This is a genomic window from Ruegeria sp. AL1, from assembly GCF_056540905.1.
In genome coordinates this window covers 169,197-211,771 of the sequence record NZ_JBQFXP010000011.1, presented here as the reverse complement: position 1 = coordinate 211,771, position 42,575 = coordinate 169,197, and the positions used below count along the sequence as shown (strand labels likewise).

Here is a 42,575-nt window from a genome sequence, read left to right as displayed (position 1 = left end):
CCGGTCTCTCCCGAGCGTCACAACCGTCTCTCCGGCCCGTCTCCGCCGTTCCCAGCGTCCCAGCAACCGCCTCAGCAGCGCCGGTGAAGGGCGTTCTAAGTAATACGAACGTGGACCGCAAGTGGAAAATTGCATGTCGCCGAACTTTTTTGCGTTATCTGTTATTATCATTTCATTTCAATGCGATAGACCTTCATAAACTTAGAGGTATTAACCCTTACAAGGCATCATCAGTTGATCCCAAACCCTGTTCCCAGCGATGTGCCAAGGCAATACCCCTACATATAGTGAATCTGCGCCAACAACACACTAGAGGCATCCGACTCAACGGCACGGATTTGATTCATTTCCACTCAAAAAAACACGCCTCACAGCACTCCTTCCAGCATAAGCATTAAGCCACGAAGCCGCCAAAGCCTTGCGCATCGCTGACGAATGCGGTCAGGTCGGCGCAGGCAACCCTGGAATCCTACGAACCTTTCATGACGCAACCCGATACGTTTCCGCTGATGCGCACCGTTGGCTTTGACGGCCTGTTGGTCACCTTTTCCGATTCAATGACCGAACCGGCAAACCGCGCAGCAATTGCCTTTCGGGGCGCGTTTGAAGCGTTACGAATGGACGGCGTTCTGGAAACCTCAGCCTCGCTGGCGTCCGCCTATGTCCGGTTCAACCCCGCCCAGCTGTCTCATCAGGATATCGAAGAGCGGGCAACAACGCTGCTTGCCAGTCGCGACTGGTACAGCGCGCCATTGCCGACCGGGCGACGGTTCTGGCGGGTTCCGACTGTCTATGGCACCGAACTTGCGCCCCAGCTAGAGGATGCAGCGGCCGCCGCCGGTTTATCTCCGGCCGAGGCCATCGAACGTCTGGGGCAAACGCGTGTGCGCGTGCTGACAATCGGATTCGCGCCAGGGCAGCCCTATCTTGGCCCGCTGGGACCGGAGTTCAACATTCCGCGCCTGAAAGAGCTGACGCCGATGGTGCCCGAGGGGGCTCTGGTCCTGGCGATCTCACAATTCGTTTTGTTCTCGGGGCCGACACCCACCGGGTGGCGCCATGTCGGTCAAACCGCGTTTCGGTGTTTTCGGCCTGATATGGAGCAGAGCTTTGCCCTTAATCCCGGGGACGAAATGCAGTTTGTTCCCGTTTCGCGCGACGCGCTGGAAAACATCAAAGCCACCTGCACCGATGGGACGGGCGGAGCGACCTGCGAGGAGATCATGGCATGAGTCTGATCGTCCATCGCATCGGCCCGGCCTGTACCGTGCAGGATCAGGGACGCACTGGGTATCTGGATCAGGGTCTGTCGCGCTCGGGCGCGGCAGATATTCTGGCTTTGCATGAAGGCGCTGCTTTGCTGAACCAAGACCCGACCTGTGCCGCGTTGGAAATGGCAGGTATGGGGGGCGAGTTCGAGGCCACCGCCCCCACGACCATCGCGCTGACAGGCGCACCCATGCAGGCGAGTATCGATGGCGGCTCTGTCATGTGGAACGCCTCGCACCAGATGGAAATAGGGCAGAGATTGGTGATCGGCTCAGTGCTGCAGGGCAACTATGGCTATCTGCATCTGGGCGGCGGGATTGGAACCCCGGTTATGCTGGGCTCGCGCGCGGCTCACCTGACCGCCAGAATCGGACGCGCGGTTCAGGTGGGGGACACCTTGCCCGCTTTAGGTACGGGGCGCGCTGGATTGAAACTGCGCGTCGAGGATCGGTTCTCGGGGGGCCTGCTGCGGGTGGTGGCGAGTTTTCAGACCCCGCTGTTTGACGACGAAACGCTGACGCGGTTCACGCAAACGAGTTTCCACCGGGGCGCACGGACCAACCGGATGGGGATGCAATTGGACAGCGACGGTGGCGGGTTCGCCGCGCGGGGTCAGTTGAATATCATGTCCGAGGTCATCACCCCCGGCGACATACAGATGACGGGAACCGGCGCACCCTTTATCCTGCTGCCCGAATGTCAGACCACCGGGGGTTATCCGCGCATCGCGACCGTTCTGCCCTGTGACCTGCCGCGCGCGGCGCAGACCCCTGCCGGCGGTCAGGTGCGGTTCGAGTTCGTTTCGCTGGAAGAAGCTGCCGCGCTGCAGGCCGCGTTCGAGGCAGACCTTGCCCGCTTGCCCGGTCGCGTTGAGCCTCTGGTTCGAGATCCGCATGACATCCCGGACCTTCTGTCATACCAATTGATCAGCGGAATGATTTCCGCCACCGAATAAGGAGTAACACCGATGCCAAGCGTCGATCTGAATGCCGATATGGGCGAAAGCTTTGGCCCCTGGAACATGGGCGATGATGCACGCCTTCTGAACATAATCACCTCGGCCAATATCGCCTGCGGCTTTCATGCCGGAGACCCGGATGTGATGGCGAAGACGATGACCCTGGCCGCCGAAAACGGTGTAGGCATTGGCGCGCATCCGGGGTTTCCGGACTTGCAGGGTTTTGGGCGGCGCAACATGAAGGTACCACACGCATCCCTGCGCAATCTGGTCCGCTATCAGCTGGGATCGGCCATCGGTATGGCCAAAGCGGTCGGAACCGAAGTTCGGCATCTAAAGCTACACGGGGCGCTGGCCAATATGTGCTCGGTTGATATCGACATGGCGCGTGCCTGCTATCGGGGCGCGCTGGACGTGGCCCCTGACATCATAATCATGGTGCTGGCCGCCACGAAACAGGAAGAAGCCGTGCGCGATCTGGGCTGCAAATGGGTGGGCGAGATTTTTGCTGACCGCGCCTACAACGATGACGGCACACTGGTAGACCGCTCTCTGCCCGGCGCCGTGATACATGATCCTGAGGTTGCCGGACCGCGCATCGTGAACATGGTGAAAGAGGGCGCGATCATCACCGAATCCGGCAAACGGCTGGAAACTTCGATTGACACGATCTGCCTGCATGGTGATGGCCCGACGGCGGTTCAAATTGCCCGGTCCGTACGCGAAAACCTGATCGATGGCGGCATCGAGGTGACGAAATTCATCCGCTGATCATCCCGGCCTAACCTGCGCCCCCCATGTCCAGACTGTTGCCCGTGCTGGCCTTAGTGCCTAGCATGGATGCCAAGTGCATGTTTCGACAGCCACAAATCTGCGCATGGAGATGAGCCAATGTCATTCGACCTGATGTCCTATGAACCCCGGGGCGACAAGAAGAACTCGGACTTCTTCACTGAATACCTGCCGAAAATCTATGAGCGCCGCACCAGTTCAGGCATCGCAGATCAGGTCGGCGCCATGCGCGCGATAGTAATTCAGGTCGAAACCGACGCGTTGTTTGACACGCTGGTCGAGCTCTATGTAATGACGCCGTATCGACACACGGCCAGCTATCTGGGACAGACGCATAAGTTTTCGGTGCTGCATTCGCATTCCGACTACCCGGCCTTGATCGTGATGGCCCCGCTCAGCCCCGCGTTCGAGGATTTCATCCCCCGGATTAACCGAATGTACCCGTTGGCACGCGGCACTCCGCAAACGCGCTATGTGGGCGAGATTTACGGGGTCTCTGATCTGAAGGCGCTGACCGGCACGCTTGAGGATCAGAATATTCGGTTCGAATATTCTGGGGACACCGAGAACCCATTCTACACAATGGACGGGTTCCGCTTCACCACCCCTTCGGATTTCACCTGCAATCGCGTGGGATACTCGACGCTGGACTTCAATGACACCGACAGTCTGGGGTTGGGCGACAGGGTGCTGCTGAGCGACGCCGAACAGGCGCGACTGGATCAGGCCGCAGCATTTGGCGCAGACAGCAAGATCGCGCCGCTGATGCTGGGGATCGACCATCTTGCCACGCGGGTGCTGGCGGGGGAACGCGAGGATGCGATCCTCGAATTTCTGACCATGGTCCCTTATTACTTCTGGGGGGCCTACAACATCTTCGACATGAACTCGTCGACCAACGTAAACCGCAACGCCAACGTTGATGACGACAAGAAATCCCCCGCCAAAGTGTTTACGGCCAACAACACGCCCTCCTTCGTGAATTCCTTTGCCAAACTGCCGATGCCCACCGAGGATTTCGTGCGCAATTTCGGGCGTCGGCTGCATCATATGGCGGTTGAGATTCAGGATGGCGATCACGGCGCAGGCGAAAAGAACGTCGATTTCGTAGTGAATACGCTCAAAGACAAAGGCGTGCCCTTCCTGGCGCATGTTGTGGGCGAGTGCAAAGACGACCCGAACCTGAAACAGATCTTCTCAAAACACTCGAAACACACCCTTCTGATAACTGAGTATATCGAACGCTGTCACCACTATGACGGCTTTTTCACCAAGGACAATGTTGCCGCCCTGACCGCTGCTGCCGGGCAAGACGAACAGTATCAGCACGGTCACGTCTTTGATTAAAAAAGGCTGCGAGTGTCCTCGCAGCCCAAATCCAGCCAGGAGAGAATATGTCGGGTCTTATGATGGCCCGATCATGAAACACGTGACATTGCGGGCCTGCAACCTGCGACAGGCCAGATCGGCCTGTTCGCGGGTCATACCTTGAAAAGTCGCATCAAAGCCACGCGAATTCTTGTTCACCTTGCGCAGCGTGCCGTCCAGCGTTGTCATTTCGGACAGCGCGGTTTTCAGCAGAACCTTCTCGGCTTCATATCGCGTGGTGTAGCGGCCCACATTGACACCCCACAGATGCCCGCCCGAGGTTGACAGACGGGTGACGATTTCGGGTTCCGGCTCGGGCTGCGTCGCCGGACCTGTCGATGCCAGCACCAGATCGTCGGGCCGCGCGGCGGGCCGCGTGTTCTCGTCGGTTGCGGTCTGGATATTTGCTGACGCGATGGCTGCAGCGATTCCGTCTTGCAGCCGGGCGCGGTTCTTTTCGGCCGACGCGGCCACTGTACCCGCCACCTGAACCGCGCCGCCGACCCCGGGGCGCAGAACAGGACGCAGGCTGGTGGTTGGAGCGCCGACCAATCGCGCGACCTGTGCGTTCAGGCCCGCATTTCCTGCGTAAGCCGGACGGGCGGGTTTGCGGATCGGGGCGCGTGAAGGTGCGCGACGAAAGCCCATATCCAGCAACTCGGCCACTTTGGCATTGCGCGACGCGCCAGATTTGCCCCCGAAAACCGTGGCAATGATACGTTCGTCCTTGCGCTTGGCCGACGCCACAAGGTTGAAACCAGCGGCACGGGTATAACCGGTCTTGATCCCGTCCGCCCCTTTATAAGCGGCCAGCAGTCGCCGGTTGGTATTCGGAACGGTCTTGATCCCGGCATGCGTCGATTGGCGCGAGAACAGGTTGTAGTATTGCGGGTAGTCATACAGCAGGTGCCGCCCCAGCGTGGTCATATCCCGCGCTGTCGACAGATGCCCCGACTCTGTCAGGCCATGGGCGTTTTTGAACGTGGTTCGGCTCATCCCCATGGCTTTGGCGGTGCGGGTCATGCGGCGGGCAAACGCGGCCTCGGACCCGCTGATCGCGATCCCGATAGCCGTTGCGGCATCATTGGCTGATTTCACCGCGGCGGCGCGGATCAAATAGCGGAACGCAATGCGTTGCCCGGTGCGCAGACCCAGCTTGGACGGCGGCTCGGAACTTGCTTTCTTGGTGATGCGGACCTGCGTATCAAGTTCGATTTCGCCGTTTCGAACAGCCTCGAACGCGATGTAAAGTGTCATCATCTTGGTCAGCGATGCAGGATGTAGTCGGCTGTCGGCATTGCGCGAATGCAGCACCTCTCCGGTGCGTGCATCAATCACCATGGCCGCATATGGCGCAGCCAAGGTTGGAAGTGGCGCAAAAACCAGCAGCCACACAAATGGTATAAGAATAAAGCCCAATCGGGCCGGAACTGTCCGCCGAATCCGCACGATCATTGCCTCTGTCTGCCTCGCGCCGCCGGGTTTTCCCGGTCAGCAATTTATCTTTATGATGCCTTTCAGGCTAACACAGCAGTGGTCTTAAAGAAACTGAAAGCTGCGTTTTTGGGGATCACGATTTTCGAACATCCAATCCTAGATGTTGTGGCAACCGCCCCACCGCCTACCACATCAACGAAGATGGCAGAAAACAGGCGCGTGCGGATTGGGTTTTTTAGAAACTGCGGCGGATTGGCAACATCTCAGGAAAAGCGATCAACAAGCTCTGAAAGCTCTGACAAATCCCGCAGTTCAACGAATCGAGGGTTGGTTTCGGGTTTGTCGGCCTGCTCCACCTCCCAGACCAGACCATGGGGCACGTATACACCCCAACACCCGGCTTGAATCGGCGCCACCACATCCGAGCGCATCGAATTTCCGATCATCATTGACGCCTCAGGCCCGTCGCCATGTTGCGAGAAGATAGACTGATACGTGTGCGCCGATTTCTCGGACACGATCTCGACCTCGTCAAACAGTTCGCCCAGACCCGATTGCGCAAGCTTGCGTTCCTGATCGATCAGGTCGCCTTTGGTGATCAAGATCACGCGATGCGTGCGCGAGGCTGCCTCGACCGCCTCGCGCGCATGGGGCAAAAGTTCTATCGGATAAGCCAGCATCTCCTGACCGGCTTCGATCAATTGCCGGATGACACGGGCGGGCACCCGATCATTTGTCACCTCGATCGCGGTTTCGATCATCGACAGGGTAAAACCTTTGACACCATAGCCATAGTGACGAATGTTACGCTTTTCCGCGGCCAGCAACCGGCCCATCAAGTGATCCCGATCTGCGTGGTCGGCCAGCAAATCAGCGAAATAGTTCTGAGTCAGCTGGAAAAAGCGTTCGTTGTGCCATAGAGTGTCATCCGCGTCGAAACCGATTGTCGTCAGTTTTTGACCCATTTCGAATTCGTCCACTTTCTCTTTTCTCTGACGGTTTCGACGTTATATAAGCGCTCAGACAAACCGAAGCCCCAATTGAACGAATGCACGCGATGCTGGAAACCCCTTGGATGATGTCTGACAATTCGGATGACGATAGTGACTCGTCCGTTCTGGTGCAGACGCGCCCGAAAACCAAACGTCCGCCGCTGTATAAGGTTTTACTGCTGAATGACGACTATACTCCGATGGAGTTCGTCGTGCATGTGCTTGAGAGGTTTTTCGGCATGACCCACGCGCAGGCGTTCGAGATCATGCTGACCGTGCATAAGAAAGGCGTGGCCGTTGTTGGGGTCTTCAGCCACGAGATCGCGGAAACCAAGGTGGGTCAGGTCATGGATTTTGCCCGCCGTCACCAGCACCCGCTGCAATGCACCATGGAACGCGAAGAGTAAGACTTCGCCGTCCAGCCGGAAACACTCATGTCCCTTCGCCTTGACCTTGCGCTGCACAACGGCCTGACCCTTGCGCCCCTGACCTCGGTCATCGGGCCGACGCCGGATCACGATCTGTCCCCGCTGGCGGACGGATCGCAAGTGGTGCAACCATTCAAACCGTTCCACGATCACTTTCAGAAGCTGGGGTTTGAGGCCGTTCCCGATGCCGATGGTCCATGTCAGGATGCGGTCGTCTTTCTGCCCCGCGCCAAGGCGCTGGCGCGGGCATCGATCCATCAGGCGTGCACGCGCGCGGCTGGCGTGATCGTTGTTGACGGGGCCAAAACCGATGGTGTGGACAGCGTGCTGAAAGACATTCGCAATCGCGTCGCCGTCCAGGGACCGATTTCCAAGGCGCATGGCAAGATCTTCTGGTTTCAGTCCGACCCCCAAGCGTTCCTGGACTGGGCCACCCCGAGCGACGGGATGGTGGATGGGTTCCATACTGCGCCGGGCGTGTTCTCGGCGGATGGGATCGACCCCGCCTCGGCCATGTTGCACGCCGCGTTGCCGCCGAAACTCAGCGCGCGTGTTGCTGATCTGGGCGCCGGTTGGGGATACCTTTCCTCAAATGTGTTGCGCGATTCCGGTATCCAAACGCTGCATCTGGTCGAGGCCGATCATACCGCTCTGGCCTGTGCGCGCCGCAATGTTCAGGATTCCCGCGCCCAATTCCATTGGGCCGACGCGGTGACCTGGTCCGCAAGTGATCCACTGGACACCGTCATCATGAACCCACCCTTTCATACCTCTCGCAGCGCCGATCCGGCGTTGGGGCAAGGGTTCATCGCGGCCGCTGCGCGCAACCTTGGCCGGTCCGGCAGCTTGTGGATGGTTGCCAATCGCCACCTGCCCTACGAGGCAACACTGACCGAGCGCTTTTCGCAGCTGCGCGAAATCACCGGAGATAACAGGTTCAAGGTTTTTCATGCCTCTCGCCCTCGGCGCTAAGGCCGGTTAACGTGCACGGCAACTCAGGAGGATTCGCATGTCCTTTTCCATAGCGGGCAAGACCGCGATCGTTACAGGCGGCGCCAGCGGCATCGGATTGGCCATAGGGCGCCATTTCGCGGATGCAGGGGCCAATGTCGTATTTGCCGATATGGATGAAAAACGCCTGATCAATGAACTTGGCGAGCAGGCCGATGACAGCAACATCCGATATTTCGCCGGTGACCTGCGCGAAAAGCTGACGATTGCCAACCTGATTTCTGCCACGATCGATGCTTTTGATCAGGTCGACATTCTCATCAACGGCGCGCGACAGGTTATTCAATCCGACCCGCTGGATTCGGACGACGATTCCGTGCGCACGCTGCTCAATCAAAACCTGATGCCTGCCTTGCGGCTAAGTCAGGTCGTCGCCAAACGCATGATCAAACAGGCCGGCGACAACGATGACGGCCCGGCAGGGTCGATTATCAACCTTTCCTCCATCGCCGCACGCCGCACACACCCGGACCTGATGGCCTATTCGGTCTCAACCGCTGCTCTGGACCAGATGACGCGCTCGCTTGCCGTGGCGCTGGCACCAAACCGGATACGCGTAAATTCCATCGCCCTGGGATCGGTGATGAGCGCATCGTTACAATCGACCCTCAAGGAAAACCGCGACTTTCGGGACGATATCGAAAAACACACACCGCTCGCCCGGATTGCCGCACCCACCGAACTGGTCGAAACGGCCCAGTTTCTGGCCTCGGACGCGGCTGGCTTCATGACCGGACAGATCCTGACCATTGATGGCGGACGTACCCTGCTTGATCCCGTTGCAGCACCAGCCCACTGAGCCCGATGTTTGAAGCCGAAAAAACCACCGCCTCCGACTGGTTCCGCCAACTGCGCGACGGTATTATCGCCGCATTCGAAGCGCTGGAAGACAGTCATGATACTGGTCCCTTTTCCGACGCGGAACCGGGGCGGTTTCAGGTTAAGGAAACCAAGCGTCACTCGGATGATGGGTCAGATGCAGGCGGCGGACTGATGTCCGTGATGCGTGGCGGTCGGGTGTTTGAAAAGGTCGGCGTCAATGTCTCGACCGTATACGGAACACTGGGCGAAAGGGCTCAGGGTGCGATGGCCGTCCGCAAAGGCATTCCCGGCATGACCAAGGACCCCCGGTTCTGGGCCTCGGGCATCAGCCTGGTGGCTCATATGCAGAACCCGCTTGTGCCCGCCGTCCACATGAACACGCGCATGTTCTGGACACCTCATGCATGGTGGTTCGGGGGCGGGTCCGACCTGAACCCCTGCATCGAGTATGACGAGGACACCGCCCATTTCCATGCCACTCAAAAGGCGCATCTGGACCCGCACGGACCGGGTCACTATCCGCGCCTGAAAGACTGGGCCGACGAGTATTTCTATATCCCCCATCGCAAACGCGCGCGTGGGGTTGGCGGCATTTTCATGGATGACTACTGCACCGGCAACTGGCAGGCCGATTTCGCCCTGACACAGGATATTGGCCGGGCGTTCCTCCCCGCTTTTTTGCCGTTGGTCGAAAAGCGGCGGGTTCAGAGTTTTTCAGATGCCGACAAAGATACTCAGCTGATCCATCGTGGACTATATGCCGAATACAACCTGGTCTATGACCGCGGCACCAAGTTCGGGCTGGAAACAGGTCATGATCCGGACGCTGTACTGATGAGCTTGCCGCCGCTGGCAAAATGGACCTGACAAAGCGTTGCTCGATACCTTGACCGGAGATTCATCGCGTTCAGAATCGGCCGTAACCCAGAGGGCCACGCCACCTCTCAGAAACCGAAATCCAGGAAATTATCGTAGCAATAGCCCTGCGCGGCGGCTGCCGTCATGTTTTCGCCAACACGTTTAACGGTGACCGAATACCCCGGCGTCGTATCAACCCCGGGCGGCGGTGTCAGTGCGAATTTCACAGTGCGAATCTGACGCTCATATGCCTCGGTTATGTAGATCCGCTGCGTGGCTTTGGTTCTGAGCGTCCGGATCGCAAAATCCCCAATACCGCACCAATAGGCCACGGCTGCTGAAGTGCCACTTGCCGATACCTCGTAGATCCCGTCGGGCAACGGTGTCACGGTCGTGCGAAAGGCCGGCGCATTACCCACACGGAAGCCCTGCGCCTGCGCAATACCCGATACCAATACGGTGCAACCCAGAAGTGCTGCTGTAAGAAGACGCATTGTCACGCATCCTTGTTGGAGTTCAATCCCGTCCGATACTTCCCTCACAAGACAGGCAGTCCCTTTGATTTTCAAGGTTTTTCCAATAGATTTATGACCAACCAACCGCAACCGCCCCGGAAAAACCACTTTCTTTGAATGTGATCGACGCTATGATTCCCACATCAGAGGTATCGTGTGCAAACAGCGTTTCCAAAGGATTGGTTCGATCTGACCCCGGAACAATACGCGGATTTCGGTGCGTTGTTCTATCTGGCCGCGCTGACGCAAACCCACCGGTCCCGCAGTATGGCTCAGGTTTTGTATGCGTTCGAAACTCCCTTGCGGTTGGGTCAGTACCATATCTTCCGCCAAAATGGATTTCCCCGTGGTTTCGTAACCTTTGCCGGCCTCAGTCCGGATGCAGAGTACCGCTATGCGATCAAGGATGAGCCGCTGACAGATCAGGACTTCGCCAGCGGTTCGTCCTTTTGGATCATCGACCTGGTCGCGCCTTTTGGTCAGACAAGACAGATGGTGGACATCCTGAAACGCGAGATACCACATCCCCGGGTCCGCACGAACCGCCTTGCCAACGATATGGCCACAAGGCGCATTGTCGAGTGGTATCGGGACGCGGACAACCGGATTCAGATCAAGCTGTACAAGGATCGGGAATTCGCACGGCAGCTAAATCAGGAAAGGTCGTAGGCAATGGCGTCGACCATAACGATTTCCGGCGAAATCACCGGCAATGTCACCGGCGAGCCGCCAAATGTGGCAACGGGCGATCTGGACGTGACAGCGACATCTCCGGCGGGTACGTTTGTCGGAGCAAGCTGGGCAATTTCCGCTGATCCGGGCCTGGGTGTGGCCTCTATCGATCCGAATACTGGTGTCTGGACATACACGGTCGACCCAACAATTTTTGACAGTCTGGATGATGGCGAAATCGTCTCGGACACGTTCGAAGTAACGGTGACAGCCACATTCCAGAATGCAATCTTCACCTTCACGGACACCGAAACGCAGATCATCGACATCACAATTGAAGGGGTCTGTTTCACCGCAGGCACTTTGATCGAAGCCGAGCACGGCCCAACCCTGATCGAAACGCTGGATCAAGGGGATCTGGTCCACACATTCGACAACGGCCTGCAGCCTATCCGCTGGATTGAAAGCAGCCGCATGAGCGTCAGCGATCTGCAAACCAACCCCGCCTTGCGCCCGGTGCGGATAACTGCGGGAAGTCTGGGGGCCGGAACCCCTTCTCGCGATCTGGTTGTCTCGCAACAGCATCGCATTTTGATCAACGGGCCAAAAGTCGAGCTTTTGTTCGGCGTACCCGAAGCGCTGGTCGCCGCGAAACATCTGTGTTCCTGGCCCGGGGTGGCGGTTGACGCTGTGGATGGGCCGGTTGAGTATTATCATATCCTGCTGACCCGCCATGAAATCCTGACGACCGAGGATGCGCGGGCCGAAAGCCTGTTTCTGGGTGAAGAGACACTTCACACTCTGTCTTCCGAAGCTCTGCAGGAACTGGTCGAGATTTTCCCGGATCGGGTGGTGGATGAAAACAGTGGGTTTGGGGCGGCGGCCCGGCGTATCCTGCGCCAGCACGAAGCACGCGCGCTGATTTAAGATCGTGCCACGCGCCCACCGACGTCCTGAGGTGCCAGAGCCACGGTTTTAATAACTGCATGGCACGGGCTGCCGAGTTGCAGCCCCAGCGCAGCCACAGATCGTCTTGTGACCCGCGCCAGCACCACGCCCGCTGGTGTTCTGACCGACACAATCGCACCCGGACCATCCCCTGCGCGGATCGCATCGACATGGCCGGACAAGACGTTCAGCGCCGAAAGCCCCTCGGGCGGTTTGCTGGACAGGATGACCTCTTGCGCAGGAATGCGAATGCGCAGCTCTTCTCCGATGCGATGGGGGATACGGGGCAGGAACAGGCGCTCGCCTCCCGCGTCCAGTTCGGACAGACCATCATCGTGGTGCCCTGCGACCCGAACCTGCAACACCGCGCCCACGGCCCGGACACCTGCCGGAGCAACGGACGGGTCCGCCAGAACGTCGGAAGCAGGGCCGTGACGCACCACTTTGCCGTCCTGCAAGGCCACAACCGACGTGGCCAGCCGGGCAACTTCGGCTGCGGAATGGGTGACGTATAGGATCGGGACAGAGACCTCATCCCGCAGCCGCTCAAAGTATGGCAGAATTTCAGATTTGCGGGCATCGTCCAAGGCCGCCAGAGGTTCATCGGCAAGGATCAGGCGCGGGCTGGCCAGCAGGGCGCGACCAATGGCAACCCTTTGTTTCTCGCCCCCTGACAGCATCGCCGGACGTCGGTCCAACAGATGCCCGATGCCCAACATCTCGACCACGTGGTCCGGGTTTTCCCGTTCCGCACTGCGCGGCGCAAACCACCGCCCATAGGCAAGATTCTGTTTCACGGTCAAATGCGGGAACAGGCGGCCTTCCTGAAAAATATATCCCAGACGTCGGCGATGCGGCGGCAACCACGTTCTGGCCCCTGTATCAAACAGCACCCAATCATCGACAACCACGCGGCCAGCGTCGGGGCGCAGCAATCCCGCCACCGCGTTTACGATGGTTGTTTTACCCGATCCCGATCGCCCGAATAGCACGGTAACGCCTGACGGCGCATCAAAGTCCAGATTAAGCACGATGTCCGGCAATCTGTGCTGGATTTTGACCGACAGGCTCATGATCCGGCCACCCGCCGAGCGACCCTGCGGCCCACATATTCCGAAAGCAGCAGCGCCCCCATGGCAATCGCGATGGAGATGATGACCAGCCGTGTCGCCGCAGTTTCACCGCCTGGCACCTGAAGAAAGGCATAAACGGCAGAAGGCAGAGTCTGTGTTTGACCGGGTATGTTCGAGACAAAGGTGATCGTGGCCCCGAACTCTCCCATCGCTTTGGCAAAGGCCAGTATGGCCCCCGCGATGACACCCGGCAGGATCATGGGCAAGGTAACCGTGACAAACACAAAGAACCGGGACGCTCCGAGTGTGGCTCCGGCCTGCTCCAGCTTGGGATCAACCGCTTCGATCGACAGCCGGATTGCGCGGACCATCAGCGGAAAGGCCATGATCCCCGCGGCCAGTGCTGCGCCGGTCCAGCGGAAGGCAAACACAATGCCCAGCTGGGCCAACGGTCCGCCCAAAGGCCCCTGCAGGCCAAAGGTCAACAGCAAAAGATACCCGGTTACCACCGGAGGCAGGATCAGCGGTAAATGCACCAACCCGTTCAGCACCTGCCGCCCGGGAAAACGCCAGCGCGCCAGTGCGTAGGCGATGAAAATACCAAACGGCAAGGTCACCAGCGTGGCCCAGAAAGACACGCGCAAAGACAGCCTCAGCGCCTCAAGTTCCGCGGGTCCCAACCACCCCATCCAATCACCCCTCCGGCAGGGAAAATCCCTGCCTCAGAAACACCGCCCGTGCCGGATCGGATTGCAGATAGGTCAGGAAGGCCCCTGCCCCTTTTGCCGGTTCTGTCATCAAAGCAGCGGGATAAACAATCGGAGGATGCAAGGAGGTTGGAATATCGGCAACCACACTCACCTTGTCTTCGGCAATGGCGTCGGATTGGTAAACAATGCCCAAAGGAGTCGCCCCCGCCGCCACCAAGGCGAGTGCTGCCCGCACATTGTCCGCCTGCGCGATGCGATCCTGGATATCCTTCCACGCCCCAAGTTCCTGCAAGGCGGCCTTTCCATATATCCCCGCCGGGACCGCATCGACCAACGCCATCGCAAGATGTCCACCATCCAGAACAACGCGCAGATCGACGGCTTCGGTGAGTTCAAGGGGCGCTGCATTCGGAGCGCCGATCAGAACCAGCTCATTCCCCAGCAAGTCCAGGCGCGACGCGGTGTCAATTTGTCCGCCCTGTTCCAGAACATCCATCCACGCGACATTGGCCGAAATGAACAGGTCCGCGGGCGCACCTAACTGAATTTGTCGGGCCAGTACCGAAGACGCCGCGTAAGACACGACAATTTCCTGACCCGTCTCTTGCGTGTATGTTCGCGAAATCTCGTCCAGCGCGGTTTTGAGACTGGCGGCAGCAAATACCAGTACCTCATCCGCCACAGCCCGTACCGGCATCAGCAGCACAGCGCAGAAGGCAATTCCCGCAAACAGGCGACGCCAGGCGCTGATCATCTTGTGCCTCCGGTTCAAAGGGTTGCGGTTCCTTCGGGCATATCCGAGGCCGCAAGCGACAAGCAAGGCCCATTGCTGACGCATCTCTTGCGATTGCGCGGCCCGGGTCCGGCAATTTAGGTCGCAAACGGGATTGATCCCGCTATGTGAAAGGGCTGATTGTAAGGCGACATCTGACAGGACATGCCCATGCTGCACCAAATCCCCGGCCTGATCGAAACAATCCGCGCGAAGTTTTCGCATGTCGATAGTTGCCCGTTTCAAGGTCCGCGCGTGTTCTTTGAAAATGCCGGTGGCGCTCTGACGTTGAACTCGGTGGTCGAAACCTCGGCAAAGTTTGCAGCGATCCCGGACAATCAGGGCAGGGACAATATTGCCAGCCACGCGCTGGTGGACATTATCCAACAGGCCAAATTCGACTTGGCGGTCTTCATGAACGCCTCGCGCGGACAGTTCTTTGTCGGCGAAAGCGGGACCGAGTTGCTGTTTCGCATGATACGAACGGCCTGCGTAAACGCGCCCAAGGGGGGCAAAGTGATCGGCAGCTCCATTGAACACCCTGCCAGCCGTAGCGCGGCGCAACGATGGGCCGGGATTGCCGGGCTGGACTATGTCAATGTCCCGCATGACGATGACACGGGCCTTGTCACGGCCGAGGATTACCGTATGCATCTGACCCCCGACGTGGCCGTAGCGACGATTCTGCACGCATCCCCGGTCACAGGCATGGGTATGGACGTCGCCGCAATTGCCCGGGCGATCCGCGCGGTCGCACCCGATTGCTTCATCATCGTTGACGGGATTCAACACGCGGCCCACGGGCAGATGGACCTGGACAGCTACGATGTGGATGGATATGCGATCTCTCCCTACAAGGTATTTTCCCGCCACGGGTACGGTATCGCCTGGATATCCGACCGCCTGACCGCCCTGCCACATGATCAGCTGATCGACGCCCCCGCTGAAGGGTGGGAGTTCGGAACCCGCGATACCGGAGCCTATGCGACAATGTCCGATGTGGTGAGCTATTTCGACTGGCTCGGCGCCCAGGTCTCGGACGCGGATGATCGTCGCAGCCGCATTCATGCCGCAGGACAGGCCGTTCATGCCTATGAAACCCACCTGACGAACACGATGATCAACGGAATCGGCAACCTGCCCGGACTGCGCGATATGGATCACATCACGATTCTGGCAGGTTCAGACAATCCTGCCCGCGAGGGCCTGGTCTCGATCACCGTCCGCGATGTCCCGTCACCCGAAGTTGTCACGCGCCTGAACGACCAGGGTATTCGCACACACACACGCAAAGCCGACCATTACAGCGGAAATGTCCTGACACCGCTGGGGTTGACCGATTGCATTCGCATATCGCTGTGCCATTACAATACGGAACAGGAAATTGCACAACTGCTGACCGCCCTGAACGAAATGCGCGCCTGAGCATTTTTCGTCGCCTATGATGCGATAAATTACTCATCACCCTCTTGCACCCGCCCGCGGGCTTGGCTAAATGAGCCATCACGGGTGATTAGCTCAGTTGGTAGAGCGCTTCGTTTACACCGAAGATGTCGGGAGTTCGAGTCTCTCATCACCCACCATCCTTTCCCCACAATGTATCAAGGCCTTACGCGACTAGCACCTTTTGCTGTGCTGCGCATCAAACTGTGTCCGCTGCGCCTCCGCTGCACTTAGACAGAAAAGATGTCTCCAACACAGGAGATATGGGCCATGGCAACAATCGTAAAACGGCCTAGCGGAAAGTGGCAGGCGACGGTTCGTAAGGACGGGCAATCCCGATCCAAGTCCTTTCTAAAGCGTGCTGATGCGGCGAAGTGGGCGCGAGAGACGGAGTTGAGCGCGGACAGAGGATTGCTTACCCCTGCCCTCAGTGTGAGCGCATCCGAGGTGACACTTGGTGAGGTACTGCGAAAATACCGAGATATCGTCACTAGCGAGAAACGGTGTGCGGACAATGAAAGCTATGCAATAAATGGGTTCCTGCGGAAGTACTCCAAGCTAGCCAACAGGAAGATCAACAAGCTGCGATCCGCAGACTTTGTCCAATATCGGGACCAGCGCATTAAAACCATGAAGGCGGCGACTGTGGTAAGGGAACTGGGTTGGTTGCAGCACGCCCTTGATGTCGCCTGTGAGGATTGGGGGCAGAACCTGCCACAGGGGAACCCAGTCAAGTCTGTCCGGCGGCCCAAGATCGACAACCGCCGAGAGAGACGATTGCAGCAGGGAGAATGGCAGGCTTTGCTGGAAGCCGTGAACCAAGCCCGGTCTCCATTGATGAAGCCGTTGCTGACGCTGGCTTTGGCGACCGGGATGCGCCGAGGGGAATTATTGTCAATGCAATGGAAGCATGTAGACCTTGAGCGTCGAACAGTGTTCTTGCCCCAAACAAAAAATGGTCGCGCCCGTACTGTTCCACTCAGCCCAATTGCCGTTGCCGTATTGGCGGACCTGCCACGCGTAGAGGACCGTTGTTTCCCCCTGTCTGGTAACTCTGTGCGATTGTCCTTTGAACGCCTCAGGCAACGGGCAGGCGTGGTTGACCTTACATTTCATGACATTCGGCACGAGGCCGTGTCCCGCTTTGTGGAAAGTGGGTTGTCGCTGGCACAGGTCCAAATGATCAGCGGGCATCGGGATTTGCGGATGTTAATGCGTTACACCCATCTGCAGACCGATGACATCGTGGCAAAGCTGGCAGCTGTTGAACTTGCTTAAATCGACTTGATACAGTGCAGGGTGGTCATGCTCTCCCCATTGCGTCATCAAGGATCACCCTCACCCTATCCAATGAAAACAAGTGTGCTTTGTGCGTATTCGCTTGCCCGGTTGCTAACCGCTATCTCCTCAAGCACTGGGCAATGACGTTAGTCCTTCCTCTTATGAACACAAAGCCGCTAACCCTCCCTCTAGAGAACTAACAGGCGTCACACCGCACTCAATCGGGTAAAACCCCTCCCTCAGTTGAGCAAAACCCCTCCGTCAATTGAGCATACAGGTTTCGTTTGGTCAGTGTTGATCGGGTCGCTTAGACGATTTGGCCTTCCTTCACTCCAATGCGAGTGGAGTAAGTGGCAAGTAAGCATAAGCAAATAAACAAAAAATACCCCTGACCTGTAAGCAAAGGTACTGAATAGCGGGCTATTGATCCCTCTAGTTTTGCCATTGCGTGTTCACCGGGATTTTCTCCCATCCGCCCCAACGGGGCAATTCCATCTGCTCGGCATCAGTCTGAGCTTTCTCCAAGAAATGGGTCCAATGGACCAAACACAGGAGACTTTCATGTCCCACATTCGTGTTGTCGACTTGCCATGTGGCTATGGCAAATCCACAGAAATCAACCGCAGCTTCAAAAAGTCGGAGAAGTATATCGCCGTTGTCCCTTACCTAAGTGAGGTGGAACGGTTCATCAAAGGTGCCCGAGCAAGTTCCGATTTCATTCTGACACAGCCTATTTGCAACGGTGGCAACAAACGCGATCACTGCGAAAAGTTGATCCGGGCGGGTAAGTCAATCGCTTGTACTCATCAACTATTCTACCGGCTTGGAACTCTGGCAACCCAAGACACCGGGGTTGCGAGATGTACTGAGTTCGACAGCCACGGCAAACCGACCATCGAAGTCGATCACTTGCTGAGTGGATACAATCTCATCATCGACGAGGTCGTAAACCCCTTCGAGGTGGACCAGACAATCCGAAAGATTGACTTTGATGCAGTTTACCTCGGTCTTGGCATGGCAGAAGAGGAGCCTGACGGACGTATTGTTCCAACAGAAAAGTGGGATGAGCTATACCGCATAGGGGACAAGACACTTAGCCGATCACTATATGAAAAGGCCAAGTCGGGTGCACTGTATCGCATAAGCGAGAAGCTGTTCGTGCTCGCCATTCCCAAAGAACTCTTGCTCAAGCCCAAATCCGTGACGATTTACACGTACCTTTCGGAAGGATCGGTGCTGCTGCAGTACCTGCAAAAACTGCGGAAAGACCACCCCGAATGCTTCACACTGGAGGTGGTGCGTCTGGATGCAGTAGATGAGGCAGCATGGCGAGAAGATGTTGCTAACGCGCTTACGGTTCTACCCATGCCAGAGATAGCGAACCAAAAGTGGACACATTGCGCACAGCTAAAGTCGATCAAAACGCATCGGGAGTGCTCTTCGATTGGTCAGAAGCTACGCAAGTTCAAAGACAGAGAACTGTATGGAGTAAACCTCAAAACCGTTATGCTGACGTGTGCACGTGACCTGTGGCATGGGGCAGTAACAGGCCAAAAGCCAAAGGCAGGCAGGCTATCAAAGCATACACGGCTGTTCGGTCGCGCAATGAAGGAAGACGTGTACAACAAGGACACGGAGACCTTTGACGAGGAGTGGACCACAAACGGTGTCAGCTTTGTGCCCAACACTACACGCGGGACCAATGACCATATCGGGTGTACAACAGCGGTGTACCTATATGATCAACACCCCAACCCACAACTGTTGACCTTCCTACGCATGAAACGCGACAGCAAGCAGGCTCATAGGTTCTCGGATGCCTATGCGTTGACCGAACTGGTGCAGTGGCTGTTTCGGTCCGCAATACGTGTCGGTGGCTTAAACGGTACAGGACACACCCACACGCCAAGGCGTCGGGTAACCCTCTACATGCCATCCCAGAGAATGCGGAACCTACTGCTGAACTGGCTGCTTTCGGGTCAGGTCAATAGTGGACCCGTCTATGCGAAAGGCCAGAGACAGGTTGAGTTGCTTGCCCGGTTGGAGGGTCGTCAGGTGGCGGCAGCAGCGTAGTGCCGTTTGACATAGCAGGGGAACAGACGTTCCTAACTCGTGAAGAGGCCGCCCTGCGCGGCCTTTCTCGTTTCTGGACGGGTCGTCCATGCAAGTATGGACACATTGCCGAGCGGTACGTCAGCAATCGCCAATGCGTGCAGTGCAACGCTGAGAGAACGGCTGAGCGGGATCGGAGGTGCCGAGCAATCGATCCATCTTACCGTATGTTCAGGTCAGTACAAAACCGGTCAGGTCAGGTCTTGAGGGGCGACGCTAGCCCATCTCGGGCAGTCGGTTGTTCTCATGCCGCTCTAAAGCGGCATATAGAGGCCCGGTTCACGGACGGCATGACATGGGAGCGATATGGACAGTGGGAGGTGGACCACATTACCCCACTCTCGGCGGCACGTTGCTTGGAGCACCTCATCGAACTTTGCCACTACAGCAACCTGCAACCTCTTTGGAAACGAGACAACCTAGCAAAGGGCGGGGCGTAAGCCTCGTCCGCACAGGTTGGCATCTATCTTCTTTTGGGAAAGGTTGGCACAGCAACAGGACCAAGCTAGGAATACACCAAACACCGATATCAAGTTGTAACCAATTACCACACCTACGCCCAAATTCGAGGCCAGAGGCTTCAGCGTGATCCTTGAGGTAGCTCTTCTAAGTAGACCCGTATTGACACGTTTCGCGCACCGCGCGGCAGAGGATTTGAAGGTTTAACTGACCGCATATTCAGAGTTTTGACAGCTTATATGGCCGTTTTCAAAAAACGACCACATTTTCTCAGCCAAAGGGACCAAACTCAGAAGAATTGGTTGGTATGAAATAATCCCCTTTGATTATGGTAGGGTTCCGTTTTGAGCGTTCTACCACTCAAATCATTGTGGGAATTGAACATTTTTTTCTAGAACCGCGAACCAATCAACTACGAAAGGAGCTGTGTAGTCCCTGCACGCACCGTTTTGTGGCCGACATGCCCAGATCTTTGCACCGGATGCTGTTACGTCTCGCACGTGGAAAGTATGGGCATCATCGGTGCTCCCGTTACGGCGCATAGCGAAGACTCTCGGTGGTGAGTCAAAAGCGGGTTTGAATGGTATGGTGACGCTTACTGCTTTATCGCTACTCTTGGGTATAGTTACTGACCCGTATCTGTATTGCGAATTAAGATCGTTGAAAGCCCTTCGGCTCGCATTCAATAATTCTTCTCTCTGGGTATCTAACCTTAGTTCTGTTTCTGTTTTCAACGCCGAAATTTGGCCTTCTAGCTGTGCAATCCTATCCGACATCGGCGCCGCCGCAGCCTCAGGCACTACTATTTGGAATGGTTCCACAGCATAGCTTGTTATGACTGTAATTTGAGAGCGCGGGTAATAATCAGCAGGCACACCAAAAAGTTCAATCGGGCGCGACGAACGTTTGCAAATAACTGTTACTGTGCTGGCGTCAAAAGGAATACCTTCATTTTCTCCTGCACCATAGAACTGCTGCACTGGTCTACCGTCGACAGAACACGAGGTGCCGTCGGTTGTGTAGACCCCTTTGATGTATCTTTTGGCACCATCTCTCCCACGCAACGTGAAGAAAGTAAGATCGCCCGGTGCAGCAGGCCGCTTAAACCTAGCCTCCACTCCTAACCTTGCACTTTCCAAACAAAACTGAGCCGTGCGGTTAGCCTCAGCGCTTAGATCAATCAATTGCTTGAAGTAATTTTGATCGACACCATCGAACTTTTCTGCACTTAAACAAAATGCATCATAGGCCTCTTCGACACTGTTGCGCCGGTTGTTGCTTCCACCTCCGGCGTCCAGTATCTCCGGTACGAGGATGTTAGCCTTCGCTTTACTTTCCGTCGAAAGATTTTGATAGGTTCTGGATTCACTGCAGTATTCAGTGTTGAACCACGACATCGATGTAGACGACGATGATTGTACACTTATTGTTCGAAGCGCGTCGGCTGTCATCTGTGAACAAGCCTGTATGATGCTGGCCTCATCAGCAAAGCTCTCTGAAACTGCCGCAGCAAAAGCAAAAAATGTACACGCAATTGACCTAACTCTTCCCGACATCTTCAGCTCCTTATGAAATAAAATGAAAAATTCCCGAACCAGAATGTTCGTCAATCTGCTCTTGAGTCAAGAAATACGCCAATCTGACAAATGCGTAGCGGAGCGTTTACCCCTCACAAGCTGTTTTCTTGTGCTTGATCAAAAACACACGCTCCAGAAAATGCACTTTCTGTTAATATCTATTGCATCAAAATACTGTTTTGGGACAAGGCATCTCGTCAGCGTGTCACGCGCAAGGGGTTAAATTAGGCAAGCCAGATTGGATCGGTCTAAATGTATTTGTTTGAGTGGGCCCCAAGTTTGCTCTTTTTAGAGGCAACCGAACCTGCTTACAGGCCAAACCGCCGCGAACTCGAATAGAATTGCGGAGAGCGATTGGCGAACGCTCAAATTTGTTTCTCACTCTTGGTTCTACGCCCTGATTGTTTAAGTGAACGGCGATCCACTCATCCTATTGCGCACTCACGTGCGTCTCAATATCTGCCGAAGAAATTTGGATACATTGAGTTTTTCAGAACAATCGGCGATTGGTGGTAGAGTGTGGTAAGGGCAACAGGTTAGTTCATATTACTTGAACTAAGCGTTTACTGTTGCGGAGAAATTCGGTCAGAAAAGAATAGTCGGGAGCTCTTCACTTGGTCAACATGTCTGTAAGTTACCAGCTACAAAGGTGTACTTTTTGGCTTCGTTTTCCATACCCATCAACTGCAACTCATTCAGCGCCAGATCGAATGCGCGGCGATAAGGGTGACCGTGCCTTAAAGCGCGATAGAATGCCCTTGTAAAGGCAATCGCAGCGTCATCTCCAATGGCGACAGAACATCCGATCACGGCTTTTACATGGGCGCTTACCTGAGTTGCAATGCTCTCCGAATAGCAGGCGTTTAAGACGAGGCACTGAATGCTGTCGCTGAGCTTGATCAGCCCTTCGACAGCGGCGGCTGATATAGTAGCCATGTCGCCATTCTTATCCTCGAAACAAAGGAGACCTGTATCTCCGTGGCCGCTAAAATGCAGGATGTCGGGACCATTGTTCATAACTTCCATTTGAACTTGGTCGTTCCTGACCGCCCAAGCGTGCGTAACAATAACATCCTGCTTGGGCTTTTCGACGAGCCTGATTTGCTCTTTGAGATCGCGTGCTTCTTGATCAAGCCGCAGCGGATCGCCTGTGTCCTTCGGGGATGCGCACATCATTAGCACGTTTACGGTCGGCATTTTTCTCTCCTCAATTAGTCGGGTCGTCAAAGGATCGAGGTCGCCGCCGAACATATCAAGGGTGCCCTCCCTAAGGTCGTTGGCTTTCAGCTTTCCGAAAAGTGACGTGCCCTCGGCTCCGAGATATAGACGCTTTTTTAGCGTCGAGTCGGCTTCGAACAACTCAAGAGCCTTATCTTCATAGGGACCACAGTTTGAACCATATCGGGCAAAGTGTTCAGCAAGCAATTCACGGACACGAAGGCTTCCTTCAATATCGTACCAGTCCAAAGTCACACCTTCCAAGCCATCGTAGTAAACCGACTGCAAACCCTTAGCCAGTCCCTCCCGAGCCTCGACCGTCGGCAAGTATGAACCTTTTCGAATAACTTCTTGGCGCTCTTTTAGGTCAACGATCTTTTCTGCGCCAAGCTGCAGCATCTTAGCTTGAACATTGGAAGGTTCGCTGTCGAGATTGGCAAAAGGAATCCCCAAATCGTGGATGCTTAGCCCGTGGTTTTCAATCGCAGACCAGACTGAGTATTGCTTGACTACCCTGTTGTCGTGCTGACCCAAAGCCTTCACCAACTCCGCATTGGTATGCTTTGGATGGAACATGTTCTCAAAAGCTCTGTTCAGGCCGACAGTGATAAGTGCAAGCTTGAGGACCTCGTCATCGGCTGCATCAACATCGATCTTGAATCCTGTTAAGTCGAGCTTCGAAGGCGGAACAATCTGTAGTGCAGCTAGTGTCTTGATTTCCGGCTGAACCGTACCAAGAGCATCGCACTCGTCCAGCTGCCCAGCGTAAAGCTTCGCAGCTGCAGCAACTGCGGCTGCAATAATCTCAGGATCACCAACCTGTTGTTGAAGCATCCGTTCAACTGAATGCATCGAGCCTGAGCGAGTTCCCATCTGTGCTATGCAATTTAAGCACCAGCGTGTCACTTTGGCGTCCTGTCGGGCGCTAAGCAATCCATTTATAGTAAGTTCTAAACCATTGCGAATGTCAGGCGCGAAGCGACCCCCGCTTCGGTAGGTCCGAGCGATTTCTTGAAGCGCCACCTTTTTTCTTCGGTCGTCGCCGTTTTCCAACTCGAACCGGATGAATGCCGCTTTTTCAGGGGGAACGTTCTTAATAATCACTCTTCCGCAAACTCACGCGACACAATTCTGCGTAAGGTTGTTTTACTCCAAGGTTCAAAATCGTCAATGTTGTTGGGTTGAACCGAAAAATTCAGCCAACATGGGTCATTCAAAGATAGCTTCCGAGTCGTCGGTTCAAACCAGTCTGGGCATATCCATTCCAGAACAATTAGTAGTACACTTACTCCGTCATCTCCCTCTGTCTCGAAAACAAAAAGGGGCGAAGGTTTTTCAGGGTTTTCCTCCAAAAAGGATTGTGACGACAAGTCTAGATCGAGCAAGAGTACTCGAAATGCATTTTCTGTTGCCCCGTAGTCTTCTTGAGAGAACAGTGACCTGTCACTGATTGTGACCGCACCCGGAAACCCAATAGTCCTCTTGTTTGCAAAGGCCTCACGGTCGTCGCGATATCTACCTATTCGATAGGAGAGTACTTCGTCATTTCGCCTAACGAGTGAGAACGTCCAAACGGCTGCGTACTCAGAATTCCCTGACTGAGGCAAGTAGCGAATGGCTTCCTGTCGCTCAGCCTCAGCGAGCATCTCGACAATATCACAATTGCCTGCCCTATTCTGCCAATTCTCGAGAAACTTCCGGCTGATCCCGAGCGCATTATCATTCTGCAAGTCGCGGGTTCTTCTTCGCGCTGGAAAAATCTCCTTGAATTTATCGGGGATATCCGGGTCGGACATCAACTCGCTTAGAAAGAACTTTCCCGGTTCAGTCCGATAAAATAGCGATGTAGACCGGTGGTGAAGAATATCTTCGCTCAAACGTGCTTGGAGCGTTTTGTGCTGAGTTTTTCCACGCAGGTGTTCGGGAACGATCTGAGCTCGGTAAGCGGCGTTCAGTATGCCTTTCGCAGACATCGGTCTGCGGGACGCGCGAAGTACCTTTTGTGCTATATCGAGATACGAGTCCAAAACGCCTACCTTCCTAAAATCGACGATAGGTTTTTAGTTGGGCTTTCTCAAGCTGAACCATGCGGCATGCAGACTAACGTGCACGGCAAGTTAGAGCTATGATAAATCACACACAATAAAGGTGCTTTGCAAGTCCTGATTGGCTTAGACGGACGCGTCCCGCTACGCTGCTAAACGCAGCGGGACAATGGATGGGATGGCGCCACCAAGGAAACCCGCTCCGAACGACACTGCGAATTCATGAAGAGCTTCGTGGACGGACTTAGACAGGTTGATGTTGGCATTAACGTTTGACTTATTTTCCATATTGGAACTCCTTTCTTTGCTGGCACCCTTACGTAGCAAATGTTTCGAGGCGATGATTAAAACCAGAAAAAACGAAGCGAGTCCTGATAACACCAGAGGAGTTGAACCCCCCACCATCCCCAGAGACCCAAGGGTCCCCAACTGAATGACCATGGGAACATGGGCGTTCAAGAGTTCCTAGTCAAGGCGGTAACTTGCAACACTTGGCGTTGGCTTGTTAGCTAGCATTTACAGGAATGCGCGGTGATATTTGCGAATGGTTGCATTGCCAATGCTGAATAACCGTGACCACCTGCGCTATTAGAGGAGGCTAGGCTCAGTAGAGGAAATTACGGCACATTTTTTCGAGAGGGCATCTAACAACAATGTGCAGACAATTGCCCCCATACCCCCTTTTAATACCGCGATCACCGCTGCATCTCCGCTGCACATGGGCTACAGTTGTCGCTGCAATACCGGGATCAGTTCCGCACAGCACACACTCATAAGCTTGAGCTTTCCTGTAGAGTGTGAAAGGATCAAGCTACTGACAACACGAGACATCTTTTCTATAGGTGTCGGTGGCGACAGTGGAATACAACACCTTGTTGCGTGTGCGGATTAGGGTAGAGCGCTTCGTTTACACCGAAGATGTCGGGAGTTCGAGTCTCTCATCACCCACCATCCTTTCCCCACAATGTATCAAGGCCTTACGCGACGTGCACCTTTTGCCGTGCTGCGCATGAAGCTGTGTCCGCTGCACTTAGACAGAAAAGATGTCTCCAACAAAGGAGATAAGTATTTCGGCTCTGCTGAACGCTTGATGCCGTTGTCGGATATAGGTGAGACTTGGTTTGCAACCAGACTTCGAAATTTACTTCAAACGCTGACGGGTTCGATTTCGAGCGCGGAATTCAACTCTTCCTGCAGGGTGTCCGCGAAGGCCTGTGCTGCAAGGCTCAATGGGCGTTTGCGGGTTTCGATCCGCGCGTAGTTCACAGTCAGTTCGGGGCTGGACAACGGTACGACCTGGCGCCTCCGACCATCCAGATCCGGAAGACAAAGGATACCGGGCAGGATCGTGGACCAGTCGGACTCGGCAACCAGACCCAGCGTACCGTGCATACTGTCCAGCTCCATCATGTCCGCCACTTCAATCTCGTTAAGTGCAAGGTAATTCTCGATTTGGTGTCGACGTGCGTTTTCTGGGCCGGGCAGGACCAGTTTCAAAGGCGGAAGATCCCGCAGATTGATGCCGACACCGGTTTTCGGCAATTCGGTATCTGGTGCGCAGACAAGGCATTCACGGTCTTCCCCCATGGGTTTTGAACGCAACACGTCGCTTGCATGATACGAGGCCGGGACTACCGCAAAATCCAATTGCCCTTCGATCACCGCATGCGCCAGCGCCCCGGAATAGGCTTCGGAGATTGACACGCGGACCTCGGGGTACTCCGCACCAAAGCGCAACAACGTCTTGGTCAGAACCGCGCGGGTGAATGTGGGCATCAAGCCAACCTGGACGTGACCGACAACCGAACTGGACAGTGTTTTCAACCGGTCTTCGGCCTGACGGGCGACCGCCAGGACCTGAACCGCGACCTGATAGAAGGACCGCCCCGCCTCGGTCGGGGTAACTCCGGATGAGGAGCGTTCGAACAATTGCACACCGTACCGCTTTTCGATCTGGCTGACATGCATCGACAGGCCGGACTGCGTGGCGTTCACCCGCTCTGCCGCCGCCGAGAACGACCCTTGCTCAAACACCGCGGCAAAGTAGTGCAATTGTTGCAGTTTCATTCAGTCATCCACCTTTATGGCGGACGTTAACACTGTTTGATTCCACAAGGAATGGGCGTTGAATTGCATCACCCGTACCGGGAACTACCGGTCAATCAGCTTCGACAGAACAGCGCTGAAAGTCTCCAGCTCCTCGGGATCGAAATCCCGGAACGTGTCTTCAGCATGTGCTTCGGCCAGTGACCAGCAATCTTCGGCCTTTTTGCGTCCGACTTCGGTCAGGCGGCAGGAGTCCCCGTCTTCGGTGACAAACCCGAACCCTGCCAAACTGGCCAGTGAAGCCCGGGTTTCCGTGATGCTCGTATGTAGATGCGACACCAGCTCTTCGGCGCTGATCCCGTCCAGATCGTTCAATACCAGTAGAATCCGCGCCTCGATCACACTGAGGTCAAGCGCTTCCAGCTTGGGCTGATAGCGCTCCTGATAGGCTCGCACCGCGCGCAGCATCATAAAGAAGGAATGGCCGCCCATACGATCCCCGACCGGGGTTGTCTGGTTTTTCTCGCCTGTGCCGGGATGGTTGAACACCATCGAATACGAGCCCTGATGGAAACACAGCGGTGCGCGGCCGAAATCGTGGAAATCCAGAACCCGCCCGACAAAAATCCAATGATCGCCGCCGTCCAGCTTGGCGTATGTTTCACATTGAAAACGCGCGGCGCAGTTGGGAAAAATCGGAGCCCCGCCGATCCCGGCCTCCCATTCGACACTCGCGAATTTGTCGGGTTGCTGGCGCGCGAAATGGTTGGACATCTCCATCTGATCAGCCGCCAGCACGTTGACTGCGAAATGGCTTGCCTGTTCAAAGATGGCACAGCTGCGCGCCTCTTTCATACTGCTCCACAGAACCAGAGGCGGGTCCATGGACAGCGAGTTGAAGCTGCTGGCGGTCACCCCAACATGAGTTCCATCCGGAGCCCGAGCGGTGATGATCGTGACACCCGTCGCGAAATTGCCAAGCGCGCGGCGAAAGGCCTTTGGATCAATTGCGGGTTTTTCGACCACGACGTTCATTTAGGACCTCCTGAAACTTTGTCTGCTTTCGGCGGACCCAAAGACCCACCGGACAGGCGCAAAGGACGGCTCAAGCTGCGACAGCCGCAGGCTCGGCTTTGGTGGCCTCGTCCAGAATTGGCATCACCTTTTCGCCCATCAGGATCATACTGTCGCGGCCCATCTCGTAATCAGTCCAGTCGTGGCCCGCATAGACCAGATGTTTGAACGGCCCCGTCTCTTCCCGCAGCGCCAGAATCTGGTCCGCGACCGAGCTTGGATCACCATAGATCACCAGCTTGTCGAGCACGTAGTCCAGCGTCACCTCATCATCGGGCATGTTCTGGTCTTCCTTGAACAAGTTCGCCCGACCGCCTTTCTTCAGCTTGGTCAGCAGTTGCGAGAAATAGTAGACATAAGGGCTGCCCGGATCACGCGCATAGGCGCGGGCGGTTTCCATGTCTTTGGCGACGCAGATGTTCTTGGCCACACGCCAGTCGGAGAAATCGGGGGTAAAGCCACCGGCCTCACAGCCTTTGACATAGTTCGGCCAATGGGTGGCAACCCATTTGGGCAGAAGGAAGTTCGCCGAAATCGGCTGCCAGCCCCGCTCAGCCATAGCTGTGACACCTTTTGAGAACGGAGCAACAGCGGTGCCCACAATCGGCGGGTGCGGGTCTTGATAGGGTTTCATGATGGCGCCCTGCCCGATCTCGGGCATCATCGTGCGCCCGGTCGAAACCTCCCAGAAGTCGCCTTTCAGATCATAGGGTGCCTCGCCGCCCCAGATGTCCAAAACCATGTTGATGCATTCCAGGAACATGGCGTTGCGATCATTGTCGAGGTTACCGAAGACCTCGGCATCCGACATCAACCCGCCCGGGGAGATGCCGAAATTCATCCGGCCTTCCAGCATATGATCCAGCATTGCCACCTCGGCGGCGACCCGCGCGGGGTGAGAGTTCGGCAAGTTGACCGTGCCCGTACCCAGCCGGATGTTCTTGGTCTCATAGGCAATGCTGCTCAGGAAGGCCACGCAAGAGGTGATGATTTCGGCCTGATCGGTGGTATGTTCCCCACAATAGGCCTCGGCAAACGCCAGCTTGTCAGCAAGCAGGAAAGCTTCGCGATCCTCGGCCAGACTTTGCGCCACGGGTTTGTCCAGCGGGTGGATTGGCATCGTAAAAAACGACAGCTTCATTGGGGCTCCTCCTTGGGTTTGGATTGAGTTTGGAACAGCGCAGACCATCAAAAAACTGAAACTTTCTGATGTTTGCTATCTACCTTTCTGATGCCTTCGACTGGGACGTTAGATTCAAATCCGTCCATGGGATCTGGTCTACAAAAGGCTGGTGGGTAACCAGTTAGCCAAAGGCGGGAAGACCAGAACCAGAACCGCGACGATCAGGATCATGATCCAATAGGGGATCGAGCCGTTGAAAATCTCGCCCAGTTTCACGGACGGGTCCGGGACAGCAGCCTTTACCGTGAAGATAAGCAACCCGAATGGCGGCGTAAGTAGCCCGGCCTCGATCACCAGAATGCCGAAGATCGCAAAGGCCAGCTGGTCAATGCCCATGCCGGCTGCAATAGGCGCGAAGATCGGAACCGTAAGTAGGATGATCGAGGTCGAGTCGATGAACATCCCCAGCAAGAGCCAGATCAGAAAGATCATCAGCATTATCACAACCGGATTCTCGCTGATGGACAGCATGGTTCCGTTGATGACCTGAACTGCACCGCCCATAGCGAGGAAGCGGGAATAGAGCGATGCCATGACCAGCAGAATCAGCAATGGTGCCGTGGTCCGACCAGCGCGGTATATGGCGTCCAGCAGGTCGCTGCGACCCATCCCTTTGACAAGACCGACGATCAGTGCGCCGATGGCACCAAACCCGGCGGCCTCGGTCGGGGTCAGGACACCGCCCCAGATACCGCCGATCACGATCATGATCAGGCCGACGACGGACAGCCCGGAAATCAGTTCCGAACGCTTTTGCGCCGCTGGCACATCCTTGACCAGATCGGGGGAGTAGGCGGGCGCGGTTTGGGGGTTCAGTTTCGCTTTCAGAACGCAGTAACCCACGAAAAACGCGGCCAATACCAATCCGGGCAACAGACCCGCAATGAACAGGGCTCCGATTGATATCTCGGTCAAAACGGCCCAGATGATCATCAGGATCGAAGGGGGGATGAGCATCCCCAGACACGCGCTTCCGGTCACCACACCCAGCGCGTAACTGCGGCTATACCCAAGTGCGACCATTTCAGGATAGGCAAGGCGCGAGAAGGTGGCGGCCGAGGCGATTGAGACGCCAGTGATTGCGGCAAAGATCGAATTGCCGGTTACGGTTGCCACGGCGAGGTTTCCGGGCAGGCGCATGAAAGCGCGGTTGCATACAGTGAAGATGTCCTTTGCAGCGCCAGAACGCGAAATGAACTCTCCCATCAAAACAAAAAGCGGGATGACGATGAAGATATCCTTGCGCAGTGCTTCATAGGCCGTGCCCGACAGCAGGGATAGCGCAATATCGACGCTGCCCAGCATCCAGTAGACACCCACAACCGAGGCCACGCCAAGCGCGACCGCAACGTGAACGCCGATGGCCACAAGGCCCATCATGATGGCCAGAAAGAGAAAGATGGTCGCAGTCATGTTCCGGGCCTCGTTCAGTTATCGGTCAGCGCATCGTTGAGGCGCAGGTCACCGCGAAAATCGGCAACTATCATGCAAACATATGCAAACGCGGCAAAAAACGCGGTGGCGGCAATCATGAACCGGATTGGCCATGTGTAGATACGCAGCGCGCCTTCACCCTCGTATTCGCTCAATCGAAGCGCCTCGAACGCCTCGGGGATGGTGGCCGATCCAACGGCCATGAACAGGGCAAAGCCCAGCAGGTAGCAGACCGTGCGCATGATTCGTTGCAGGAAGCGCGGCATCGCGGCCACCAGCAAAGTTGTGCGCAGCATCGAGCCTGAATAGATCGCAAGCGGCAGCTGAAGGAATGTCACCAGAATGACCGAGTTCTGCAGGATTTCCTTGGTGCCCGGCAAAGGGGCCAAAAACAGGATTCGCCCGAACACGTCCACCAGAATGACCAGTGCCAGGATAAACACCCAAAGCGATGAAACGATGTGAATGGCCTGAGCCAGCCAGATGGCACGGCGAAAAATCATGCAACCCCTCCTCTTGGGCTTGGACCTACAGCTAAGGCGATAAGCGCGTTCGCGCAACGATCTTATTTATCACTTGATAATTTTTTTGTTTGGTGGGACCCTCCACTCGCATTCGGTCGCGCCGGAACAGCATGGGCGACCCAGAATAATGATGGGGCATCTCTGCCCAAGGGAGGAACTTATGACTTCATTGCTGCGCCATTTGGCCTGGCCCGCCGTTGCCGCGATGTTGGGCGCGGCGACACCGGCCGTTGCCGACACCTTCACGCTGCGTATCGGTTCGGGGCACCCACAGGGGCCTACACCTTACGTGAACACGATGGCGGAATTCTTCGTGCCCGAGGTTACCAAGCGGGTCGCGGAACGTACGGAACACAATGTGCAATTCATCGAAGCCTATGGCGGGGCAATTGCCGGGGTGGCGGATACGCTAGAATCGGTTCAGCAGGGCATTCTGGACGTTGGCGCGTTCTGCATCTGCTTTGAACCGTCCAAGATGTTCCTGCACAATTTCCCCTATTATCTGGCCTTCGGCCCCGAGAAATCTTCGGACGCGGTCGAGGCCGCGCATCGGGTTTATGACGCCAATCCCTGGCTGAAAGAGGTGATGGTCGATGAATTCGGTCAGCGGTTCCTGGGTCTGGGCGTATGGGACAACTATCATCTGGGCACCAAGGAAGAATGGGACACGATCGAAGACCTGAAGGGGGTCAAGGTCGGCGGTGCCGGACCAAACCTGCCCTGGCTGGACTACATCGAAGCCATCCCGGTGCAATCCACCCTGCCCGAGGGGTATCTGGCCCTGAAAACAGGTGTTTACTCTGGCTGGCTGATGGTGCCTTCGGCCTATAACGGCTTCAAGTTCTATGAGCCCGCGCCCTATTACACGCTGATTGGGTTCGGTGCGATGCCGGTGATCATGATGACCATGAACGAGGACAAGCTGCAAAGCCTGCCCGAGGACGTGCGTGAGATCATCTTTGAGGTCGGCCGGGAGTGGGAAGCCAGAAACGGCGCGCTGATGGACGAGGTTCAGACCTCGGGTCTGGCGAAGCTGGCTGAAAACGGCGCGATCATCAAGGAACTGCCGCAAGAGGTGCGCGTTGCCTGGGCCGAGGGCCTGTCAGATTTTCCGAAGCTGCAGGCAACCGAGGCCGAAGGGCGCGGTCTACCTGCACTGAAAGTCATGCAGGATTACATCGACGCGGCCAAAGAGGTCGGACATGACTGGCCGGTCGAGTATCAACTTCAATAAAGACTCGCTCGGGCTACAATAAAACCTGATAGCTTGCCCGAGATAATCTGATTTTTCGTTCAAACGACGCTGCTCTTACCATGTAAGGGCGGCGTTTTCTTTGCCGTGTGTCAGGGAGGGCACCTATGGAGATTGGTTGGATTCGTGCGACCGGCGCGGATGTTCTGTCGCAACGGGATGTCCGGGCGCTTGTTGGCAAAGCGGATGAGTACGGCCTGCGGCAGGCCTTCATTCCCGGCCTTCACGCGACAGAAATAGAAGACCTGTCTCCAACGAAACATCTCAAGATTGCGGTAAACGGCAAGGATTTTGTTGGGCGGTCTCCTCGGATCATGGCCGATACGATGCGCCGATTGTCCTGTCGTTGGCACGACCGTCTGGTGGTTGCAATGCCCGCCGTAACGACAACGCGGGATCGCACAACGACCCAGATGATTGAAACCCTGTTCGTCGATGGGCGGGCGACTCCGAATTATTCCGCTGATCTGGGTCATGCGTACAAGGCGGAAGTCTTGGCGACTTGCGGAAGCCGGATGGCCCCGGATATGCGCCGTGCCGCCGGAAACGGTTTTCATGCGCTTTCCCCGTGCTGGCAATCCGCGTGCCGTGTTGCGCGCTGTTGGACGGATTTTGTAATCGGGGCAACTCATGCAGGACGGCGGGCGCGTCATTCGCATTGGCATGTGGCGCGCTGTATTTTTGTATCGGATGATCCTTGTGAAGTTGCCGAGTATCGGACCAGATTGGCTGAACCTTTTCTGCGCAGGCATGGTTCCAGTTCGACTGAAGCGGGTAAACTTATCATGGCTGGCACCGCCAGTGACGTTGTCAGGCAGTTGAAGCAGTTCCGTGCGCAGGTCGGGGCATTTGGGGTGCTGCATTCCGTTGATCCCGGCCTGCCCCCGGCCAAGGCATTGAAACAGATTGATGTTTTGGCAAATGATGTTGTACCGCGCCTGTCTGGCGTTGCCCCTGCCGCCCCTAAAGAAATGGAAGCTTCCTGATGGACTATGTCCCCCACTCGATTGTCAGCGGAAAGAAGGACTTTCCGGTCATCTTACTCCTCAACTCGTTGGGCACCACGACAACCATGTGGAACCCGCAACTGCCTCTGTTAGAGGAACATTACCGGGTGATCCGCGTGGACACGCGCGGTCATGGCGAAAGTGCAACGCCCGAGGGGCCATACAGCCTTGATGATCTGGTGTCGGACGCACTGGGGGTTCTTGACCGCTACGATGTCCCCAACGCCAGTGTCATGGGCTGTTCGATGGGCAGCATGACCGCGCTGGGGATGGGCCTGCGTGCGCCGGACCGCATCGACCGGATCGTGTGTTCCGCTGCCCGTGCCGATGCGCCCGAGCCCTTCCGCGACAGCTGGGATCAACGCACCGCTGTGATCAATGAAAAAGGCGTCGCTGCCCTGTGGGAAGGATCACTGGGCAACTGGCTGACGCCTGCTTTCCGCGATGCCGAGCCCGAACAGGTCGCCAATCTGAAATCCGAATTTCTGAAGACCACCGATGACGGCTACAAGGGATGCGCTGCGGCCTTGAAACAGCTGGATTACCTCAGGCACCTCCCAAGCCTCGACGTTCCGACACTGTTTATTGCGGGGTCCGAGGACAAAGGTGCCCCCCCGGCTGTCATGCAAGAGATGGCCGAGGCCGCCAAACACGGTCAGTTCGTGATGATCCCGGATGCCGGACATATCGTCAACGTGAACGCGCCCGAGGCCTTTTCTCTGGCCACAATGAACTTCCTCGAAATGGAATGCGCGTGAAGTTCGCCGCCTAGTCAGGCGCCCGCAGGCTGGAATAGTCGATCATAACGTTTTCCCTATAGGCGGGGCGGGCGCGCAGCCGTTCATAGTAGGTTCCGATGGCAGGCCAGTCGGGCCGATTCATATCTACCGTGAAGTAACGAAACAGACAGGCCCCGAACGGGACATCCGCAAGCGACAGTTTTTCGCCTGCAAGGAAAGGCTGCGCTGAAAGTTCTGTTTCGGCGATCCTGAAGCCCGAATGTAGCGTTTCCAACGCTAACTCCAACGCTGCCGGATCACGTTGAGCTTTGGGCAGACGGACCGTTTGATAGAACATGGCGATGAAAGCCGAGTAGAGTGTGCTTTGAAACCACTCCATCCACATATCCGCGCGCGCGGTATCAGTCGCGGTGTCACCTGCCAAAGGTCCTCGATAGGCATTGATCAGGTAACGGCAGATGGCGTTTGATTCCCAAAGTGTCAGATCGCCGTCGATGAGGGTGGGAACGCGGCCATTGGGGTTCATTGACAGGTAGTCTTGGTCCTGTAGACCGCCAAAGGCACCGCCCGCCTCGATCAGATCGTATTGCTGACCGCACTCGGCAAGAACCCATGTTACTTTCTGGACATTGATGGATGTTCGGCGTCCCCAAACTATCATTTTCCTGTGCCTCAACAAAATAAGTTATCAGATGATCACTTTAATGCTGTATCCGATCTTGGCCTCTGGTACGAATGAATTATCGCACCCGTTGACATGAGATTGCTGTGCCCGAGTCAAAAGAGACCATAGTGCCCGAGATGGCCAAAGACGGTCATGGGAAACCGGCTGCAAAGCGACGCCGGAAGTCGTCTGAAGACCGGGCGCGGGATATTGTCGAGGCTGCGGCGGACTATTTTGCCGAGGTGGGCTTTGGCGGCAGTACGCGCGACATAGCAAAACGCGTCGGGGTCACGCAGCCGCTTTTGTATCGATATTTTCCTGACAAGGACAGCCTGATCGAAGCTGTCTACCGAAAGGAATACCTGGAAAGCTGGAACCCGTCATGGGATGAAGGGCTGTCGGATCGCAAACGCTCGGTGCGCGACCGGTTCGAGGCCTTTTACCGATCTTATGCCGAGGCCAATTTCAACCCGCGCTGGTTGCGTATTTCGCATTTCGCGGGTCTTCGCGATACGCGGATCAATCAATGGTACAACACCCTTGTTGAAGAGCTGATCCTGCGCCAGCTGGTGCGCGAACATCGGGTTGAGCTGGGTGGGCCGGATTTACCCTTTGTCTCGGTCCCGGAACTGGAACCGGCATGGCAGATGCATGGTGGATTGCTGCACTATGCCTGGAGGCGTCATGTTCTGGAATTGCCTGCCCCGGATGATCTGCATCAGGTGATCCACGATGCGTTGAATATGTATTTCGCGATCGCACCGAAAATCTATGAACGCGAAGCAAGCAAGGTTGTTGATACAAACCAACAGGGAATTTGATTACGCCCTACGGCGGTCAGGACCTAAACCCGTAAATACAGAATTTCAAAAGGAGCACCGCCATGAGCGCGAAACTGACCCCTGACACACAGGCCCCCGATCTGAAATTGCCGCTTGTTGGTGGCGGAACCTTTGATCTGGCGGCTGAATCTCCGGAGAACTTTACGATGGTGCTGTTTTATCGCGGCCACCATTGCCCGGTCTGCAACAACTACCTGAATGGTCTCGTCGAGGTTCTGAAGGATTACCATGACGCCGGTTTCTCGGTGGTGGTCGCGTCAATGAACACGGAAGAGCTGGCGCAGAAATCGGTCGATGAATGGGGGCTGGGAGATTTGCGTGTTGCGCATTCGCTGACAGTCGATCAGGCAAAAGACTGGGGTCTTTGGATTTCGAAGGCTTTCAAGGATGTTGAGGCCGATATCTTTACCGAGCCGGGCCTGTTCTGGATACGTCCCGATGGGCGTCTTTATCTGGCGGACATTTCCAACATGCCATGGGCCCGTCCTGACCTAAAAATGCTGCTGTCCAAAGTGGGTTACGCACTTGAAAACAACTACCCTGCGCGCGGCACTTACGCGGCCTGAGTTTTGACAGTCTTGGAAAGGGCCGCCATTTGGCGGCCTTGTCTTGTAGCAAAAAACAAGATGGAAACCGTCTGATATTATAATAAGCCTTTATGCCGCAACCGTCGCATACTTTTGCCCAGCTTGGTTGTCGGAGGCCAATTCCAACCTCTGACCGCCGGGTCAGTATGGGAGGAAATGAATGCTAAAGGGCACAATGGCGGCAGCAGCCGCGCTGATCACCGCAGGATTGCCGGCAATCGCACAACAGGATCTGAAATCCGCAATGGTTGCCGCCATGGGCGAGGCAATCGAAGATCCGGCATATGTCGATGTCTTGAAGAAATACGGGCTCGAGCTGCCCGACCTGTCCGACAAAACCCTCGTCAATTCGACCGATTACGCCTATCCGGATGTCGCCGATGGGACACTTCTGGATACGGTCATGGATCGGGGCAGTTTGCGGCTTGGCTGGATTGCGGTTGGATCGCCCTGGTCCGTGCCGGGGCCTGACCCAAGTGAGCCTGTGGGCCTGTCCGTCGATTACTGGGATATCGTGATCGACAAGTTGAACGCCCATTACGGGTCTGACGTTGAACTGGATTGGGTCGAGTTCACCGAAGAGACCGGCAACAACAACATGTATCGCTGGCTTTCCACGGCCGAAGATGTGGATTGCACCGGCGAAGGCCGTGATGTCGCGGGCTGTTTCGACGTGATCGGTGGCGCTTATGCGATCAACAAACGCCGCAAGGGTATTTCAGATATCACTCCGGCCTATTTTCCGCTGAACATGTCGGTGGTCAGGACCAACGTTCCCTTGCCCGACGGGGTTGGCCCGCTGGACACAGCCGAGAAAATCCGCGAGGCGATGGCGGACCCGGATATCAACATCACCCTGGCCGGGCTGCCCGATACCGGGGAAGATACCATCCTGACCAATTTCGCAAAGGAGATGGGAGCGCACTTCACGCATGCCGACCGTACACCGGGTTCAAACGTACTTGAATTTGCTCAGAACGCCGAAGACATCCATTTCGTGCTGGGAACCAATGTGCGCTTGTCGACGACCCGTTTCCGGGATCCCGATCTTTGCGCCGATTGTACGTTCATTCCAAACCTATTGGTGTTTGGAGGTGTTGGTTTCGCCACGGCGCTGGTCGATTAAGGCGCGTCGCGTAATCCAAACGAAAGCCTGACGACCAACATTGGAACGTACTGGAGCAAGAACACTTCCCGCCGTTCGCTTCTCGGCGGGAAGGTCCGTTTCTGGAGCTCTACTCCGGCGGATGCCCGCTCAAACGAAGTTCTTTTGGCAAGACCTTCTTGATTGCGTCCAGGGCGAAATTCTCGGTATCAACCTGTGTCACGGTCCCATCGAGCCGCACATAAGGGCTCAGCGCCCGACCCACGAAGGGCACTGCGACCAGCATCGGTTCAACATTGGCCCAAATCAGCGGCTAACCAATTGTTTACTCATTTCCCATGGTCTGCAAGAAAACTGAAAACAGTTCCCCCTGCGAGTTGATGCGCAGTTTGGAATAGACGTTGCGCCGGTGTATGCGCACGGTGCCGGGAGAAATGCTCAGAAGCTTCCCGATCGCTTCAGAGGAATGTCCGCGCAGCGTCAGCTCAACTATTTGACCTTCTCTCGGGGTCAAAACGCCGTCGCCGATTGACTTGAAAGCGGTGGAGACTTTCTGGTTCATGAGTTCAGATGTTTTGGCCCTGTCTTTTCTTTCTGTATCCGACCAATGACGGCGGCAAAGCGCGTCCACGACTGGCTGGATATCCGACAAAACCCGCATCTCAGTTTTGCTGAATTTCTTCTCGGTCCGCATCAACGATACGACGATCGAAAGACGGTCATCTACGTCCATCAGGAATCCAACTTCTTCAGCCAGTCCGGTTTGGGCATAGTAGCTGCGGAAATATTCACCCTGATAGAACCGGTCAGGGGCGATTTCCTTCAGGCGCCAGATGCCAGGCGGCGTTTCCCCTGTGCTTGCCAGAAAGAACGGGTCGATTAAATAGGGCCCCTCAAGATACTCATCGACATGCAGTTTCTGCCGCTCGGGCGTGAAGTCATCGAACAGGGCAAGGGGTCTCTCGTTCCCTCGGTATCCGAAAACAACCGTGTATTCATAAGGCACTACGCTACGCACGCCCTCGGCAAGAGTGGCTGGGAAATCGGGACTTCCCAGCGCATCCAGACACTGTGCTGTCTGCTGGTTCCAATCCGTCGGCATCTTGTCGACCTTCTGCAATTCAAAATAATCTATAACAAAGATCATATTTACATAAAGCCATTTTTCTAGAAAATTTTCCCAGTTGCGTTATAGACGCTCACTGACTGAAAAGTCTTGCGGGGGGAAATCTTGCTGGATCACGGAGTCCAATCTGAGGATCTTTTGACACCCATCGCCGAGATGCGGGGTGTCTCGAAGCGCTATGGGGCAGTCGTGGCTGTGAACGATATGAATCTCAGCATTCAAAAGGGTGAGTTTCTGTCCTTTCTGGGCCCCTCCGGGTGCGGCAAGACCACCGCACTCAGAATGCTGGCAGGCTTCGAAACCCCGACTGAGGGCCAGGTTCTGATCGGCAACGAGGACGTCTCGGCGCTTGAGCCCTACCGCCGTCCGGTCAACATGGTGTTCCAAAGCTATGCCCTGTTTCCGCATATGACTGTGGCCCAAAACATTGCCTATGGGTTGGATCAGCGGCGACCCCGCCTGCCCAAGGCCGAGATCGCGGACCGCGTCGCCAAAGTGCTGGAAACGGTGCGGCTGGGTGAATTTGGGGCACGCCGAATTTGGGAAATGTCGGGCGGTCAGCAACAGCGCGTGGCTTTGGCCCGCGCCATCGTGAACGAACCCAAACTGCTATTGCTGGACGAACCGCTGGCGGCGCTGGATCGCAAGCTGCGCAAGGAAATGCAGATCGAATTGCAGGACATTCAGCGCCAGTTGGGCATAACCTTCGTTCTGGTCACGCATGATCAGGAAGAGGCGCTGTCGCTCTCTGACAGGATCTGCGTGATGCGCGCAGGCGAGATTTTGCAGGCCGGGAGCCCACAGGACCTATACGACCGACCAACCACGCGCTATGTCGCCGACTTCGTCGGGACGTCGAACTTTTTCGACGGAACAGTGGCCGCCAGCTCCGGCTGCGAAAGCGGGATAAAACTTGTCACCGGTCAGACATTTGCCAGCGCCGCCAAAAGCGAATTGGCCGCCGGTCAGCCTGGTTGTCTGAGCGTACGCCCCGAACAAATCAGACTCAGCCGTTCGGACGTGCCCGGTGGGCTGGAGACAACTGTGCAAAACCGCATCTTTCTGGGGGAACACACCGAATATGTGGTTCGCCACGAACAACTTGGGAACATCACGGTACTGGCCCCCCGCCAATCAGACGCAGGGCTGTCGGCCCTTGGAAAAGGCGACACAGTCTGGGTTCACTGGACGCCGGATGCCGCACTGATCCTGCGACCGGAATAACGAAAAGAAGACCGAAAATCACCTAACTGGGAGAAGCAACATGAAAGACGATACCTACATTTCAAAACGAAAGTTCATGGAAGAACTGCGGCGTTATGAAAAAGGCTCGATCTCGCGACGTCAGTTTCTGGGAACAACCGGTCTGGGAGCTGCCGCTGCCGTAATGGCCGGGGCCGTGCCGGGGCTTGCCCCTTCGCGCGCGTTTGCGGGTGACATCGGCGATCGGGTCGTGCTGGCGACCTGGCCGAACTACCATGACCCTGCCAACTTTGACATTTTCACGGATGAAACCGGCGCCTTTGCGCAGGTCAATGTCTTTGGTTCAAACGAAGAGATGCTGGCCAAGTTGCAGGCTGGGGGCAGCGGCTGGGATGTGTATGTCCCCACGAACTACACGATCACGACCTATGTGGACGAAGACCTGATCGAGCCGCTCGATCTGTCGAAATTGCCCAACTATGACCCTGAATCCTTCGATCCGCGGTTCTCGGACGCGGGTATCGTTGACGGTGTGGTCTATGCAGTGCCTAAAAACTGGGGCACCACGGGGATGGCCATCAACACCTCGCACAATGACGGCAAGCCCTTTGACAGCTGGAAAGAGTTCTTCGACCGGACGATGGATGACTTTACTGGCCGGACCATGGTGCATGACTACCAGCTGACCACCATCGGCGCGGCGCTGAACTATCACGGCTATTCTTTCAATTCCGTGGATGAGGCCGAGTTGGCGGACGCCGAGAAATTGCTGATTGACGTCAAACCCCATCTGTTTGCGATCACGTCCGACTATCAGCCCGGCATGCGGTCAGGCGATGCCTGGCTGACGATCTGCTGGACGGGCGATGGCAAGCAGCTCAGCACCGACATGCCAGAGATTGCGTTTGCACTGGGTCGCGAAGGTGGCGAGCTTTGGAGCGATTACTACGCCATCCCGAAGGGCGCTCCTCACAAGGATGCGGCCTATGCGCTGATCAACTTCATGCTTTCACCCGAGGTGAACGCACGCGAAGCTCTGGCACACGGGTATCCGGTTGCCGACAGCCGCACCAATGCGCTGCTGCCCGAGTCGGTGCTGAACGATCCTATTCTCTATCCTGCAGCTGAACGTCTGAGTGCGTTGGAATTTGGCGCGGCCGCCACACTCACGGACCCGAACCGTGCCGAGCTGATGGCCCGGTTCAAATCGGCCTGATCGGACACAGCATGACGAACCGCGAAAGAAACTGGCTTTTGGTTGCGCCCGCAGGGGCGTGGCTGCTGGTCATGCTTGTTCTTCCGCTATCCGTCGTGCTGGTGTTCAGCTTTGGAGAGCGGGCACCCTCGGGAGGGTGGGTGCCCGCATTTACCTTTGAACAATATGCGAATTTGCCGGCACGTTTCACGGCGTTCAAGAACACGCTGACGCTGGCCCCATTGGGCACTTTGGCCGCTTTGATCATTGCCTACCCGCTGGCCTATCAACTGGCGGTCAAAACCGACCCCAAATGGAAAACCGTCTTATTGGTGCTGGTGATTGTGCCTTTCTGGACCTCGATCCTGATCCGCAGCTATGCGTGGATTTTCATCCTCGGCGGGCAGGGTTTGCCCGCGCTGTTGGCGGTTTTTGGTCTGGAAGATGTGCGCCTGATCTACACCCCGACGGCCGTCACCATCGGGATCATCTATGGCTATCTTCCGCTGATGGTATTTCCGATCTACGTGGCGCTCGACCGGTTGGACAAACGTCTGCTTGAGGCGTCCGCCGATCTGGGTGCGAACCCGCTGACAACCTTTCTGCGCGTTACGCTACCCATGTCGATCTCGGGCATCGCCACCGGCTGTATGCTGGTTTTCATCCTGCTGATGGGAGAGTTCCTGATCCCCGCACTTTTAGGCGGCGGCAAAGTGTTCTTTGTCGGAAACGCACTGGTCGATCTGTTCCTGCAATCGCGCAACTGGGCCTTTGGCTCGGCGGTGGCTGTCATGCTGATCCTGGTGATGCTTTTGACTGTCACCATTTATATGCGTCTGATTTCGCGGCTGAGTGCCCAGCGCGAAGACGTGTCTATCATGTGAGGGGCATGGGATGCGTCTTTATTCCCTGATGGTCTACGTTTTCCTCTACACACCAATCGCCATCATCGCCTTGTTCAGCTTCAGTGCCGGTCGCAGCGCTAGCCAGTTCGAAGGCTTCTCGATCAAGTGGTACGGACGCGCGTTGAACAACCCCTTTGTGATGGAGGCCTTGGGCAACAGCCTGTTTGTTGCCTTCGTCTCAGCGACTTTGGCCAGCATTCTGGGGACACTCGCCGCTGTGGGTCTGCAAGGCATCAAGGGCCCAGTGCGCGCGGTGTTTGACGCCATCATCTATATCGCCGTCATGATCCCCGGCATCGTGATCGGCATCGCCACTCTGATCGCCCTTGTCACCGTATTTGATGTGGTGAACCCGTGGTTGGAAAGCATCTGGTCCGATCCAGAGGCCGCCCCTGCCCTGTCCATGGGCATGCCCTCGTTGATCGCCGCGCACACCATGTTCACGCTGGCGCTTGTCGTCCTGATCGTCCGCGCGCGGCTGCAAGGGCTCGAAGGCGCACTGTCTGAGGCATCCGCTGACCTCTACGCTCCGCCTTTGCGCACTTTCCGGCTGATCACTTTGCCCCTGATTGCCCCCGCCATTCTGGCCGGTTTCCTGCTCAGCTTCACCTTCAGCTTCGACGACTTCATCATCGCCTTCTTCGTGGCCGGATCGGAAACCACCCTGCCGATTTACGTCTTTTCCTCGATCCGTCGCGGCGTGACGCCCGAAATCAATGCGATCGGCACGATGGTGATGCTGGCATCCCTTGTTCTGCTGGTCGCCGCGCAACTCATTCTCAGGCGCGGCGACAAGCGCTGATCCAACCTTTAGGAGACCTCAATGCTGTTGCACAATCGTGTTGCATTCGTAACTGGCGCGGGTTCGGGTATCGGGGCTGCCGGCGCGCGGGCAATGGCGCGCGAAGGCGCGCATGTGATTGTAACA

At 56.2% G+C, this 42,575-nt stretch carries 40 protein-coding genes and 2 tRNA genes (1 of these 42 only partly in view); 26 read left to right on the top strand and 16 right to left on the bottom strand.

Annotated features, from left to right (window positions below; genetic code table 11):
- The first annotated feature begins 482 nt into the window (after positions 1 to 482).
- From ACRZ9X_RS18045 to ACRZ9X_RS18030, 4 genes are all read left to right on the top strand, one after another.
- Positions 483 to 1,232 carry a 5-oxoprolinase subunit B family protein gene (locus ACRZ9X_RS18045; RefSeq protein WP_480521375.1) on the top strand — a complete coding sequence of 250 codons (750 nt, stop codon included), beginning with the start codon at positions 483 to 485 and terminating at the stop codon, positions 1,230 to 1,232.
- Entirely contained in the window at positions 1,229 to 2,224 is a 996-nt protein-coding gene (locus ACRZ9X_RS18040; RefSeq protein WP_480521373.1) for a 5-oxoprolinase subunit C family protein, read from the top strand. Before ACRZ9X_RS18045 ends, ACRZ9X_RS18040 begins: the two co-directional genes overlap by 4 nt.
- Before the next feature lie 12 nt (positions 2,225 to 2,236).
- A complete protein-coding gene (locus ACRZ9X_RS18035; protein ID WP_480521371.1) occupies positions 2,237 to 2,998 on the top strand; it encodes a LamB/YcsF family protein in 762 nt (253 codons plus the stop codon).
- Positions 2,999 to 3,118: 120 nt separating this feature from the next.
- Positions 3,119 to 4,366 carry a hypothetical protein gene (locus ACRZ9X_RS18030; RefSeq protein ID WP_480521369.1) on the top strand — a complete coding sequence of 416 codons (1,248 nt, stop codon included), beginning with the start codon at positions 3,119 to 3,121 and terminating at the stop codon, positions 4,364 to 4,366.
- Between the two features lie 57 nt (positions 4,367 to 4,423).
- Here ACRZ9X_RS18030 and ACRZ9X_RS18025 read toward each other — a convergent pair whose 3' ends face one another.
- Positions 4,424 to 5,842 (bottom strand): D-alanyl-D-alanine carboxypeptidase family protein, encoded by a 1,419-nt coding sequence (locus tag ACRZ9X_RS18025; RefSeq protein WP_480521367.1) that lies wholly within the window; start codon positions 5,840 to 5,842, stop codon positions 4,424 to 4,426.
- A 245-nt stretch (positions 5,843 to 6,087) separates the two neighbouring features.
- Positions 6,088 to 6,789, bottom strand: a complete 702-nt coding sequence (locus ACRZ9X_RS18020) for an HAD family hydrolase (protein WP_480521387.1) — start codon at positions 6,787 to 6,789, stop codon at positions 6,088 to 6,090.
- Between the two features lie 92 nt (positions 6,790 to 6,881).
- On the opposite strand from ACRZ9X_RS18020, the gene clpS reads away from it, so the two are divergent.
- The 4 genes from clpS to hemF are packed head-to-tail and all read left to right on the top strand — an operon-like array spanning position 6,882 to position 9,944.
- On the top strand, positions 6,882 to 7,223 hold the full coding sequence (gene clpS, locus ACRZ9X_RS18015) for an ATP-dependent Clp protease adapter ClpS (protein WP_480521365.1): 342 nt from the start codon (positions 6,882 to 6,884) through the stop codon (positions 7,221 to 7,223).
- Between the two features lie 27 nt (positions 7,224 to 7,250).
- A complete protein-coding gene (locus ACRZ9X_RS18010) occupies positions 7,251 to 8,216 on the top strand; it encodes a class I SAM-dependent methyltransferase (protein WP_480521363.1) in 966 nt (321 codons plus the stop codon).
- 37 nt (positions 8,217 to 8,253) lie between these two features.
- Positions 8,254 to 9,054: an SDR family NAD(P)-dependent oxidoreductase gene (locus ACRZ9X_RS18005; RefSeq protein WP_480521361.1), complete on the top strand. Its 801-nt coding sequence runs from the start codon at positions 8,254 to 8,256 to the stop codon at positions 9,052 to 9,054.
- 5 nt (positions 9,055 to 9,059) lie between these two features.
- Positions 9,060 to 9,944, top strand: coding sequence for an oxygen-dependent coproporphyrinogen oxidase (gene hemF / locus ACRZ9X_RS18000; protein ID WP_480521359.1), 885 nt, complete (start codon positions 9,060 to 9,062; stop codon positions 9,942 to 9,944).
- Between the two features lie 77 nt (positions 9,945 to 10,021).
- Here hemF and ACRZ9X_RS17995 read toward each other — a convergent pair whose 3' ends face one another.
- The gene (locus tag ACRZ9X_RS17995; protein WP_480521357.1) at positions 10,022 to 10,429 is read right to left on the bottom strand and encodes a hypothetical protein; all 408 of its coding nucleotides are present in this window, start codon (positions 10,427 to 10,429) and stop codon (positions 10,022 to 10,024) included.
- A gap of 177 nt (positions 10,430 to 10,606) precedes the next feature.
- Between ACRZ9X_RS17995 and ACRZ9X_RS17990 the strand changes: the two genes are divergently transcribed.
- A complete protein-coding gene (locus ACRZ9X_RS17990) occupies positions 10,607 to 11,119 on the top strand; it encodes a toxin-activating lysine-acyltransferase (protein ID WP_480521355.1) in 513 nt (170 codons plus the stop codon).
- Between the two features lie 3 nt (positions 11,120 to 11,122).
- Positions 11,123 to 12,049 carry a Hint domain-containing protein gene (locus tag ACRZ9X_RS17985; protein ID WP_480521353.1) on the top strand — a complete coding sequence of 309 codons (927 nt, stop codon included), beginning with the start codon at positions 11,123 to 11,125 and terminating at the stop codon, positions 12,047 to 12,049.
- Here ACRZ9X_RS17985 and modC read toward each other — a convergent pair.
- From modC to modA, 3 genes are read right to left on the bottom strand one after another with little or no spacing between them, the layout of a single operon-like run.
- A complete protein-coding gene (gene modC, locus ACRZ9X_RS17980; protein ID WP_480521351.1) occupies positions 12,046 to 13,143 on the bottom strand; it encodes a molybdenum ABC transporter ATP-binding protein in 1,098 nt (365 codons plus the stop codon). The genes ACRZ9X_RS17985 and modC overlap by 4 nt on opposite strands.
- Positions 13,140 to 13,832, bottom strand: a complete 693-nt coding sequence (gene modB / locus ACRZ9X_RS17975; RefSeq protein ID WP_480521349.1) for a molybdate ABC transporter permease subunit — start codon at positions 13,830 to 13,832, stop codon at positions 13,140 to 13,142. Before modB ends, modC begins: the two co-directional genes overlap by 4 nt.
- A gap of 4 nt (positions 13,833 to 13,836) precedes the next feature.
- Entirely contained in the window at positions 13,837 to 14,607 is a 771-nt protein-coding gene (gene modA / locus ACRZ9X_RS17970) for a molybdate ABC transporter substrate-binding protein (protein WP_480521347.1), read from the bottom strand.
- Between the two features lie 189 nt (positions 14,608 to 14,796).
- On the opposite strand from modA, the gene ACRZ9X_RS17965 reads away from it, so the two are divergent.
- The 4 genes from ACRZ9X_RS17965 (at position 14,797) to ACRZ9X_RS17950 (ending at position 19,422) form a co-directional block, all read left to right on the top strand.
- Complete coding sequence (locus ACRZ9X_RS17965; protein WP_480521345.1) at positions 14,797 to 16,050, top strand: aminotransferase class V-fold PLP-dependent enzyme; 1,254 nt, start codon at positions 14,797 to 14,799, stop codon at positions 16,048 to 16,050.
- A gap of 82 nt (positions 16,051 to 16,132) precedes the next feature.
- Positions 16,133 to 16,208 (top strand) — tRNA-Val (locus ACRZ9X_RS17960).
- A 130-nt stretch (positions 16,209 to 16,338) separates the two neighbouring features.
- On the top strand, positions 16,339 to 17,346 hold the full coding sequence (locus tag ACRZ9X_RS17955; RefSeq protein ID WP_480521343.1) for a tyrosine-type recombinase/integrase: 1,008 nt from the start codon (positions 16,339 to 16,341) through the stop codon (positions 17,344 to 17,346).
- 564 nt (positions 17,347 to 17,910) lie between these two features.
- A complete protein-coding gene (locus ACRZ9X_RS17950; RefSeq protein WP_480521341.1) occupies positions 17,911 to 19,422 on the top strand; it encodes a hypothetical protein in 1,512 nt (503 codons plus the stop codon).
- 863 nt (positions 19,423 to 20,285) lie between these two features.
- Here the strand turns inward: ACRZ9X_RS17950 and ACRZ9X_RS17945 are convergent.
- From ACRZ9X_RS17945 to ACRZ9X_RS17935, 3 genes are all read right to left on the bottom strand, one after another.
- Positions 20,286 to 21,476 (bottom strand): hypothetical protein, encoded by a 1,191-nt coding sequence (locus ACRZ9X_RS17945; protein ID WP_480521339.1) that lies wholly within the window; start codon positions 21,474 to 21,476, stop codon positions 20,286 to 20,288.
- 639 nt (positions 21,477 to 22,115) lie between these two features.
- Entirely contained in the window at positions 22,116 to 23,819 is a 1,704-nt protein-coding gene (locus ACRZ9X_RS17940) for a CHAT domain-containing protein (protein WP_480521337.1), read from the bottom strand.
- Positions 23,816 to 24,742, bottom strand: a complete 927-nt coding sequence (locus tag ACRZ9X_RS17935; protein ID WP_480521335.1) for an HTH domain-containing protein — start codon at positions 24,740 to 24,742, stop codon at positions 23,816 to 23,818. The genes ACRZ9X_RS17940 and ACRZ9X_RS17935 overlap by 4 nt, the downstream gene beginning before the upstream one ends.
- 897 nt (positions 24,743 to 25,639) lie before the next feature.
- Here ACRZ9X_RS17935 and ACRZ9X_RS17930 point away from each other — a divergent pair.
- Positions 25,640 to 25,711, top strand: a tRNA-Val gene (locus ACRZ9X_RS17930).
- A 195-nt stretch (positions 25,712 to 25,906) separates the two neighbouring features.
- On the opposite strand, the gene ACRZ9X_RS17925 is transcribed toward ACRZ9X_RS17930, so the two are convergent.
- The 5 genes from ACRZ9X_RS17925 to ACRZ9X_RS17905 all read right to left on the bottom strand — a co-directional run bounded on the left by ACRZ9X_RS17925 (position 25,907) and on the right by ACRZ9X_RS17905 (position 31,000).
- Positions 25,907 to 26,827 (bottom strand): LysR family transcriptional regulator, encoded by a 921-nt coding sequence (locus tag ACRZ9X_RS17925; protein WP_480521333.1) that lies wholly within the window; start codon positions 26,825 to 26,827, stop codon positions 25,907 to 25,909.
- An 84-nt stretch (positions 26,828 to 26,911) separates the two neighbouring features.
- On the bottom strand, positions 26,912 to 27,841 hold the full coding sequence (locus ACRZ9X_RS17920; protein WP_480521331.1) for a p-hydroxyphenylacetate 3-hydroxylase reductase component: 930 nt from the start codon (positions 27,839 to 27,841) through the stop codon (positions 26,912 to 26,914).
- 70 nt (positions 27,842 to 27,911) lie between these two features.
- Positions 27,912 to 29,021 (bottom strand): LLM class flavin-dependent oxidoreductase, encoded by a 1,110-nt coding sequence (locus tag ACRZ9X_RS17915; protein ID WP_480521329.1) that lies wholly within the window; start codon positions 29,019 to 29,021, stop codon positions 27,912 to 27,914.
- 138 nt (positions 29,022 to 29,159) lie between these two features.
- Complete coding sequence (locus ACRZ9X_RS17910; protein ID WP_480521327.1) at positions 29,160 to 30,476, bottom strand: TRAP transporter large permease; 1,317 nt, start codon at positions 30,474 to 30,476, stop codon at positions 29,160 to 29,162.
- A 14-nt stretch (positions 30,477 to 30,490) separates the two neighbouring features.
- Positions 30,491 to 31,000 carry a TRAP transporter small permease gene (locus ACRZ9X_RS17905; protein WP_480521325.1) on the bottom strand — a complete coding sequence of 170 codons (510 nt, stop codon included), beginning with the start codon at positions 30,998 to 31,000 and terminating at the stop codon, positions 30,491 to 30,493.
- Positions 31,001 to 31,181: 181 nt separating this feature from the next.
- On the opposite strand from ACRZ9X_RS17905, the gene ACRZ9X_RS17900 reads away from it, so the two are divergent.
- The 3 genes from ACRZ9X_RS17900 to ACRZ9X_RS17890 all read left to right on the top strand — a co-directional run bounded on the left by ACRZ9X_RS17900 (position 31,182) and on the right by ACRZ9X_RS17890 (position 34,038).
- Entirely contained in the window at positions 31,182 to 32,255 is a 1,074-nt protein-coding gene (locus ACRZ9X_RS17900) for a C4-dicarboxylate TRAP transporter substrate-binding protein (protein WP_480521323.1), read from the top strand.
- A 125-nt stretch (positions 32,256 to 32,380) separates the two neighbouring features.
- Positions 32,381 to 33,259 carry a hypothetical protein gene (locus ACRZ9X_RS17895; RefSeq protein WP_480521321.1) on the top strand — a complete coding sequence of 293 codons (879 nt, stop codon included), beginning with the start codon at positions 32,381 to 32,383 and terminating at the stop codon, positions 33,257 to 33,259.
- The gene (locus ACRZ9X_RS17890) at positions 33,259 to 34,038 is read left to right on the top strand and encodes an alpha/beta fold hydrolase (protein ID WP_480521319.1); all 780 of its coding nucleotides are present in this window, start codon (positions 33,259 to 33,261) and stop codon (positions 34,036 to 34,038) included. The genes ACRZ9X_RS17895 and ACRZ9X_RS17890 overlap by 1 nt, the downstream gene beginning before the upstream one ends.
- 10 nt (positions 34,039 to 34,048) lie before the next feature.
- On the opposite strand, the gene ACRZ9X_RS17885 is transcribed toward ACRZ9X_RS17890, so the two are convergent.
- Positions 34,049 to 34,681, bottom strand: a complete 633-nt coding sequence (locus ACRZ9X_RS17885) for a glutathione S-transferase family protein (protein WP_480521317.1) — start codon at positions 34,679 to 34,681, stop codon at positions 34,049 to 34,051.
- Positions 34,682 to 34,788: 107 nt separating this feature from the next.
- On the opposite strand from ACRZ9X_RS17885, the gene ACRZ9X_RS17880 reads away from it, so the two are divergent.
- From ACRZ9X_RS17880 to ACRZ9X_RS17870, 3 genes are all read left to right on the top strand, one after another.
- Positions 34,789 to 35,505, top strand: a complete 717-nt coding sequence (locus tag ACRZ9X_RS17880) for a TetR/AcrR family transcriptional regulator (protein WP_480521315.1) — start codon at positions 34,789 to 34,791, stop codon at positions 35,503 to 35,505.
- Between the two features lie 62 nt (positions 35,506 to 35,567).
- On the top strand, positions 35,568 to 36,092 hold the full coding sequence (locus tag ACRZ9X_RS17875) for a peroxiredoxin-like family protein (protein WP_480521313.1): 525 nt from the start codon (positions 35,568 to 35,570) through the stop codon (positions 36,090 to 36,092).
- A 181-nt stretch (positions 36,093 to 36,273) separates the two neighbouring features.
- The gene (locus ACRZ9X_RS17870; protein ID WP_480521311.1) at positions 36,274 to 37,239 is read left to right on the top strand and encodes a hypothetical protein; all 966 of its coding nucleotides are present in this window, start codon (positions 36,274 to 36,276) and stop codon (positions 37,237 to 37,239) included.
- A gap of 304 nt (positions 37,240 to 37,543) precedes the next feature.
- On the opposite strand, the gene ACRZ9X_RS17865 is transcribed toward ACRZ9X_RS17870, so the two are convergent.
- Positions 37,544 to 38,338 carry a helix-turn-helix transcriptional regulator gene (locus tag ACRZ9X_RS17865; protein WP_480521309.1) on the bottom strand — a complete coding sequence of 265 codons (795 nt, stop codon included), beginning with the start codon at positions 38,336 to 38,338 and terminating at the stop codon, positions 37,544 to 37,546.
- A 111-nt stretch (positions 38,339 to 38,449) separates the two neighbouring features.
- Here ACRZ9X_RS17865 and ACRZ9X_RS17860 point away from each other — a divergent pair, with 111 nt between their 5' ends.
- The 5 genes in view from ACRZ9X_RS17860 to ACRZ9X_RS17840 are tightly spaced (at most 40 nt apart) and all read left to right on the top strand, a layout consistent with a single transcriptional unit that may run on beyond the window.
- Positions 38,450 to 39,568 (top strand): ABC transporter ATP-binding protein, encoded by a 1,119-nt coding sequence (locus tag ACRZ9X_RS17860; protein ID WP_480521308.1) that lies wholly within the window; start codon positions 38,450 to 38,452, stop codon positions 39,566 to 39,568.
- A gap of 40 nt (positions 39,569 to 39,608) precedes the next feature.
- On the top strand, positions 39,609 to 40,763 hold the full coding sequence (locus tag ACRZ9X_RS17855; protein WP_480521306.1) for an ABC transporter substrate-binding protein: 1,155 nt from the start codon (positions 39,609 to 39,611) through the stop codon (positions 40,761 to 40,763).
- 11 nt (positions 40,764 to 40,774) lie between these two features.
- Positions 40,775 to 41,626 carry an ABC transporter permease gene (locus tag ACRZ9X_RS17850; protein WP_480521304.1) on the top strand — a complete coding sequence of 284 codons (852 nt, stop codon included), beginning with the start codon at positions 40,775 to 40,777 and terminating at the stop codon, positions 41,624 to 41,626.
- A gap of 10 nt (positions 41,627 to 41,636) precedes the next feature.
- The gene (locus ACRZ9X_RS17845; protein WP_480521303.1) at positions 41,637 to 42,449 is read left to right on the top strand and encodes an ABC transporter permease; all 813 of its coding nucleotides are present in this window, start codon (positions 41,637 to 41,639) and stop codon (positions 42,447 to 42,449) included.
- A gap of 21 nt (positions 42,450 to 42,470) precedes the next feature.
- Positions 42,471 to 42,575 carry the start of an SDR family NAD(P)-dependent oxidoreductase gene (locus ACRZ9X_RS17840; RefSeq protein WP_480521301.1) on the top strand. 654 nt of this gene lie beyond the right edge of the window, so 105 of the gene's 759 nt are visible here — the first part of the coding sequence; the start codon lies at positions 42,471 to 42,473; the stop codon falls past the right edge of the window.

Excerpts from the sequence above, each read along its gene's own strand:
- ACRZ9X_RS17885 (WP_480521317.1), bottom strand. The coding sequence starts at position 34,681 with ATGATAGTTTGGGGACGCCGAACATCCATCAATGTCCAGAAAGTAACA.
- ACRZ9X_RS17855 (WP_480521306.1), top strand. The coding sequence starts at position 39,609 with ATGAAAGACGATACCTACATTTCAAAACGAAAGTTCATGGAAGAACTG.
- ACRZ9X_RS17985 (WP_480521353.1), top strand. The coding sequence starts at position 11,123 with ATGGCGTCGACCATAACGATTTCCGGCGAAATCACCGGCAATGTCACC.
- ACRZ9X_RS17845 (WP_480521303.1), top strand. The coding sequence starts at position 41,637 with ATGCGTCTTTATTCCCTGATGGTCTACGTTTTCCTCTACACACCAATC.
- ACRZ9X_RS17915 (WP_480521329.1), bottom strand. The coding sequence starts at position 29,021 with ATGAAGCTGTCGTTTTTTACGATGCCAATCCACCCGCTGGACAAACCC.
- ACRZ9X_RS18030 (WP_480521369.1), top strand. The coding sequence starts at position 3,119 with ATGTCATTCGACCTGATGTCCTATGAACCCCGGGGCGACAAGAAGAAC.
- ACRZ9X_RS17870 (WP_480521311.1), top strand. The coding sequence starts at position 36,274 with ATGCTAAAGGGCACAATGGCGGCAGCAGCCGCGCTGATCACCGCAGGA.
- ACRZ9X_RS17920 (WP_480521331.1), bottom strand. The coding sequence starts at position 27,841 with ATGAACGTCGTGGTCGAAAAACCCGCAATTGATCCAAAGGCCTTTCGC.
- ACRZ9X_RS18010 (WP_480521363.1), top strand. The coding sequence starts at position 7,251 with ATGTCCCTTCGCCTTGACCTTGCGCTGCACAACGGCCTGACCCTTGCG.
- ACRZ9X_RS17910 (WP_480521327.1), bottom strand. The coding sequence starts at position 30,476 with ATGACTGCGACCATCTTTCTCTTTCTGGCCATCATGATGGGCCTTGTG.
- ACRZ9X_RS18035 (WP_480521371.1), top strand. The coding sequence starts at position 2,237 with ATGCCAAGCGTCGATCTGAATGCCGATATGGGCGAAAGCTTTGGCCCC.
- ACRZ9X_RS17875 (WP_480521313.1), top strand. The coding sequence starts at position 35,568 with ATGAGCGCGAAACTGACCCCTGACACACAGGCCCCCGATCTGAAATTG.
- modA (WP_480521347.1), bottom strand. The coding sequence starts at position 14,607 with ATGATCAGCGCCTGGCGTCGCCTGTTTGCGGGAATTGCCTTCTGCGCT.
- modC (WP_480521351.1), bottom strand. The coding sequence starts at position 13,143 with ATGAGCCTGTCGGTCAAAATCCAGCACAGATTGCCGGACATCGTGCTT.
- ACRZ9X_RS18020 (WP_480521387.1), bottom strand. The coding sequence starts at position 6,789 with ATGGGTCAAAAACTGACGACAATCGGTTTCGACGCGGATGACACTCTA.
- modB (WP_480521349.1), bottom strand. The coding sequence starts at position 13,832 with ATGGGGTGGTTGGGACCCGCGGAACTTGAGGCGCTGAGGCTGTCTTTG.
- ACRZ9X_RS18025 (WP_480521367.1), bottom strand. The coding sequence starts at position 5,842 with ATGATCGTGCGGATTCGGCGGACAGTTCCGGCCCGATTGGGCTTTATT.
- ACRZ9X_RS17955 (WP_480521343.1), top strand. The coding sequence starts at position 16,339 with ATGGCAACAATCGTAAAACGGCCTAGCGGAAAGTGGCAGGCGACGGTT.
- ACRZ9X_RS17850 (WP_480521304.1), top strand. The coding sequence starts at position 40,775 with ATGACGAACCGCGAAAGAAACTGGCTTTTGGTTGCGCCCGCAGGGGCG.
- ACRZ9X_RS17950 (WP_480521341.1), top strand. The coding sequence starts at position 17,911 with ATGTCCCACATTCGTGTTGTCGACTTGCCATGTGGCTATGGCAAATCC.
- ACRZ9X_RS18040 (WP_480521373.1), top strand. The coding sequence starts at position 1,229 with ATGAGTCTGATCGTCCATCGCATCGGCCCGGCCTGTACCGTGCAGGAT.
- ACRZ9X_RS18005 (WP_480521361.1), top strand. The coding sequence starts at position 8,254 with ATGTCCTTTTCCATAGCGGGCAAGACCGCGATCGTTACAGGCGGCGCC.
- ACRZ9X_RS17945 (WP_480521339.1), bottom strand. The coding sequence starts at position 21,476 with ATGTCGGGAAGAGTTAGGTCAATTGCGTGTACATTTTTTGCTTTTGCT.
- ACRZ9X_RS18045 (WP_480521375.1), top strand. The coding sequence starts at position 483 with ATGACGCAACCCGATACGTTTCCGCTGATGCGCACCGTTGGCTTTGAC.
- ACRZ9X_RS17900 (WP_480521323.1), top strand. The coding sequence starts at position 31,182 with ATGACTTCATTGCTGCGCCATTTGGCCTGGCCCGCCGTTGCCGCGATG.
- ACRZ9X_RS17925 (WP_480521333.1), bottom strand. The coding sequence starts at position 26,827 with ATGAAACTGCAACAATTGCACTACTTTGCCGCGGTGTTTGAGCAAGGG.
- ACRZ9X_RS17995 (WP_480521357.1), bottom strand. The coding sequence starts at position 10,429 with ATGCGTCTTCTTACAGCAGCACTTCTGGGTTGCACCGTATTGGTATCG.
- ACRZ9X_RS17965 (WP_480521345.1), top strand. The coding sequence starts at position 14,797 with ATGCTGCACCAAATCCCCGGCCTGATCGAAACAATCCGCGCGAAGTTT.
- ACRZ9X_RS17895 (WP_480521321.1), top strand. The coding sequence starts at position 32,381 with ATGGAGATTGGTTGGATTCGTGCGACCGGCGCGGATGTTCTGTCGCAA.
- hemF (WP_480521359.1), top strand. The coding sequence starts at position 9,060 with ATGTTTGAAGCCGAAAAAACCACCGCCTCCGACTGGTTCCGCCAACTG.
- clpS (WP_480521365.1), top strand. The coding sequence starts at position 6,882 with ATGCTGGAAACCCCTTGGATGATGTCTGACAATTCGGATGACGATAGT.
- ACRZ9X_RS17890 (WP_480521319.1), top strand. The coding sequence starts at position 33,259 with ATGGACTATGTCCCCCACTCGATTGTCAGCGGAAAGAAGGACTTTCCG.
- ACRZ9X_RS17905 (WP_480521325.1), bottom strand. The coding sequence starts at position 31,000 with ATGATTTTTCGCCGTGCCATCTGGCTGGCTCAGGCCATTCACATCGTT.